Here is a 56730-nt window from a genome sequence, read left to right as displayed (position 1 = left end):
TATAAGGCATGGACAATCCCATCTGTGAAATGATCGCTTCTTGTCCCTGTTCGCTCGTGACCATCCACTCGATAAACGCTTTTGCCGCTTCCTGCTGCTCCGGCGTCGATCCCGAGTTATCGATGGCAAACAATTTCGGTTCGCTATAAGCGATTTGGCTGTTTCCGTAGTCGTCTGGATTATTGCTGATCGGAACCGGAATGACACCAAATTCCTGATCGCGCCCTTCAAGCGGCCCGACAACGGCCCACGTCCAATCGCCCATAAAGTAGAAGGCTGCGTCTCCCTTGGCGAAATCGGCGCTGTCTTTGTTGTAGTCCGCAACGAGCGGGTCGCTCTTGCGGGCATTGTATTTTTTCAGCAAGTCGAAAGTATCCATCAGCCCGTTAAATTGGGGATTGTCGATCAGCTTGGCTTCGCCGCTTTCCAGGGATTCCACGAATTTGCGGTTTTCGTCGACGCTGGCCGACTGTAGGGAATAAACCAGCCCCAGATAGTGCGACCCGAGCGACCAATCCGCTCCATGGATCATGACCGGAGCTTTGCCGGCGGCTTCGATTTTCTGGAACAATGCTTCCAAATCGTCGCGGGTTTTGATCGAAGCCGGATCAAAGGCGCCTCCGATCGCTTCCTCAACCGCCCGTTTGTTATATAGCAATCCGTAGCCTTGCGCGGTCCAAGGGATGCCGAGGAATTTCCCCTCCAGCAGCGCCCCATCTACTGCGCCTGGTTTGGTGAGCCCTTCATATTTGGCCTTTTCCGATTCCAGGTCCAGGAAGGAATCTTTATACTGCAAAATGGTTCCCGCATCGAGATTGGCAATGGTTGCCGGATTCCCGGAGGCCAATAAAGATTGGAATTTCTCGATTTGCGCACCGCCGATCGGCGTCGGAATCAATTCAACGGTTACGTTGGGGTGAAGCTCATGATACGTTTGGAATAGTTTCTCGAATACTTCGTTAACTTCGGCCGACGTATTAAAGAAGGTTAGCTTGACTTCCTTCTCCGTTTGTTGCGCTGGTTCTCCGCCTTGATTGTTTCCGGCGGCAGGGGCATTGCTGCTTGCGTCGTTTCCTTTCGAACATGCCGCTAACAGAGAAAACAATAACACCAGGCAAATCGTCAATTTGAACCCTTTCATCTTTTTCAAGACTGTTCCCCCTCATCCACATTTTGAATGCGCATTCATGTTTTGCACATCCTTATGATAACCGGTTGACATATGGTATGTCAACCGGTTATCATTTTTGCGGTTCGGATTCAGCCATCCTGGAAGGCGTCAATTCAATTATCCTCACATAAACTTCTATAATTTCGGATTGATCTCCAAACCAAACTGGAATTAAGGTTAAGGTTTACTTCTATGCGTAACCCAATAAACGATGCCAACAATCCCGGCCAGGGCAATCGTGGATAAACAAGCCCACCCGATCGATAGTCCCATTTGATGGAAAGACATATCGCGAAACGAGGAGGCCGAAAATAATAAACAGGCCAGTCCCATAACGATCAGTAGACCGACGATGAGCCAATCCGCCTTTCTCATCTCAGTTTCCCCCTTGGCGCTCGAGCGCAAATCGGATCTCGAATCGGGTTCCTTGGCCCGGCTTGCTGGACACCAAAATTTCTCCTCCCTGCAGCTCCACCAGCTTTTTCGCGATGGCTAACCGAGCCCGGTCCCGCCATGCTCCCGCGACCGGAATTTTTCCACACGGTAGAAGCGATCGAAAATGTACGGAATTTCGTCCTCCGGGATTCCAATGCCGGTATCTTCCGCCGCTAGATAAACGTAAGCCTGATTTTGATCCAGCTCTAGGGTGATGCTGCCCTGTTCCGTGTAACGCACTGCATTTTCCAGCAAATTGAGAAGAACCTGCTCCATCCTCAAGCCATCCCCATTGATTAACGGGACGTCGTGACGGATCGCTGCATGGAGCGTCAAGTTCTTCTTCCCCGCCTTCAGTTTGATTTTATTCGCCGCATTGTCCGCGATCTCCGCCAAGTCGATCCACTCCAGCGACAAGCTGACTTTTCCTTCTTCCATCTTCGCCAATTCGAACAAATCATTCACCAGGTGCTGTAAGCGGATGGCCTCCTCGTGAACGATATCCAAATATTTGTCCTTCTCTTCCTCTGTTTCATATAGATGATTTTTCAGGACCTGCGCATAACCTTCCAAATACGTAATGGGAGTCCTGAGCTCATGCGAGATATTGGCGAAAAACTCCTGCCGCGTATCTCTATACCGTTGCAGCTCGACCGCTAAATGATTGATCGTATCGGCCAATACGCCGATTTCGTCTTCCCGCCTAATCGATAACCGGGTTTCCAGCTCGCCCGCGGCTATTCTTCGGTGGCTGCCTGTATTTGCACTAGCGGTCGGGACAGGAGTCCGGCGAGAATCCAGGTAATTCCCAGAGCCAGAAAAAATGCCGCCGCCCCGAAATTCGCCCCCGCAACCTCCCGTACAGGCCTGGCCGCAACGAAATAACGATCTCCATCGGCCGCCAGATGTTCCAGTTCGACGGCTTTTCCGGCAAAAAGAACCTGCAGGTCCTGCGGCTTGATAAAGGACCGATCCAATAAATCGTAGGGTCCGGAATGGGCCAAAACGTTCCCTTGCTCCCCAACGAATACAATGCTGACGTTGGAGAAATCGGCAAACTGAAGCAAGGTGTCTTCCGATAACGATTCAGGGGATTGGCTCATTGCCGTAAAGTGGGCCGTAAGCTCCTCTACTTCCGTCCTCATTTCCGCGTTGTAAAAGTTGGTGAACATCCGGTCAATCGCCAGTCCCAGGGATAGGATTACGACAACGAAAGCGATGAGGATGACCAGCCCGATCCGAAAGCCGATTTTATTCTTTCTCATGCCCATGACCCGCCCCGTTGAACTTATACCCAACACCCCACACGGTTTGTATCGGATTATAGCCGAGCCCGGCTTTTTGCGCCTTATCCCGGATATTTTTGATATGCGTATCTACGACCCGAACTTCCCCCTCGTATTCGTCTCCCCAGATCAAGTTCACCAGTTCGTCCCTCGTAAATGCCCGTTGACCGCTTTTGGCCAGCGCCAGAAATAAATCGAACTCCTTTTGCGTAAATTCGACGGCTTGGTCAAATAATCTTCCGCCCCGATGCCAAGCCCGTATACTTTATCTTTCGTCTCCGAACGCGCGGTCAACATCAAGATCGCCACTTGATCCCTTTCCCGGATCTTTTTGCATACTTGCCAACCGTCCATATCCGGCAGCATCAGGTCCAGCAAGACCATATCGTAGCGGTGGCCCAGCGCCATTTCCAAGGCCTCCTTGCCATTGGTCGCCTCCTTGACCTCGAATCCTTCCCGGGTTAAATAGATCCGCAACAGATTGCGCATATTCCATTCATCATCCACAACCAGAACCTGCAGCTTTGACACGCTGCCTCCCACCTTTGCCGATTGACTTCCAGAGATCATAAAAATACCCAACGGGTCCATTGTCCCGCAGTCCATACCTGATATTATACTTTAAAACGGCCCCCCTACGGGAAGCTTAATAAGAACGGAACCATACCGTTCCCCTAGTATGGAGTAACACTGATTCCGTTTGGCGTTGTGCCCACTTTAATCGTTGCAATCACTTGATTGTTTTCATTGTCGATCACGGTTAGTGTGTTATCGAACATGTTGGTCACATAAATTTTGCTGTTATTCGGGCTCACTACCACGCCATGCGCCCCTTTCCCCGTCTCTATCGTGGCAATGACCTGGTTTGTGGCCAGCTCAATTTTCGAAATGCTGTTTGATGGATTTTGCTCGGTACCTTGATTCGCAATAATCGCATACTTGTTGTCTGATGAAATATAGACCTGGGCAGGGCCGCTACCGACAGGAACTTTAATCATTTTCCCGGAAGCCAAATCTACGATTGCGGCAGCATTTTCCGCGTTCAGCGGAACGACCAGGGTTTTGCCGTCACTCGTTATGCCGGTAGTTACCGGCGTATTGCCAATCTTGATCTTTTTCTCTTCAGACATCGTCTCCAAGTTCAATACACTAACCGTGTCTTCACTCATATTCGCCACATAAGCAAATTTACTGTCTGCAGATACTCTAAATCCGTGAGGGCCTTTTCCTGTTGGAATCGTTCCCGCCGTTTGAAACGTCTTGGCATCCAGTACCGTTACATTATTTCCTTCATTATTCGTAACCAAAACATATTTCCCATCCATCGTAAAGACAATATGAGCCGGATGGACACCTACTTCTACTTTTTGGGCAAGATCGTCCGAAGCCGTGTCATAGAAATAGACGTATCCGTTCATTTCGTGTTCACCTGCTTCACTATGCCCGCTTTCTTGTTCTTCCTTCGCCATTCCCTCCATATCGGACATGGATGGAACTACAGTAGCCCCTACCGTTTTCCCATCGGGAGAGACCTGGACATTATGAACGGATCCTTCGATTGCAAGGGTCTGCAGGACCTGATTCGTAGCGGCATCGATCTTAGTAATGCTTCCCCCTTCATCGGCAGTGTAATAAACTGCCGGCGAATCATTTTGTGGAATTGGGGCTGCAGATCCGCAGGCAGTAATACTAATGGCTAAAATCGCCACAGTGAGCGTTATCATCCAATGTCTATTCATGTTGTCTTCCTCCAAAATTTATTTATCCTATCATTAGTTAAGCCTAAATTCCCGATGGTTCACCGGGATAGCTTTTGAATTTCATGCATCATTCGCTCATTCTCCGCTCTCAGCTCATTTAGTTGAGTTTGAATCGCCTGTTCATTTGACGAGGGGTTCGAATGGGAACCATGCCCGTGCCCATGCCCTTTCATTCCAAACATCATGAATATCATCATCAGCGGACAAACCAATACCAGCAACCAAGACCAATCCATCTGTTTATCCTCCCTTGTCATTTCGACTGCTTGATAGGTTCATTGTATACAGCGATTGTGTAGAAACCATGTGGAAAGCTTGCGAATTCCGTGGAATTGTTTTTATCCATAAAGAAAAACACGGCTCAAAGGGCCGTGTTTTCTTTTGCCATTTTGAAAACAAATTAGTGGCCTCCGTGCCCGCCTCCGGACCGAGGCGCGATTTCCAGCATCGAGTCGATTTCCCCTTGGGCAGCCTCGCTCATCGTGGATGCCGATCCCGTCAACCAAGCATGGTTGTATGGTCCTTCCGCAGGGGATTTCTCAAACTTCGGCTGTACTGACATGACATAAGTCATCACGGGTTCCGGCATGGAATCCCGCCCGGTCCATAACAGCGGCGCATGTTTCCCTAAATGGGAGAAAGGAGCCGCGGCAATGGCCAGCGCCGGCGATTGACTGCTCACAAACGAAAAGTTATGTCCAGGCGTCGTGATCCCCCAGCCAAAGTCGGTTTTCGGATCTTTATACTCCGCAAATGCGACAGCATTGGCAAACGGATCTTCCCCGGAAATGCGTACGGTATTGCCGAATGGTTTCAATTCCTTCTCTACTTGGGCCGAGATCACGGATTCAGGTCCCAGAATATAAATATTCGCCTTCCCTCCCCGAGTTTGCAAAGCCTCTTTTGTTTCCTGGGGAATCTCGTCCTTCCTCACATACAGCAACGGCTCCGGCATATGAGCAATCCAATTGATGGCGGGCATCGTATACTCTTGGCTTTCCATCGATCCGATGATGACGGAAGACGGATTTTCCCCCGCTACTTTCGCGTAATAGGCATCTATGGCCTTAGCCAATGCGGCAGGATTGTCGGCCGATAGTTTATCCGTTTTGAACCCAAGCTCTTTGGCCTGGTCCTCAACCTTTTGATCGAGATCGCCAACCAGGATTGCTTGAACCCCGTTGTTGCTCTCCACGCCTTTTGGCCGCAATCTTTTCATTTCATTTGCGGTAGCTTCCGGAATGCCGTCCTGATTGACGAACAAAACGGGGCCATTGCTGGGGTGATGGATCAAATCGGCACTAACGACGGCATTTTGCCAGTTATCTGCAGATGTAAGAATAATACTTCCCGGTCGATTATCCTCGCCGGTAGCCATCCAAAGCGTGCGCGAAACCAACACGGCCGCTGCTACGGGATCATCCGTATTCATCCGGGTCGTGTTTTTCGAGGCAATCCAAGGAACCGCGGCATCTCCCTCGGAAACTGTTGCATTACTCGCAGTTTGGGCTGAATTCTCCTCCACTTTGGCAGCATTGTTGTTTCCCGCGTTCGTACAAGCCGATAAAACGATCACCGCCGCAAAAATAACCGCCCCGATTTGCATTGATTTCTTCATAAGCGCCTCCTGTAAATTGTCATTACTTACTAATACGCGTTATCAGGTGATACCTATTTTAAACAAATAGTTTGTGAAAAGTATGTGGTTTTGATGGAGATCCCATTTATTTATTTCCATTTCACTTCCAAAAATCACGCCTAAACAAACCCTGGAACCCTGTGTTAGGATAACGTCAGTTTCGCAAAAAAACATCGGGAGGAAATTCACCATGAGGAAATCTTTGGCGATTCTAATGGTAACCGCTTCTCTGGTAATGAGTCCGTTGGGAGCTCCAACGATTCATGCATCTAGCGATATTCCTGCACAAGCTAAAGCAACAGTAAGCAGTGTGCGGGAGAATGTCATCGCACAAGGGATGAAATATCTTGGGAACGGGAAAATCCTGCAAACTTATTCGAAGGAATCGGGTGGCGTCCGTATCGACAATATTGAGGGTACGCAATGGGAAAAGCGCTTTTTTTTTGGGGGAAGTGTGTTGGAATAGTTTAACTTCTTTCTAAATGATAAAAAGGCTCCCTCTCGGGAGCCTTTGAATTACGGGTATGCAGGGTTTATACGCCCCAGCTTACATCATGCCGCCCATGCCGCCCATGTCAGGCATAGCTGGCTTTTCCGGTTCCGGTTTGTCGGCGATGACCGCTTCGGTCGTCAGGAACAAGCCGGCTACGGATGCTGCATTTTGGAGTGCATAACGGGTGACTTTCGCAGGGTCGACGATACCTGCTTCAATCATGTTCACCCACTCGCCGGTAGCGGCGTTGTAGCCGATGCCGACTTTTTCCTTTTTCAGGCGATCTACGATAACCGATCCTTCTTCACCGGCATTTGCCGCGATCGTACGAACCGGTTCTTCGAGCGAGCGCAGCACGATGTTAACGCCGGTTTTTTCGTCGCCCGTTGCTTCAACGGCTGCTACAGCACTGTAAACGTTCACGAGGGCTACGCCGCCGCCGGATACGATACCTTCTTCAACGGCTGCGCGCGTTGCGTTCAGCGCGTCTTCGATGCGCAGTTTGCGTTCTTTCAGTTCGGTTTCGGTAGCCGCGCCGACTTTGATGACCGCTACGCCGCCGGCCAGTTTAGCCAGGCGTTCTTGCAGTTTTTCTTTGTCGAACTCGGAAGTCGTTTCTTCCAGTTGAGCGCGGATTTGGTTCACGCGAGCGTTGATGTCGGCTTTGTCGCCGCTGCCGTCCACGATCGTCGTGTTTTCTTTCGTTACGATGACTTGACGCGCGTTACCAAGTTGATCCACCGTCGTGCTCTTCAGGTCAAGGCCAAGCTTCTCGGTGATGACTTGACCGCCGGTCAGAGCCGCGATGTCTTGCAGCATCGCTTCGCGACGGTCGCCGAAGCCAGGGGCCTTAACGGCTACCGCGCTGAACGTGCCGCGCAGTTTGTTGACGATCAGCATCGCTTGAGCTTCGCCTTCGATATCTTCGGCGATGATGAGCAGCGGTCTGGATTGTTGCACGATTTTCTCCAGAAGCGGCAGGATTTCTTGCGTGCTGCTGATCTTCTTGTCAGTGATCAGGATATAGGGGTTATCGAGTACGGCTTCCATTTTGTCCGTATCGGTGATCATGTAAGGAGATACATAACCGCGGTCGAATTGCATCCCTTCAACCACTTCCAGCTCGGTGGCAAATCCGCGGGATTCTTCGACGGTGATAACGCCGTCTTTACCCACTTTTTCCATGGCTTCCGCGATCAATTCGCCAACTTCTTCGTCAGCGGCGGAGATGGCGGCAACTTGTGCGATCGACTGTTTGCCTTCGATCGTTTTGGAGATGCTTTTCAGTTCGGCAACTGCGGCGCGAACCGCTTTGTCGATCCCTTTGCGCAGACCGATAGGGCTAGCGCCTGCGGTTACGTTCTTCAAGCCTTCGCGGATCAGCGCTTGCGCGAGAACCGTAGCTGTCGTCGTACCGTCGCCGGCCACGTCGTTCGTTTTCGTCGCTACTTCTTTTACGAGCTGGGCGCCCATGTTTTCAAACGCGTTTTCCAATTCGATTTCCTTCGCGATCGTTACGCCGTCATTGGTGATGAGCGGGCTGCCGAATTTTTTCTCAAGCACGACGTTGCGGCCTTTAGGACCCAGCGTTACTTTTACTGCGTTAGCCAAAGCGTCAACCCCACGAAGCATTGCGTGGCGGGCGTCTTCACTGAATTTAATCTCTTTTGCCATAATTCAATTACCTCCCTAATAATGTTGAGTAGGATATGCTTCGGCCGTAATTAGCCGACGATAGCGTGAATGTCGCTTTCTTTCATAATCAAATATTCTTTGCCTTCGTATTTCACTTCGGTGCCGGCATATTTGGAGAACAACACGCGGTCGCCTTCTTTGACTTCCAGCGGTACGCGGACTCCATCCTTCAAAGTTCCGCTGCCGACGGCGATGACTTTGCCTTCCTGCGGTTTTTCTTTGGCCGTGTCGGGAAGCACGATGCCGAATGACGTAGTTTCCTCTTGTTCGATCGGTTGTACCAGAACGCGTTCACCTAAAGGTTTGATCATGAAAAAACAGCCTCCTTTTAGATATGTTGTGTTATTGGGTATATGTTGTCGTATGTATTAGCACTCGATCTACTCAAGTGCTAACAACCACTTTTATATTACTCAACTTGCGACTAGATTTCAAGTTCCTTTGTACAATTTTTTTTCATTTTCCGCATATGAAACACACGTCCTCCCCATTGTATCCTTACGTCTGGGAAAATATTCCGGGCAGGGCCGGACAAACCAGGGCGTCGGGCGATCCCTTCCCTTTGCATCGCCGGGAAAGGACTAGCGCCCATGCAGCCCCCATTCCGAAATAATAAACGCGCCTTCTTCCGCAAAGGCGCGTTTCCTCATTTGTACTTCTCGGCCCGCTCCGCATCCGCAGCCAGCTGCTTGCTGTATACGCGCTGGGACAAGACCACGCTCAGCTCGTACAATAAGACGAGCGGGATCAGCACCAGGAAGGCGGAGAAGAAATCCGCGGGCGTGATCATCACCGAAATGACCACCAGGGCAAAATAAGCAACCCGGCGCATTTTCCGCAGCCGAATCGGCGTTAATATCCGCAGCTGCGTCAAAAACAAAATGATCAGCGGCAATTCAAACAATAAGGAGATCGGCAGTACGATATTGGTCAAAAACTTGAAATAATCCGCCATCCCGTAGGTTTCGACGAGACCCAGCTCCTTGTTCAGCGTTCCGGTAAACGTCATGGCCAGCGGAAACACCACGTAATAACCGAAAGCCAAACCGACTACGAAGCAGATAAACACGAACGGGATGTATTTCACCGTCGCTTTGCGCTCCTGCGGCTTTAATCCCGGGCTGACAAACGCCCACACCTGGTAAAGCGTGAACGGCAGCGTGATCCCTAAAGCGACCAGCATGGCGATTTTCATATACACGCCGACGCCGTCCCAAAACGAAAAGGCGTTCAATTCGATGGTTACGCCGGAAATGGCATTCACGGTCAAGTAGTGGTAGATCGGATCGACTACAAAAAACGCTCCGACCAGCACGACGACAAACACGATGCAGACCAGCACCAGCCGTCGCCGCAGCTCCGTCAAATGATCTACGATATTTTGCGCCATTGGTTCATTGGCCATAATCCGCCCTCCTTTCCCACCCGGCAATCCGGTCCAGCTCAAACAAAATCCCTCCTCAAGGGAAGGGATCGACGTTTCTCGACTATGTAGATGCTCTTCCACCGCGCCTTATTCGGGCAATCGGCGGTCCTCCGGTTTGGGCCCTTCCGCCCGGGAAGCAACGGGTTCCGTTCTTTTGGCCTCAGGCTGGTCATCCACGATATCCCGGGTCGCCTCTTTGAACTCCCGGAACGTCCGGCCTACCGCCCGCCCGAGCTCGGGTAATTTATTTGGACCAAACAACAGCAACGCCGCGATGACGATCAACAAAAATCCGCCTGCGCCCATGGTTGATTCTCCTTTCGTACCATCAAATAAATAGACAGGGGTATTGAGTCCGTTTCACTTGCTCGCCCACATCATACCATAACGAATGTCACAGTTACAGTCCATTTATTTAACAATTCAACAAAAGATTAGAGAATAAGGCCCGAATTATAAGCGGAACTGACCCGTTACCATCAGTAAGGCTTCCGGCAGCTGATCCATGATGGCCGCCAGGTTCTCATGCACGCCCTTCGGCGTTCCCGGCAAATTCACGATCAGCGTACGCCCGCGAATGCCGACGATGCCGCGAAACAGCATCGCCGCCGGATTTTTCTGCATCTGCGTATACCGCATCGCCTCAGCCATCCCCGGAACCTCGCGTTCGATGACCCGGCGGGTGGCTTCCGGCGTCACGTCGCGGATCGCGAGCTCCGTTCCTCCCGTGGTGAGTACCAAATCCGCGTGGAAGTAATCGGTCATTTCAATCAAAGCGGCGATAATTTCATCCGGTTCATCGGGGACGATGCGGTATTCGACGATTTCACCGCCCAATTCCTCCTCGACCAGTTCGCGGATAACCTGGGCGCTCGTATCTTCGCGTTCACCCCTGGCCCCTTTGTCGCTAGCTGTAAGGATCGCTGTTTTCCATACCATGAAGTCACCCTCCTCATCCATATAGGAACTCCAATTGCAGTCAAACGTTTATGCCGGATCAAGTTGTGTCAGGATTATCAAAAAAAATCGCGGTCTATTCTACTTCTGCTTTTACTTACTATTTCTATACCAAAATATATCATCCTGCCGCAAATGTCACGAACGGACGTAATCCCCGCTTTTTCCGCCCGATTTCGACCGCAGCAGCGTCGGACCGATCACCATGTCCTTTTGCAGCGCTTTGCACATATCGTAGACGGTCAGCGCCGCGGCGGATACCGCGGTGAGCGCCTCCATTTCGACGCCGGTTTTCCCCTCGGTCTTGACCGTCGCTTCGATATAGAGCTCGTCTTGCCCGTTATCGCCGAAAGTGATGTTCACCCCGGTTAACGGCAGCGGATGGCACATCGGAATCCAGTCCGAGGTCCGTTTGGCCCCCTGAATGCCCGCGATCTGGGCCACGGCCAGCACGTCGCCTTTGCCCACGCGCCCTTGCTTGATCGCCTCGAGGGTCGACGGCAGCATCACAACCTTCGTCTCCGCGACGGCGACGCGAACGGTTGCGGACTTCCCGGAAATATCCACCATCCGCGCCCTGCCTTGTTCATTAAAGTGCGTCATCCCTTGATTCGATTCCGAGTTCGGCAAGCTTATCACTACTTTCCTTCATATATATCGTTCCATTTGCCGTAAACAGCAGATCCAGCCTGAAATCATGCGCCTCCAGCGGAATTGCCGCAGGGGCAATCAATTCCTCCAACGCCAAAGCGCCCAGCAATACCCGGCCGGCGCCTCCGCTGCGCCGGGCCAGTTCGCCTATCAGCCGGTCATAATAGCCTGCACCAAAACCGATACGCCCGCCGTTCAGGTCAAAAGCCAGCCCCGGGACAATGATCACGTCGATATCGGGATAAAGCTCCGGCGGCCACACCGGCGTATGCCCGGCCGGCTCGGGAATCCCCCAAGTGCCGGGAACAAGATCCGCTTGGCCGGACAGTTCATGCAATGAAAGACTTCGGTTCGCGCCGACTTTCGGCGCCAGCAAGCGGTCCCCCCGCGCGATGCAGCTTGCCATCAAAGGGCGGGTGTCGGGTTCATCCCGGAACGACGCATAGCAGAACACGTTCAGCTTCCCGCCGCGACGTTCCCGCAAAGGGCCCAGCACGTCGCCCTCCGCATGGAGGCCAGCGGCTGTCGACTGCTCCGTTCGCACTTCCTCGGGAATATGGGCACGGATGTTCAGCATCCGCTGGCGCAGTTCTCTTTTGGCATCCGCAAGCTCCATGGGCCGCCCCTCTTTCCGTCCTGCCAAACCCCGCCTTGTAACGGCGGCCCCGGGAATCCCCGGGCGGTCCGGCTTGTCTCATCCCTAGTGTATCATTGTTATGTGAAAATGAAAACTAAGGCGAACGGTTTGCAAACCGCCGTCTTCCAAGTAATCAGCGGTGCAATTCACGTTCTTTTCATGTAAACTGAATATACAATGCAACAACTTGTTTCTTTTCATCGTACGAATACTGCAAATTATTATTTTGGAGGATCGAATCCGTCATGTTGCTTCAAGCTTCGAACATTACGAAATTATACGGCGTCACCCCCGTGTTGGAGGGAATCAACCTGCAGGTGCTGGAGCGGGATCGCATCGGCCTCGTCGGCGTCAACGGCGCGGGGAAATCGACGTTTCTGCAAATCCTGGCCGGGGAGCTCTCCTATGACGGCGGGCAAATTTTCAAAGCGAAAGAGACGACGATCGGTTATTTGGCGCAAAATAGCGGCCTGCAATCGGAACGCACCATCTGGGAGGAAATGCTGGCCGTCTTCGCCCCGTTAATCGAAACGGAACGCGAATTGCGGCGAATGGAGGAGCAGATTGCCGACCCGGTGCTGGCGCAGGACGAAAAAAACCATCAGGACTTGCTCGACCGTTATGCGCTTAAATCCGACTGGTTCAAAGACCACGGCGGCTACGAAATGGAAACCCGCATCCGCAGCGTGCTGCACGGCATGGGATTCGGCGATTTCCCGCCCGACACGGTCATATCCACCCTGAGCGGCGGGCAAAAAACCCGGCTTGCGTTAGCCCGCATTCTGCTTCAGGCCCCGGACCTGCTGATGCTGGACGAACCGACCAACCATCTCGACATCGAAACGCTCACCTGGCTGGAGGATTATTTGCGCAATTATTCCGGCTCGCTGCTGGTCGTGTCGCACGACCGTTATTTCCTGGACCGGCTCGTGACCGCCATCGTGGAGATCGAACGGCATCAATCGCGCAAATATACGGGCAATTACAGCCGGTTTATCGAGCTCAAGGCGGCGGAATACGAAAGCCAAATGAAGCAATACGAAAAACAGCAGGATGAGATCGCCCGCATGGAAGCCTTCATCCAGAAGAACATCGTTCGCGCATCCACGACGAAACGGGCCCAAAGCCGGCGCAAAGCGCTGGAGAAAATGGATGTGCTGGACCGCCCGTTCGGGGATCCGAAACGGGCCAGCTTCTCCTTCGAAGCCGAGATCATGACCGGCAAAGAGGTGCTGCAAGTCAGCGGCTTGTCCTACGCATTCGAGGAGAAGCAGAAGCCGCTGTTCCACAACGTGACCTTCGATTTGCGCCGGGGCGAAACGGTTGCCTTGATCGGACCCAACGGCATCGGGAAATCGACCCTGCTGAAGATGCTCACCGACGACCTAAGGCCGACATCCGGGACCATCAACTGGGGTGCCAAGGTGAAGATCGGGTACTACGACCAGGAGCAAACCCATCTGAACCCCGCCAATACCGTGCTGGAGGAATTATGGAGCGCTTTTCCCCATATCGAGGAAGCGCGGATCCGCAGCGTGCTGGGCAACTTCCTGTTCAGCGGCGAAGACGTATTGAAGAAGATCGCGGCTTTAAGCGGCGGCGAAAAAGCGCGGGTAGCCCTGGCCAAGCTGATGCTGCAAAAAGCCAACGTCCTGATCCTGGATGAACCGACCAACCATTTGGACCTGTTCAGCAAAGAAGTGCTGGAATCCGCTTTGATCGAATACGACGGAACCTTGCTGTTCATCTCCCATGACCGTTATTTCCTGAACAAGATGGCCGAACGCATCGTTGAGCTTCATCCGCAAGGTGCGGATCATTTCCTGGGTAATTATGACGATTATTTGGCGAAAAAACAGGAGCTTGCCGAGCTGGCGGCCGAAAAGGCCCAAGCGGAGTCCTCCAAACCGGGCACGGCAGCCCGGCAAGCCGACGCGGCGGCGTCCGTTTCCCAAGTTGCCAAATCGGGAGCGGCCTCCTACGAGGCCGACAAACAGGCGAAACGCGAGGAACGGGGTCGGCAGCGCCGGCTGGAGCAGCTCGAAGAGCTGATCTCCGGGCTGGAAGACGACATCGCCCGTTTGGAGAATGAGCTTACGCTTCCCGAGGTATACCAGGATTATGCGGCGATCCAGGAACGGCAAACGGTCATCGACCGCCATAAGGCCCAGTTATCCGAAGCCTATGAGGAATGGGAGTCGCTGGCCGAAGCGTAACTTTGGCCATGTCCTTCGCGCCTGTTCGAATTGTTCACGAAAAATATGTTTTTACATTCCGGAAACAATCCACCCGTTTATGCACAGGCTTATCCACATTATGCAGAATCATTTCCATGAAAAAACGGCCCTCAGGGCCGTTTTTTCATGGGGAAATCGTCGTTTTTTGTCAAAACGCCCCTCTTATCCACCAACTTATGCACACTGTCCACAGTTTTCAGAAAAAACAGCTCGTTTTTTTTGTAAAACGCCCAAAAGGTTGGTACGCGTGCTTTCATGCTTTTTTCATAAAGTTAGCCAACAAGCTGTGGATAACCTTGTCCACAACTTGACAAATCGAGAACTTGCCAAGCCCCCGCCCTCAACCCATTCCCAAGTGATTATTGGCTTCGCAGGAGATGGCCCAGGTCCGAAGCTCATAGTTCTCCGCTCCCGAATGGACGAACGGATCCCGCTCGGCGATGCGACGCGCTTCTTCAAGGCTGTCCGCCTCTACGATAATCATGCCGCCCTTGTAATCGGTGAACGGACCGCACATTACCAGTTGGCCGGCTTGGTCGAGCTCCCGCAAATAACCGACGTGACGGCGGATCAGCGCTTCATCGAGGCTTCTCCCCGGGTTTAAGGATAACAGGATCACAAACTTCGTAAATTTCTCCTTGGTCTTGGATGGACACATCGTAATTCCCCCTCTATTTGGATCATGATTCATTTATCCCATTTTTCTGCTTCGTTGGAAGCATCGCCGCGCTCCCCCGCCGTGAAACCATCCGAAATGCCTATTGCCCTGCCCGATTTAAAATCATTATGATCTCTATAGACTTGCCCCCGAGCAAACATTGTCACCAATCCACCGAAAAGGAGAGAAAGGAATGAAATTTGTCAAAGCTGCTTCGCTCGCCGCACTGGGAGCCGGCCTCGCTTTATTGGGGGGATGCCAAGCGATTGGCGCGACCCAAGACGCTTCATCCACGGCTCCCGCCTTTACGGAATCCAAGCTGCCCGGAGGAGGGCTCGCTTTCCCGCACAACGAACGCATTCATCTGTCCACGGACAAGCAGTGGATCGAAAGCGAAGGGCATCTGTCGGATTTGATCCGGCTGCAGTGGACCGGCGACCGGGCCAAGCCGGCCATTGCCTGGGCCGATGAACAAGGGAAGGACAAGACCGCGATCATCTCCCACGATAAAGCGAACAATCCGGAGCAGCATGATCACAAACATATCTCGATCGAGACGACGATGTCCCCGACCGGGGAATATAAGGACCAGCTGTTTACCCGGCTGGAGATCCCGTACGACGCGGACGTCGCGGAAATCCGCACGCATTCATCGAATTTCAACGTCATGGACGGAATCCTGCGGGTAGCCGGCGAAGGCAACCGCGACGTACAGTTTGCCAAGACCGGCAAAGATAACGCAACCACGCCGCTATGGAGCATCCGCACGAACAATTCGGAGCAACAAGGGGGCAACACGGGAGCGGACTTCGGCCTCATCCGTTATTCCGACGACGGGGAGCCGATCGACAACGCCTTGACGGTCAAAAGAAGCAGCGGCCGCGTCGGCATCGGCACGGAGGATCCGCAAAGCGCGCTGGATGTCAATGGCGACGGCATCCGCATCCGGGAATCCCGAACGCCTGAATCCGCTAACGCTCCCGGCAATCCGGGAGACATTGCCTGGGATGAAAACTATGTTTATGTTTGCGTCGCCAAGGACACCTGGAAGCGGACGGAGCTCTCCACCTGGTAACCGGGAACCGCAAGGGAAGGACGACCAGCGGATTCATCCGCCGGATCCTTCCTGGTTTACCGGCGGCAACCCCCCTTTTCCTATCCCTATCAAAAGTCAGCGAGTCGCTGCCGTAACCCGAATTCGCGATTCGGTTTCGATCGCCGTATTCATTCTGCCCTTCGCGCCATGCCCTACCACTTTGATACGGTAGGTGCCCTGATCCACCTTCAACTCTATCTTGCCTTCGCTATCTCCTTCGGCAAGCGTCGTTACCTCGTTGTCCGGACCGATGGCGACCACCTTGAATTTGCCGCGGTCGACCTCCTGCCGGTGATGGAAGGTGAGCTTTCCCTTAGCCGACGCATGAATGATCCATATCGTTTCCATTCCGTAAAAAGCGGAAAACGACAAGGCGCTCCCTTCATTGCTCATCGTGCCGTTTCGATTGACGTAAGAGTAGGTGTCGCCCCCTTGAATCAGCTCCGCCTCATCGTTGTATAACAGCTTCTGCCGTTCCGATGCCGCGTTGCAGCCGCCAAGAACGGACAACAACAGAATGGCGCAGACGAAACGGAGAACCCACCGTCTCCCCCTCATGATTCCTGGCCCCGAGCCGTCTTCGCATAGAACCCGCCGACCGACGGCAGCAGCGTCAGAATTTGAATCGCCAGCCCCCAAGCCGTATACAGCAGATGCACGACCGACGACCCGTTCAGAATATAGACCTGCACCGAGATCCAGATAACGAGGGCAAACCCGATATACAACGAAAATGCCCAGGACCAATGCATGTTTTTGAATAAGTTCAGCTTGTTGCCCCACGTCCACTCCCGCTTCCGTACAAGCCCGGCCGCAACGACCAGCGGCAGGATGCCGAACATCAGCAGCAAGATGATGCCCGGAATCAAATAATTGGGGAACAGCGGGATTTCCATCATATCGGAAGGCATGCCCACTAACTCCCCTGTCGGATCCAGCATCAGCGCCCCGCCGCCGTATACCGCTCCGATTCCTAACAAGGCCTGCAGGACGATGAGCAGCGTGCCGGCCGCCGGTCTTTTCGTAACTTTCACCAATCAGAACAACCCCTTTTTTACCCTTTGGATAAGTATTGTGATTTATTTCACCATATGTATAAAAAAAAGAAGACGAGTCCCCGTTTCGGCCTAATCTTCGTTGTTATTGATACTTTATCATAGGTTCTGCCGGATGGAAACGGCAATTTGCCGCGGCGTCTTGCTTGAAAGTAGGGTTCGATCCCGGATAGAATAGATTAAAAGTAAGATAAACCAGAAAAAGGGGGACGCTTCATCATGACCCGCAAAGTGGTTCACAGCATTACCGAGCTGATCGGAGATACCCCTGCCGTCAAGCTGAACCGTCTTGTAACCCCGCAAGATGCGGAAGTGTACGTCAAGCTGGAGTATTTCAATCCGAGCGGAAGCGTTAAAGACCGCGCCGCTGCCCATATGATCGCGACCGCAGAGCAGGCCGGCTTATTGCGGCCCCCTGCTACGATCATCGAGCCGACCAGCGGGAATACCGGCATCGGTTTGGCGATGAATGCAGCAGCCAAAGGCTATAAAGTCATTCTGGTCATGCCGGACAATATGACGAAAGAGCGAATTACGCTGTTGCAGGCTTACGGGGCTGAAGTCGTGCTGACGCCGGCGGCGAAGCGGATGCCGGGAGCGATCGAAAAAGCCCGGGAGCTGCTTGCGCAAACCCCGGGCGGCTTTATGCCCCAACAGTTTCAAAATGAAGCCAACCCCGATGTTCACCGGCTCACCACAGGACCGGAGATCGTACGGCAAATGGAAGGAAAGCTGGATCTGTTCGTCGCTACTGCGGGAACGGGCGGCACGATCACGGGCACCGGCGAGTATTTGCGCGCCGCTCTGCCGGACATCCGGATCATTGTCGCCGAACCGCAGGGTTCTCCGGTGCTCTCCGGCGGGCAGCCGGGTCCACATAAGCTGGTCGGAACGAGTCCGGGCTTCATCCCGCCGATTTTGAATACCGAAGTCTATGACGAAATCGTTCAAGTCGGCGACGAAGACGCCCTGGACACGACCCGGCGCTTGGCTGCGCTGGAAGGCATCCTGGTCGGCCCTTCCTCCGGCGCCTCCGTCTGGACGGCGATCCGCTTCGCCAAACGGCTTGGCGCGGGCAAACGCATTTTGTGCATCGCTCCCGATACCGGAGAACGTTACCTCAGCATGGGCGTATTCGGAGAGTCTTAAGCGTGCGGCGAAACACGGCACGCTATCCAGAAAAGAAAAGAGGTAGTTTCCATGCCCCAAATGATCGAAGGCATTTCCCATATCGATACGGATGAACTGCACGCCTTGCTGCAGGATCCCGATAACGAAGCGGTCGTGATCGACGTCCGCGAGCCGTTTGAATACGAAACGGCCCATATCCCCGGCGTCCCGTTGATTCCGATGGGGGATATCCCTTCCCGGGCGGACGAATTCGCCAAGGATAAGGAATACGTATTCGTTTGCCGCAGCGGTTCCCGCAGCTTCGAGGTAGCCCGGTACCTGCAAATGCTTGGTTTCGAACGGGTCCACAACTTCTATGGAGGCATGCTGAGCTGGGACCGCGAGGTCGTCTCGGGTCCTGCCGATTAATCGGGCCCGCGGTGCGGCTTTACGCCCCCGTCCGATATCGTTCCAGCCACTTCACGGCATAATCGACCAATTCCCGCTGGGGCATCAGCATGGCTGCCGCTCCGGCGATTTCCCCCCTCTTCACAAGTCCCGTAAATCCTGCTCGAAATCAGCCCCGGTGCCGTTCAAAGTCGGCGGAATCGTATTCGATCTCCGCGAATTCGACCCATTGTTTCACGCCGTCCATGTTCATTGGAGCTTTGTTGATGATCGTGGCTTTACCGGGATAGGAGGCTCTGTATTCCGCCAAATGAAGCGAGGTATTGTTGCCGTGGCCTACGCCCAGCAGCAGCACGTCTCCGCTCAATTCATATATCCGGGCCAGCGGCGATCCTTCACCCAAGCCGTATTCCAACCGATGCTCGGCGACGATGGCCCCCGCCCGGGCGCCTCGGGCCGCGAACGACACCTGCGGATGTCCGCTGCGCAGCGTACCTTGATATCTTCCATCGCGTTCCCCTTCTTTGCTATCTTTCTTCCCTAAGGTGCCAATCCCAGCGTTACGCCTCCAACGGAGCCGGCAAACCGTCCAAACTGACGGCGTTTTTCTGTTTGCGGTAATCGGCAAGCCCCTGTTCTCCCTTGTTTTGGGCCCATTTGACCAACGTTTCGCGATCTCCCTCGTAGCTGAACAAGGGGACGCCGAAGCCGCAGGACGTTTGTACCGCGTAGACGGAAACCAAAATGATCTGGCGCGCGCCTTCCAGGCGCGGAAAGTCGGACTCCAAACGCTCCCACTCCGGCGAACCCGGCAGCACGACCTTGCCTTTGCCGTACAGGCGCAGAATCAGCGGTTGCCCTTCAAAGGCGGCGAACATCACCGTGATCCGCCCATTCTCCTCCAGATGGGCGGCGGTTTCATTGCCGCTGCCGGTCAAATCCAAATACGCCACTTCGTTAGGCGAGCATATCCGCAGCGAATCATAACCCTTGGGCGATAAATTGACATGCCCTTCCGGGCTTAGCGGCGCCGAACCTACGAAAAAAACACGCTGCCGGCGGATAAACGCTTCGTGCTCCGGCAGGATTGATTCAAACATTCTTCCCATCCTTGTTCCCTCCATGGTTTACAGCTTCGACAGTGCGTTCACCCTTTATTTGCGGCTCGTGCGCATTCCGCTCAATACCTTCACTTTCCCGCCCTCACCGGACGCAAACCGGAGATACGCCGGCGAATCCATGCCGTAAATGGCAATCTTTCCGTTTTCGTCATAATGCACGCCCCAACCGTACTTTTTGGGCAGCGCCGAGGCCCGCAAACAGGGATGCGATTTGCTGAACAACGCCTCCCAAATTTCCTGGCGGCGCTCCTGCACGACATCGTCAGGGATTTGCTTATGGCGCACATGGACTTCAAAGAGCAACTCTTCATGGTCATAGCGATAAGGAGCTTGCGACAGCAGCTCATATTGAATTACATGAACCGGCTTCCCCGGCTTGGCGGACTCGGGTACGATCCCGCGGTCTGCGGGACAATCGGGCGATACCTTGATGAACGTATCTTTGTAGCTCATAGGCGAGACTCCCTTCGTTTCTTTCCATTATACATGAAAATGTAAAATTTTAACGATCAGGGTACGCTTGGGAGACCTTTATCGGCTTAGCTCGCAGGTTTGAGTCGAGGCTTATCGGCAAAAAAAACCGGCGGTTTCGTCGCCGCCGGGAAAGTTCCGTTCTTTATGCCGGTTCGGGTTGGTGCCCGGCTTTGTTTTTGGCCAATTTCAGATACCCTTGCACATTCAGGATCTCGCTGTTCTCTTCGAAGCGCAACCGCATCGAGCCAGCAGCATCGATCAGATACGATTTCAAGGCCGCAGCGCCGCCGCCCAGTACATAAAAGCATTCAATGTCGGGATATTTCTTCCAGCGTTTGCGAATGAGATCAACCAGCTTCTGCGCCGCGCGGTTAAAATACATATCGACGATCGGGCGGATGTCCGCTTGCCCTTCGCCAACCCGCTGAATCACGAATGCGCGGTCGCGAATGCGGCCGATCAGCTTCGTCCGGCTCGGGAACCGGTAGCCGTACTGATCCTCGACGTCGCGAATGATCGAATCGAGGTAGTTCGCCAGACCGAACTGTTCGCCCGTACTGAATTGGTTATCGATATTCATGCGTTTCAAGACAGGAAAATCGGTCGTCAGGGCACCGATTTCGCAAATGCCGATGCAGCCGTTATGTAATTCTTCGTTTCTAACCTGCAGCGTATCGTTGGTGGCCAGGTGGAACAAGGCAGCCGCCCCTTCGACCGAAACGATCGTGCGGCGGATGTTGAGGCGCACCGTGCGCCCGCTCAGCTCCGGCGTGGACAGGAACGTCACTTCATGCTCCCCGGTCAACCGCTCCTCGAACGCTTGGTGGAAAGCCACGTACGTACGGACCGGAAGCCCGGTACCGATGATGTACTCCACTTCTTCGACTCCGGTTCCCGCCGTCGGGTAGGTTTGACCCGAAAGAGCCGCATAGGCAAGTGCAGTCAAAGCCACCACCAAGGACTGATCGCTGGTTGCTTTGTTGTCCGTCTCCTCCAACTCGGAGTTATCCTGATCCTCCATCGCGAGCAATCCAACGAAATACCGTTGATTATTTCTTCTTAATTTAGGACTATAAACCCGGACGTCCAGAGCCTTCAGAGGAGAGTCCTCCTCCTGCAGCACATGTCTATCATATCCGGGAGAAACGATACTCGGAATTATGATGGGTCGTTGTGTACCGTCCAACACGACCTTAACGCTATCGTTACCAACGTCGATTCCGGCAATTCTGATCATAATTACCTCCTTACAAGTAGGAAAGAACACATTCTTCCAATTCTTTCTCATTTCGCTTCCCTTCGACAAATTCCTGCTTTAAGAGTGAAAATATGAACAAATTTTTTTGTTTGAAAAGGGATTTGGAACAATTTGCCGAAATAGTTGTATTGGCAAGCTGCAATCAATGACCTTGGTCCTACTACATTAAATACTCAACTCAAGAAGATCAGGAGGAAGACATGAGGCTCAGATTCAAAAAAAAGGTGAACCGGCGGTATACGCTGCTGATCGTACCGGAAGGCACATCGCCCGTTTTCCGCTTCAAATTCCGTTTTTCCTATTTGCTGACCCTACTGATCACCGCAGCGGTGCTGCTCAGTTCGGTACTGGTCCTATTTGTCGTCAATCGCAACCATTCGACCCGGATCGGCAGCCTCGAAGCGGAGTTGTCCGATTCGTCAAGCCAATTCAGAGACACGGTTGTCAATAAAGAGCAGGAAATCGACCGGCTGCTCAAGGAATTGCTGGAGCTCTCCGAAAAGTCAAAAACGATCGAAAGCAAAATGAGCGAGCTGGAGCAGCTGGAGGCCGAGCTAAAATCGATCACCGGCGGGTCGTCGGCCTCCAAAGACAAAACCGCCTCAGCTTCGATGGATTCGTTGCAGTCCGGTGGCGTCGGCGGAGAGTCGATCCCGTTGTCCGAACAGGACGTCGCCCAGCTTGTGCAGGACACCAAAGAGAGCATCTCCACCTCCTTGGAGGAAATGCCCGATTTGCAGCTAAGGCTGGAGCAAACGAAAACCTCGATCCAGGAATACAAAAAAATGATGTCCATTTTGCCTACGTATTGGCCGACGGATTCGGTGCGAGTCACCTCCGACTACGGCAAACGGGAAGACCCCTTTAACGGCCGATTGACGATGCATGCTGGCATGGATATCGGCGGCAGCATCGGCGATCCGATCTACGCTGCCGCGAGCGGCAAAGTCGTCGATACGGGCTACACGAGCGCACGCGGCAATTACATAACGATCTCCCACCCTTCGGGGTTGAAAACGAACTATATGCATTTGAACAAAATTTTGACCAAAACGGGCACGACCGTGAAACAGGGCGACCTGATCGCCGAACTGGGCTCTACCGGCCGCAGCACCGGACCCCACCTTCACATCGAGGTGGTCAAGAACGGCAGCACGGTCGACCCCGCTGACTATTTAAGAAAACCCGGAGAGGAAGAATAAATCATGAAATTAAGGAATAACGCAAAAACCGTGAAGCTGGATCCGAACACGACCGATACTTTGATCGGGGAAGGCAGCGTTTTCGAAGGCAAAATCCGCTCGGATGCCGGCGTGCGCATCGAAGGGCAAATCACCGGGGATATCGAATGCGAAGGCGATGTCACGGTCGGCGAAAAAGGCGTCGTCCATTCCAACATTCTGGCTCGAAACATCATTATCGCCGGTACGGTAAACGGGAACGTGCAGGCCAAAAGCAAGCTGTCGATTACTTCCAAAGGGAAGCTCTACGGAAATATGGTAGCGACGTCCCTCTCCATTGAGGAAGGCAGCGTCTTCGAAGGAACGAGCAAGATGAGCGGCGGCAACGCGGAAGCGGCCGCGCCGGCAGTCATCATGAAGGAGACGGCAGTCGCCGCGGAAGCGCCGGCCCCGGCCAAAGATAATTCCACTTCCAATGGCGACGCGGTTTATAAGACGTGGTAATCTGCGGATGATGGGCAAGCCCCAACCGGCTGAAGCAGAAGCTCCTCCGTGGAGCGCGAGATGCCGCTGACTTTCAAGGCTTCTCCAAACGCTTGCCGTCTCTGTCTGAACCCCCGCTGGGCGTTGATATCGCCGACGTGCAGAATAGCGTCTCCATCTGCTTCAAGTCCCGGGTATAGCACTCCACGACTTTATCAGAAACAAAAGCAAACAAAAAAAGGCAGCAAGACCTTGGGATCCAAGGTCTTGCTGCCTTTTAGAAGATACAGTTTGTTGTGGTCATGAATGGGTTGTTTATGTATTTTTTCCTGGAGGTAATTCAGTATGTGGGCTGTTACTCTGGTGTTCGGCCGGATCTAGGATGTGCGTTTCATGAGAATATCCTACTTCTTTCCACCTGTCATATTGGATTCCAAGATAATCAAGAATATCTTTCACTTCAATTACGATCTTCCCATCATAACGCATTAACATAACATCCTCTCGACACCGGAATATTTATATATACGTGTAGAAAGGCCGGTTGCACCACTAGCTATTAACGTTCCAAGGTGCCCATATAAGGAACGAAAATAATCGCATCCATTTCTTAACGATCATTATACTGAGTGCAATGAGCAATGTCACACGAAAATTGTAATGAAAGCATGTGAAATTTTGTAGAAACAAATCTTTATTTGTTGGAAATTTCATAATGTTTGAAAACTTTTCATTTATAAGTGCATTGCATTTCTAGGCTTCCTCAACCTGGAGGCTCCTTTTTTTTCTTACGTTTCAAGTAATATTTCCTGTTGTACTCCTTCACCTTATCTTTGTATTTCGCCCTCCATTGCCGGTTATATTCATTTTTTTCCTTGTCGCTGAGAAACGGCGTTTTTTCTCGCTTCGACGCGGGCACGATTTCCAATCCTTCCAAATTTGCGCTTAACTTGACGTACATGTCGTATGCTTTCTTTTTTCCATAAATACTTATATAGTCCTTCCCTTTATAGACAATCGACCATTTCGTATTGTACTTTTTCCGCAAAAATAAACTCATCTCCCAACATAACTTTGTAAAATTTCCTCCCATGAGGTTGCGAATCTGAGAATATCATCTTCCACTAACTCCGTACCCTGCTGTACTTCGATAAACTCCAAATCTTCCAGCGCTCTAATACTGTGCTTCGATCCGACCGGAATGCGCAGCACATCCCCGGTTTTCACGGGAATCATCTTGTCGTTTAGCAGAAAATGCCCCGTTCCGGAAATAATGGTCCACACCTCGCTGCGTTTGAAATGCAATTGGTAGCTTACATTTTTTTCGGCGTGGATGTGGATTCGCTTCGTCAACACCTCACCGCCTTGAGGTAATTTGCCATAGTCCAGCACCTTGTACCAACCCCAGCGACGCTCCTCATACATGGGCCGCTGGTCGTCCATTTGTTTCAAGGCGTCTTTGATGCGTGGACTTGACTCCTTTTGCGAAACCAATATTCCGTCCGGACTTACGGCAACAACGGCGTTAGATACTCCCAAAATGGTTACCGGCAGATCCAACTCGTTGACCAAATGCGTATTGCTGCAATCCATCGTAATGATGCCTTTGCCGATTTGCTGGCTTGCCATCTCCTCCGTCAGCGTGTTCCAGGTGCCAAGATCTTTCCAGTATCCGTCGTAGGACACCGCCGCAATGTGGGAGGCTTTCTCGACTACCGCATAATCGAAGCTGATCTTCGGCAGCCAGTGGTATTGCTTCAGCAATTCTTCATAATGGATCGGCAGTCCCTGGCTGTGCAGATGATCGATGATATACCCGAGCTTAAAAGCAAAAACACCGCAGTTCCAAAGCGCTTGTTGCTCGATGAGCTCCATCGCTTTGTCTTCAGCGGGTTTTTCGGTGAAATGGCCAACGGTTACATAATCCGTGGATGCAAGGCGTGCTTGATCATGTTCCGGAACAATGTAACCGTACTTCTCGGAGGGATAGGTCGGTTTCACCCCCATGAGCGCTACGTCAGCTCCGGATAAACGGACAACGGACTCCAGTCGTTTAATCGTTTCAAAAAAATGATCCTCTACGTAAGGGTCTACGGGGAGGATCGCTACAACCTCATTCAGTTCCACGTCCTTTATCGAATACAGGTACGTTGCTGCGAGTGCAATGGCCGGATACGTATCCCGCCGTTCCGGTTCCACAATAACCGGCACCTCGTAACCGAGTTGGCTCTGCAGCACATCTAACTGGCTCTTCCCTGTCGCAATGTGCGCGAGGTCCTGCAGCCCTGCCGCTTCTAACTGACGCCAAACCCGCTGAACCATCGACTCGGGCTCGTTGTCTGGTGATGTCAACACCTTCAGAAACTGCTTCGAACGCGAATCGTTCGACAGAGGCCACAGTCGTTTGCCGGAACCTCCGGACAATAATACTAGTTTCATTGAACCACTCCTTATATTGATGTTCTATGTTTATTGCGTTGAGTTTTTTTCCGGATCATCAACCTAGATGTTAGGGTTTAATGGATAGTGGTTCATGGATCATCTCCGCGCTGCGAATATCCGTTACGATGATATTATTCGTGATAGGCGAGTGTAGCTTCATGATAGTTGCAGCCGCTTCTTGGCTATCTGTTCCAATGATGATGCGTTCAGGGTTCAACATGTCTTGGACCGCAGAACCTTTCTCTAGAAACTCCGGCATCATTACGACATCGAACGGATTCTCCGTGAGACCGCTTATGATTTGCTTAATCCGTTCGTTGATGCCAACCGAAACCGCGCTTTTGATTACGATGATTTTATAACCGTTCATCGCCAGAGCGATCTCGCGAGCCACTTGCTCGATATATTGAAGCTGCGGTTCTCCGAACGCCTGCGACGTATCGGCCGTTATAACAACAATCTCCGCGTCCTGTACGGGGACGGAGATGTTGGAGGTGAAGGCGAGTCTTCCTTCGGATCTATTTTTGCTTATCAACTCTTCTAAACCCGGTTCATGGATGGGAACTTTGCCGTGAAGCAGCATCTCGATATTGGATTTGTTTTTGTCCACACTATAAACTGAGTTACCTAGGTCTGAGAAACAAACGCCGCTTACTAGACCGGCATAGCCGGTTCCTATGACAGCGAGTATCATATCACTGCACCCCCTTTCCTCCATGGATTGAAATTTTCGATCGTGTCGACCAAACGATGAATGGCATCCTCTTTGTTAGGCCTCGAATCTTTGCCGATTTGGAACGATAAATGATGGAGTACATCATCATCTAAGGATAAATTGCAGATATCCTCCCAAGGCAAAATCATACAGCGATCTTGTTTCTCCAAAAAAGCTAACGTCTGATGATCTTCATTGAGCTGCCTTCGATCTAAGAGAACCATAGGTTTGTCGCTCACCATGGCCTCGCTGATAATTCCCCATCCTGCTTTCGAAATGACGATGTCGGAGGCTGCGATCATATTTTGGGTTTCCGTGTAAGGGTTCGGAATTTGATAGACGTGAGGTCGTGTCACCTGAATATTGCTCGAAACGATAAACGCGCAGTTCTCGTTGCCCCAGAGCTTTAAGGAAGATAAAGCAGCTAAATCCATTTTCATCCCCATGCCAAAATAGACAATTCGCTTGTCACCATCAGGATTAATCCGGCTACGCAACCGCTGCACTTCCAGCTCGTCGGAACGTCTGCAGAAAAAATCATACCTCCCACTGTACGTGCTCCATAAAGGCTCGTTTGCTCCTGCCAACGCTGCAAAGTAATCTATGGCTTGGTAGCATTCGGCCAAGATTCGTAATTTAGATTCGGAGATTAATCCCTGGTATGCCGTGTACCAAGTGAAATTGGAGATCCCTATTGTCGGGATGCCGAGCGATCGCGCGGCTAACAGTGGAATAGGCGGAATGTCGGAAATGACCAAATCCACCTTCTTCTCTTGCAGAAACCGTTGTTCTTCGCGCAATGCCTCAGGGAAGCTGTCTACGAACCGGTCATATTCAAGATTCAGCCCTTCAATGTCAACTTCCACCGATCCTTTCCGCAGCACGTACCCAATATCGTTTTTAACCGTTCGAAATTGAAGTTTCTGATCCGATTCTTTCGCCAGCGATTGCATCATCAGTTGCATGGAAAATGAGGTGCATACGATCACTTCAGATACCCACGTTTTGGTTACCAGTTCACGAATGATAGCGATACTTCTTGTTGCATGCCCATAGCCGTAATCCGAGATATAATAGGCAATGCGCCGGGATTTGAAATATACCCCCACCATTGCAGTCTATATACCTACACCCAGCTTAGTGATTATCTCTTCTTTATAGTACTCGCAATACCAATCCGTGAACTTTTGCAGGCCTTCTTCGATTGAAGTCTTCGGTTTAAACTCAATCACCTTTTCCAATAAGTCCGTGGACGCATAGGTTGCAGGGACGTCTCCCGGCTTCATGGGTTCATAGGATTTTTGGAAAACGACTTCTCTGCCCAATGAATGGCTAAGGCATTTCTCCAAAGTTTGAACAAAGCCCATTAACTTCTCCGGACGGTTATTTCCAATATTAAAGATCTGATGAAGTACATCCTTCCCAGACGCCGGATGGCGAAGAAGACGTTCAATCCCCTCCACAATATCGTCAATATAAGTGAAATCGCGGTACAGGTCGTGATCAAAGTCGCCGTTATTGAAGATCTTGATGGGCTGGCCTGAAAAGTATTGCTCGGTGAATCCGAAATAAGCCATATCCGGACGGCCCAACGGCCCATAGACGGTAAAGAACCGGAGTCCGGTTGCAGGAATCTTATACAGGTGGCTATACGTATGGGCCATTAGTTCATTTGATTTTTTAGTTGCGGCATATAGGGAAACGGGCTGATCCACCGGATCGGTCTCCTCGAAGGGCACTTTTCTATTCGCACCGTAAACCGAACTGGAAGATGCATAAAGGAGATGCTCAACCGGATGATGCCTGCATGCCTCAAGAATGTTATAAAAACCGATGACATTGCTTTTCATATAGGCATCGGGGTTCTCTATGGAATACCTTACCCCGGCTTGAGCCGCTAAATTGACGACAAGATCGGGCTTATATCCTTCAAACACGTTAGATACCGCAGACTTATCCGAAATATCGCCATAGATAAAAGTGAATTTCTTGAATTTTTTTAGTAACTCTAACCGAGTGTATTTCAGGTTAACGTCGTAATAGTTATTTAAATTATCCATGCCTACGACCGAACAACCTTGTTCCAATAACTTCTTGGATAAATAGTATCCAATGAAGCCTGCTGCCCCAGTGATCAAGTACTTTTTACTTCGATCAAGCGTGCTGTAAGGCATCGTTCGTCACCTCCACTCCCCCTTGTCTCCTGGCCGGTCTTCTACCAATGGAGTGATACTCGATTCCCGCCTTTTGCATTTGTTCCACATCATAAATATTTCTTCCATCAAACACTAAAGGAGTCCTCATCAAGCTCTTAAAAGCTTGTGGTGAAATAGCTTTAATCTCTTGCCATTCCGTAAAAATGAAGCAGACATTGGCCCCATCCAAGGCATGCTCAATATGACCGACATACGTCATACTCCCTTTCGGATGTTTACCTTCGGGATAAGATTTAGTAAAGTTCTTTGCTCCTACAGGATCATAAGCATAAATATCCGCACCTTGTTCCAGTAGCAGGGGGATGTTCTCAAGAGAGGCCGCTTCCCGCAAATCATCTGTACCCGGCTTAAAGGTTAATCCCAGGACCGCCACCTTAAGGCCGTTTAAGGTAATCAGCCTGTTGCTGGCTTTTTTGAACAAGATCGTCTTTTGTTCGTTGTTCACCTCAATCGCTGCCTTCACCGTCCGTAGTACATAACCTTGCTGCCTTGCCATATACTCTAGAGCTTTTGTATCCTTGGGAAAGCATGAGCCGCCGTAACCGATACCTGCATTTAGAAACTTGCTTCCAATCCGAGCGTCAAAGCTCATTCCGCTGGCAACATCCTGAATGTCCGCACCCACCAATTCGCACAGATTGGCAATATCATTCATGTACGAAATTTTCAACGCAAGGAAATCGTTAGACGCATACTTAATCATTTCGGCTGACCTTCTATTCACGGAAACAATAGGCAAATAAAAAGGCTGATAGATCTGCTTAAGCAGCTCTTCAGCCCATTGACTTTCAGTACCTATGATGATTCTCTCGGCATGCAGCGTATCGTGTACTGCAGAGCCTTGTGCCAGAAACTCAGGATTGGACGCCACTTCCACTTTCACATCGTTTATTAAGAAATCGTGAATAAATTGTTCAACCTTATCATTGGTGCCAACCGGAACGGTTGATTTCACGACCACCAGACAATCCTGTTCAACGGATTCGGCAATTTGCCTTGCCACGGTTGCAATATACGAAAGATTGGCTGAACCATCGGGCTGCTCTGGCGTTCCCACCCCAATGAAAATGGCATCCGCATCCCGGTATGCCGATTGATAATCGGTCGTATACTGGATCCGCCCGGCTTCAAAATTCTTTTGCATCAATTCTTCTAATCCCGCTTCATAAATTGGCGAAACGCCCGATTTCAACAGCTGAACTTTAGCCTCGTCAATATCTACGCAAGTTACTTGATGTCCTACTTCCGCAAAACATACACCGGCAACTAAGCCAACGTATCCGGTTCCTGCTACGGCGATCTTGAACATAAGCCACCTTCCTTATTCTGTTAGATTTATTACTGCTCTAGACGTTTGATCACTTTTGCAGGATTACCTGCAATCACGCTATTTGGCGGATATTTTCCGCTGACGACGGCTCCGGCTCCCACGACGCACCCCTCTCCAAGCACGGTCCCTTTCAAAATGATGCTATTACAACCAATAAAGCAGTTATTACCTATAACGATCGGCTTGGTTCCGATTCTTTCCTTGAGGTCCGCGTTTCTTGCCTCAATTTCTATGGGATGAAAATCATTGTCCAGGATTTTCGCATTCCCGCCAATGTGGGTATTATCGCCAATGGTGATTGATTTCCTGGCGTATAGGGTCGCTCCGGAAATGCCAACGTTATTCCCTATAATGATGGAAGCTTCTTTCGTTCTTGTAACGATGATCGTTCTCGAATACAGTCCGACTAAGTTTGATAAAAAGGAGGATTTGACCACGACATCATTTCCTAGCCTCATAGTTGCTCCAGAGTGGTTGTAGATGACCGGAATTCCCTTTAGCAATAACCCAGTACCATATTTAATGTTTAACAACCTTAGAACGATTTTAAAAAAATTGCTATTCAAATCAATCATCCCCATTTGTGAAATCGATCTCTTTCAACCTTTTCGGGTTATTCATTCGAAACCTTCACCTTCGTTTTGAATCTTTGCTTGATCGAAAAAATACGAATAACGCGTAAAAACAATTCGTTTCTCGTTTTCACAAAATAAAGGATGCAAATGGACATGTAAATGGATGCCCCGATGAAAATTTCACACAAAAGCATGAAAATCGATGGCTGGGCGTAGGAGGAGATCACGGTTACTACGCTAAACATGACAAGTCCACTGAAAAGGTAAATGACTCCCTGCCTCAAAAATTTATAAAGGTGAAGCTTCTTTCGAACGCAATAGGTTTGATAAATGGATACAAAAAGCTCTGCGGAAATGGTTCCGATCGCAGCTCCTATGGCTCCCAGCTTAGGAATCGTGATGAGGTTGATTGCAAAATTCAATACAGCACCTAGACATACCGCTTTCACAAAGACGTGTTCCATTTTATTGGGGATAAGATATTGCATTCGAATCACATTGGCCCAAGAGATAAACAACACCGTGATCGTAAGCATCTTCGTAATCACGATACTATCCTCAAAGCCTTTACCATAAAAAATAGGAATAAAATCATTGGATATGGAGGCTAATCCAAACGCTATGGCGCATCCCATAAACATCGCTACTTGCATGGACTTCTCTAAGTATTTTTCGAGCTCTTCGTTTTTGTTGTTTGCAACTAAGTTGGACATCTTTGGCAACATGACAGTGCCTAGCGCAACGATCGCAGCCAAACAAATATTAATCAGCTTTTCGGAATACTCATAATATCCGACTTCAGCCATTGTGCTGAAGTTCCCGATCATGATCTTACTCATGATTCGATAAATGCTTGTTGCTATTAACGGTACAAATAACAGCAAGTTGGGTTTGAAATGTTTAAATACGGTACGATAATCGATTTTAACAAATGAAACAAACTTCCTGACAAACATCCATAAGTAAATCTGTCCCACAAAGTAGCTCAACGTCATAATCAGGGTATATTTCCATAAATCATCCGCTGATTTGACAAAAATAAAAACACAGGCAACCGTCATTAATTTGATAAAGATCTTTCTTGTGACCGTTTTTTTGAATTCCTCTAATCCAAAAAAGAACCAATTGATGTCCAAAAGGGCCGAAGCTACAAAGATCAATTGGAAAGCAGCAATCAAGAAGTTCTCCTTAACCCCTAAGCACAAGTAAAAGACGTATGCGGTGATGGATAGTGCTGAAGTCATGACCTGAAAAACAAAAATGCTTGAAAAGGTTTTATTGAGCTCATCTTGGCCTTTATCCCGAACTGCCGAGATCGATCGATTCCCGTAATTATTTACGCCGAGCATCGCGAAATACAAAAAGTATTGGGCGATTGAGAAAGTATAAGAATAAATCCCCGCCCCCTCCGCTCCAATCACACGTGCCAAATACGGAGCTGTAGCTAACGGCAAGATCATGATGAGTCCCTGATAAATCATGCTATATAAAAAATTGATGGTGGAGGATGATTTTTTCATTTGGAATAAGCTTTCTCATATTTATTACTGGATTCCATTCTTGCGGTCTGTATGGCACTTTTCATGACTTCAATATTCATTTTCGCCGTCCTCCGAATGGAATCATCAATGGTAATGGGTTTATCATGGTACGTTTCGATCATCTGTTCGACGATTTCCGGATTCACTTCCGAAAACAACTTACACCGTCCCTCTTCTCCGATTTGCCGATAATATCTAAGCGTTTTTTGTTTGTGTACCGGGAAAGATACGACGGATTTGCCTAATGAAGAACTAATAATCCCTACGTGTAGTTTAGGGGTAATGACAAAATCCACTTTATTTAGCAGTGCAGTTAATTGCCATGCACCTGAATATTTATAGAAATACTTTTTTTCACATTGTAGTGATTTAATGGACTTAAATTGATTAATATCAAAATTTGACTTTCCATCGTTCCCAAAAATAACGCCGTATTCGGGGTGCTTCCTCAAAAAGCGATTTAAGCCCTCGACGATATTTTGGAATTTCACATCATCCTTTGGCGTAATCCCGACATGTAGAAAAATTAATTTTTGATCCGCAAACAGTTGATTAATCGTTTCCTCTTCTTTAAGGTCAATATGTTCAACCATGGTCTGGTCGATCACTTGCGCCGTATCGCAGGTGACCTGGATATGGTTTTTCACTCCTTTATTTAGAAAATACTCTTGGGTCTCATGATCTCGAACCGTTATGTACATCGCCCTATTCATAATAAAATTAATGACCTTCAGCAGCATTCGGTTTGAAATAGGCCCGCCGCCTACCCCACAGATAACAACCTTCTTCTTCCTAAGCAAATAAAACAAGCCAATCCAAAAATAGCGAAAAAAGCGTTTAAGATGATCTTTGAAATGCGGAGTAGTTTCTCCAAAATATCCCCCTGACATATAAACCAGCAAATCCGCTTGAAAAAAATCCTTTAAAGTCATTCTGTTCGTATATTTCAGCTCATCGCGATAAAACTGGCCGATCCCATAGTGCGGCATTTCCATAAATAGAACATCCTTGGATGGTAAAGCTTCGCACGCCCCCCTATAAAACAAGTCTGCGAATAAAACATCTCCATAATTAGAACCATTGGTTGCTCCGTGTATAATTACTTTCATATGAACACCTCTTTAGATTTTCATTTCACGATAGTTGGGCCGGCAGCGTGCGTTTGCTTTTCGTAATTCGTCTCCTTTTCGCGGTCATTACTTCAACCGTGATCTGGAGAAGCACTGCAAAAATAACAATGACAAAGTTAAACGCTAAGACATTACGTGACCAAAGCATAAATAACGAACCGAGTTGGAAGAAAAACAACAGTCTTCTGCTATTACTGCAAACCGATTCTATATAACTGCTCAGTTTTCCGAGTAGGAAAAAAGCAATCACAATCCCGAGGACTCCAAAATTAATATAGATCTCGGCAATATAAGAGAATCCTCTGCCATAATGTCCTAGATAGTTCAAGACATTACTTGGATTGTAGAAGGTTGTTTTGTACAGGTCGGATTCAACTATGAAGTTCAAAGTTGAAATGGATAAAGACGGTACAATCATCGTCATGCCATATTGGAAAGAGTAAATCCCCGTATCAATGGCTGATAAAATGATCGAAAAAGGATTAAGTTGCTGCCCCATTTCCAACAACGTATCTCTTAGTCCAAACGATCCCGATAACAACGTTTCAAATCCATCTTTCCTTGTATTTGAAACCATCGGGTTGATCACCAGAACAAGAATCAAGGTGCCGATGATCAAGGATTTAGGTACGCCCTTACCCGAAAATACTTTCATGCGCCATACATACACACCTATTGCAATCGCTAAAGGATAAAGAATTTCATTTCTGTTCCCGGTAAACATCAGGATGATGAACATCACGCTTACCGGAATCAAAAACCGGGGAAGATCCTTCTTTTCCGCGAAGAACAAATAAGTGGGCATCGCTACCCAGGTCGCCCTCAAGATATACATCAATGCCGACTGTTGCCGAAAGAAGTCCTTCACTTCCAAATAGTTGGTTAACGGCAACCGACCGGTAACTACCTCGAACACGAGCCATAAAATGTAGAAGTAAATAATGCCTAATGAAAGATTCATGAATAATTTTCTTTCCGCTGGAGAAAAAGTCGAAAACCGGAGCGTCTTTTTCTCTGGGGTTATATTTGCCTTTCTCTTCGACATCATGATGCTAAACACAAATGAAAAAACACCTACATGGTAGTAGGCGTTTGCTAAATTAAAATAATCCATGTACGAGTGCCTTAGAGAGGCTATTGTTTCATACTCCGAGGGATTCAACATGACCAAAATGTCATAACCGAAACAGGATATAATGGTGTAGAGCAATATAATGTACGTAGGCCCAAAAACAACGATTTTCTTGGTTGTCGATATTTTGACAATAAATAGTACGGCAGCAAGGCCGTACACTTGCATAGCCGTTTTGGGATCTACAACATGATCATTCACGATAATCGCAATACTAAAAAACAGAGAAGCAACTAGTAGTGTATTTAATCCCCATGCTCCAAACCTTAACTTTTTCTTCATAATCATCCTTTTCCCTTTACAGTATAATGGTTACACTGTAGCTTCTATAAACTGGAGCCATCTACTAGCAATGATTTCAGATGATAACTTTTCTCGAATTTCAACTCCCTTCTTGCTGAACTGCCTTCGCAATTCATCATCACTCATTAACCGGTCTAACGCGGATTGCAGATGATCGACATCTCCAACCGGAACCAAAAAACCATTCACGCTGTCCTGGATCATATCTTTTGGGCCCCCTATTCGACAGTTCGTCGATATGGATGGAATCCCCAAAGCCAATGCTTCGGCTAATGAATTCGGAAATCCCTCGTTATTTGAAGAAAGCACAAAAATAGCGTCTTTCCGTATAATGTCTAAAATATTGGGTACGGCCTCATAAATGGTAATGCGATCTTCAAGATGTTTTTGTGTAATCAAGTTCTCTAATCGCTGCTTGTTAGGTCCGTCCCCATAAATGGCAACCGTAAATTCAGGGTGTTTTTTACACACTCTCGAAAATGCTTCAATAATGATTTCTTGATTCTTTGCATTCACTAAACGGGCTGTGTTAACAATTCTTGGATTTCTTGTTTCATCATGAACCTGAGGAAGATGGGTGATGTCTAATGGATTGGGTATGACGACTTTTTTTAGCCGAGGAAGGAAATCAAAGTGCTTTTCCGCTTCACTCGTCTGAAATACGGCTCCGGTTGCATAGCGATAGGCAACGTACCGGAGCATTTTAAACCTGGCCGGGTAAACGGCAGGGTCGTTCCTTTCGCAAACAAAAACAGGAACTCTCGTAAATGGTGCACACAATGAACATAGGATGGATGGAATGACGGCGAAACCGATAATCGCATCGTAATTTCCCGTTCTTATTTTTCTGAAGATTACCGAGAATTTTCTGATGTTTTTATTTCTGTATTTATCACATTCAGCGTAGTTAATATCAATTTGGGAGTTAAAGGTAAAGTGTTTTTCTTCTTTTTTATTCAACACCAGGATGTCGATGTCATGCCCTTGTTTTATAAATGCATCTGTTAAAATACTAGCTGCCTTTTGCTCGCCGCCGATGCCTAACGAAGAAATCACAAACAACATTCTCATCGTTATTCTCCTTAATTCGGTATTGCCAATGAGTTCGATTCGCCATGAATCATTTGCTTATACCTTAGTAAGAGGTCGTTAATTTTCAACTTTTCTTGTGTGTAGTTTTCCAATTGATTCAACATCACATCGTATTCTCCCTGACTCATTGCGGCAAAGCTCTCTAGTTGATCGATCATTTGTTCAATGTTATGGAGTTCAAACACATAGCCGCCGTTCCCATGCAGATCATCCCAAGGTGTCGTTTCTTTGCTTATCATTGGAATGCAATTCGCAATCATTGCTTCTACGATGACATGACCATAATTCTCCGATAAGGTAGGGAATAAGAAGCCATGGTAGTTATAGTAGATCTTTCTTGCATCCATCATGTTTAAGAGTCCACAGTAACGAACTTGAATATGCTCCCCAGCTTGTTTGATGATTTCTTGACATTGATTCCAATAAGCTTCGTCTTCTACAGGGCCATAGATATCAAATACAACCCTAGCGTTTAATTTGACTACCGCTTTTAAGGCATCCAGCAAATTCTTTTTAGGATGAATCCGAGAAATAAACAAGAGCTTCAACTCATTTACCTCTTTGGCTAATGGTGATACACTGTATTTTTTTCCATGCAAATTAGGTAACATGATGATTTCCTCATTAGGTATGGATAGGTATTTTTGGAGTTGCACATATTCTTCATCACTTGTAATTTGAAACTTCAATCCATTAAAATACCTCAACGTTTTCATGATCTTTAAATAAGTAACCTTCTTCAATTTCTTCATGGCAAGAATATTAATGCAAATTTCCCCTCTTGTTGCCACTACTACGGGGATGTTAAGTTTCCTTGCTGAATCAATCGCCGGTTTATTCAAACGGATACTGAATACGCCGGTTAGATAGACCATCGAAACGTCATACTCCTTCAAAAGGGAGTAGAAATTTTTCCTTGTGTACTCTCTTTCATCAAGATACAATACGGACGCTTTGCCAACTCGATTCCATCCCTCGCTTATATTCGCATAGACTTCTCGTTTTCCATGATCATGATTGCTGGTAACGATGCGGATATCGTATTCGTCACCAAAATATTCCACGAAGTTAGAGATGCTGCTAACGGGTCCTCCATATCCTGTACCGGGTATATATCCATATATGAATACAAATATCGTTTTCATCGAGCCCTCCCAGGGACGAAGACGTACTCATGGTCACTATCTAAGATTTCATAAATAAACTTCTTGATCGAAACCTCTTTCGTCAGATGACGGACTAAATAGTCCCTTCCGCGCCAACTCATTTCAGCAAGCATCGGGGTTTCCTTCTCACGGAGAAATCGTTCCAGGATCGCTTCGACTTCGTCGTAATTCCCCGGTTCCGTCACATAGCCGGACTTGGTTTCCTCAATGATCAGTCTTGCTTCCGAACCCTCCTCAAGTACGCCAAGAAGCGGTTTTCCTGCAGCAAGAATGCCGTAGAGTTTACTTGGGACAGACACGCCTTTGATTCCTTTCGCATTAATGCACCAGTGGACATCGCCGGCATTGAGGCTGTAAATCAGCTCCGATTTATCTTGATACGGGATAAAAGTTACGTTTCGGAGATGAAACTTGTCTTTATAAAGGACCAGTTTATCCCGAATGGTTCCTTCTCCCACAAATACGAAGGCTACATCCTCTCTATCCTTGAACTTCTGAATCACATGCATCAAATTTTCAAGATCATAATAAAGTCCCAGGTTGCCTGAATACATAATGATGAATTTATTTTCCAATCCGTATTTCTCTTTGAAAGCCATGACTTTAGGATGATCCGACGGCAAAGGATAGATTTCCTTCTCATTGATCCAGTTGTTAATGAACGCATGATTCGGTACGTTTGTTCCCTCAAATCTGTCCTTTAAGGTTTCAATGAGATCGCGACCAACCAGAATCACCTTGTCTGCACGTTTGCAGCTAAACTTGTCTATCCACATCATGATACTTAGGATGAGCTTATTGCTGCTGTAGCCAACAGCCATGGTCTGCTCGGGGTTGAAGTCATGGACATTATAGATGAATTTGGCTCGCTTCAACCATTTCCCCCAAACACCGGTCAGTCCCCCTAAGATAGGCGGTTGAGAAATGGAATACACATAATCCATCTTCCCAACCTTTAGGGTAGCCATCATGGCACCCAAGAAATAACTGAGTATATTTCTTATCCTGCTCACTTTGTTGCTCTTGGTGAATTCCGGAACACGAATTCGGATCACCTTTACACCGTTGATTTCTTCCTTGTAGTATTTCTTCTTCTTATACTCGTCAGCTATTTTTCCAGTATAAGAAGGAACCACGCAAATGACGGTGATATCAAATGCGTGAAGCATGCCTTCAGCCAATTCTCTTAAAATCTGACCTGTGGACGCGACATCTGGAACATAATAATGGGCATAAATTAATAGCTTCTTCTTTTCCATACCCTCTAATTAACCAAGGAGAGCTTTTGAATCGAATTTTTGATCAAATCGCTGTCCACCATCATTTTTATCAAATCTTCGAAGCTGACTTCCAATTCCCACCCCAGCTTCTCCTTCGCTTTAGAACAATCACCTAGCAATAAATCCACCTCAGCCGGGCGGAAATACTTAGGATCGATGACCACATAGTCTCTATAGTTTAAGCCGACGTAGGAGAAGGCCACCTGCAGCAACTCACGAACGGTATGCGTTTCTCCCGTGGAGATCACATAATCGTCTGGTTGATCCTGCTGCAGTATTAACCACATGGCCTTCACATAATCTCCTGCAAAGCCCCAATCCCTTTTGGCATCAAGGTTGCCCATGCGGAGCTCGCTCTGCAGCCCAAGCTTAATCCGGGCGACGGCGTTGGTCACCTTGCGTGTAACGAACTCCATGCCGCGGCGCGGGGATTCGTGGTTAAACAAGATTCCGGAACATGCGAACATGTCAAAGCTCTCGCGATAGTTCACCGTAATCCAATGCCCGTAAACTTTAGCTACTCCATATGGACTGCGAGGATAAAAGGGCGTCGTTTCCTTTTGCGGGGTCTCCACCACTTTTCCGAACATCTCGCTGCTGGATGCTTGATAGAATTTGGCATCCGACTTGGCAATACGCACCGCTTCAAGCATATTCGTTACGCCCATCCCCGTGGTCATTCCCGTAAATATGGGCTGCGGCCAGGACGTTTCAACGAATGACTGGGCAGCAAGGTTATAGACTTCGTCCGGGTCAGACTTCCTGACGGCTTCGATCAGCGAAGAAAGATCGGACAGATCACCCGAGAGCCATTCAATTTCATCCTTGATATGCTCAACGTTCTCATAGTTAGGCGTGCTGGTTCTACGCCGAACGCCATATACCTTATAGCCTTTCTTCAGGAGAAGCTCCGCCAGGTACGAACCATCCTGACCTGTAACGCCTGTAATTAATGCCTTCTTCATTCCGAATCTCCTCCTAGATCGCTACAACTTTGCGTAGTTGATGTTCGTTATTTACAAACCATTGATAGGTTGCTGCTAGGCCATCTTCCAACGGAATGGATGCTTTCCAGCCCCATTGGTTCAGCCTGGTTACATCCACGAGCTTGCGTGGAGTCCCGTCCGGCTTGCTCGTATCAAATACGATCCGTCCGCTATAGCCGACGACTTCTTTGATTTTCTCCGCAAGCTCCCGAATGGAGATGTCCTCCCCAACTCCAATATTGATGATTTCATCCTCTTCATATTGATTCATGAGATAGACGCAAGCGTCCGCCAAATCATCAACATGAAGAAACTCGCGTCTTGGATTGCCTGTTCCCCAAATTTCCACAAATTCGGCACCGCTGTGCTTCGCTTCATGAAACTTTCGGATGAGCGCCGGCAACACATGCGAACTGTGAAGATCATAATTATCGTTTGGACCGTACAAATTCGTCGGCATGACGGAAATAAATTTCGTCCCGTATTGGCGATTGTAGGCTTGGCACATCTTGATGCCGGCGATCTTCGCGATTGCATACGGTTCGTTGGTAGACTCCAGCTTGCCGGATAGTAAGTACTCCTCTTTCATGGGTTGCGGGGCAAATTTCGGATAAATGCAGGTACTCCCCAAGAAAAGTAGCTTCTCGACGCCGGCCCGGTAAGCCGAATCGATAACACTGTTTGCGATCAGCAGGTTATCGCGAATAAAATTCGCCGGGTACTCGTTATTGGCGACGATCCCCCCTACTTTAGCCGCAGCAAGAAACACGTACTCAAACCGTTCCTCCTGGAAGAAGGACAACACTTGATTGGAGTCCCGCAAATCCAGTTCAGCCGAGGCTCGAACAACGATATTTTCATAACCCTCAGACTGTAGTCGGCGCAAAATAGCCGATCCGGCAAGGCCGCGATGGCCTGCTACAAAGATTTTCGATGTTTTTTCCACAATATACCTCCGCTTAGAAAGCGTCATTAGGGCGAATCAAAATGATAAACGTCTTATAAATCAGCTTTACGTCATAAAAAAAACTGCGTTCCGAGATATACTTCAAATCCAGATCAACCATTTCCTCAAATCCGACACTGTTCCGGCCGCTCACTTGCCACAATCCCGTGCACCCCGGGGTTACCTCAAGCCTCTTCATGTGGTACGCATTATACTCTTTCACTTCTCTAGGCAGCGGCGGCCTCGGGCCAACCAGGCTCATATCGCCTTTCAACACATTCACCAGTTGCGGCAATTCATCCAAGCTCGTTTTTCGGATCAGCTTGCCTATTTTCGTGACTCGCGGATCCTCTTTGATCTTGAACATATGGCCGCTAACTTCATTTTGATTCAGCAGCTGTTCCAGCAACTCTTCCGCATTCGAAACCATCGAGCGGAACTTATACATGTTGAATGGCCTTCCGTTCTTGCCTACCCGTTGCTGCTTAAATAGGATGGGCCCTTTCGGATCCTCTAACTTGATAAGTAATGCAATCAGAGTCAGCACAGGGAGTAAAAGGAGAATGCCGAATAATGCTCCGAGGAAATCCATCGTTCGCTTAGCAGCTAAATATACGCTCCGAGTTTTAGAGGGAACTGAGACATAGGACCCTGTTTCAATAACTTGTGCTTCATTCGTTGCATTTTGCATCCAAGTAACACTCCTTATCCGATTTCTCTATGGACAAGATCTTTATAAATGAGACTTTCCATAGCTTTTAATAAATCGCCGCGGAGCTCATTATCTCTTAATGCAAAGTCTAAAGTAGTCAGGATAAATCCCAGCTTCTCTCCGACATCGTATCGGGTTCCATCGAAGTGATAGGCGTTGACGCCCTGAGTTGCATTCAATTTCTGAATCGCGTCCGTTAGCTGAATTTCTCCCCCTGAACCTTTCTCTTGCGTCGATAGGAGGTCAAAGATCTCCGGAGCCAACACATACCGTCCCATAATCGCTAAATTGGACGGAGCGGTTCCAAACGGCGGTTTCTCTACGAAATTGCCGACTTTATATAACCGCCCGTTTTTGCCTAAAGGATCGATAATCCCGTACCGGGTTGTTTCCTGATCCGGAACCGGCTGAACTCCAATGACGGACGTACCGGTTTTTTCATACTGATTGATCAGCTGCTTTAAGCAAGGGATTTCGCTATGTACGATATCGTCTCCCAATAACACAGCGAATGGCTCATTGTCGATAAAGCGTCTTGCGCACCACACAGCGTGCCCCAATCCCTTGGGTTCCTTCTGTCGAATAAAGTGAATGTCTACGCTAGAGGAACGAAGCACTTCCTCAAGCAGCTTCATTTTCCCTTTCTCCACCAGGTTGGTTTCAAGTTCGTAGGCATGATCGAAATGATCCTCGATCGCACGTTTTCCTTTGCCTGTAACAATGATGATGTCTTCGATGCCCGAATCGATCGCTTCCTCCACAATGTACTGGATGGTCGGTTTGTTAATGATCGGGAGCATCTCTTTCGGCATCGCCTTTGTCGCCGGAAGAAATCTGGTACCGAGCCCCGCTGCTGGAATGATCGCTTTACGTACCCTCTTCATGTTCGCTCCTCCAATCAAGTCTCCATTGAATTTTTCAATGACTGATAAAAAACAAAGATTTGCCTATTTCCCATGAAGGAACTCGGCAAATCTTGGCTTTTCATTTTACGATATCGTTTTTTTCAGCCAGGCTAGGGCCTATATCCTTGTCTAACCTTACGTGGAATTATTCTAGAGATTCGTCTTAACACCCTGAAGATAGGACAAATGACAAAGTAAAGGAAATACAGAGCTTTGGGCAGGCGCAGCAGGTCTATATCCTCTTTTCGCGGTGATAATAACTGGATCAGCAGATCTATTTTATGCCTGACTTTTTTACGTGAAAAATGATATCGTGTACGCCCATGACCGCTGATCAAATTAGCTGCAAGTGCAGCAAAGCGAATCGCCCTTCGATCAGGAACAAATTTGATCGAAAAGGACTCCAAAGGGGTTTGAAAAAGTTCTCTCAATAATAAAAGGGTTTGCGAAAACTCCAATCGAAACTTATAGGTGTCCAGCATCGCCTCTACTGCACGCCAATCGATGGGTTTCTGAACAAGGAAATGGATGTCCAATAGCCAACGCAGGCGAAACCAACCATGTCGAAACCCGTGCGATACTAAACTAAAAAACAAGTCCTCTCTTCCCAAATAATCAACTGAAAAATTGGAAAATGAGCAAGTGCCCTTCCGGGACCACAATTCATCGAAGGAGGGTTCCCTCCCTCTTTCCGGCTCTAGTCTCCAATGAATTTCGACTTCCAGCTTTTTCTCCGGATGATAGTAGGACGTGTGATGCCTCTTCTTCAAATCGACGGCGCCCTCATTGACGTACCCCAGTGTCCGTAACACTTCATCTGTATTCTTTAAGTCCTCTAGCGGCACAAGAATATCCAAATCCTTTGATGTTCTTAAAGAGATATCGCCATAGAGCTCTTTTCCAAGGACCGGGCCTTTCAGAATCAATGATCGGATGTTGTTGTCATTTAATAACCTTGTTACAAGTTCCAGCTCTTGGGTTAGGCAAAGCATCTTAATCACATTGCGATTTGATTCTTGTTTTAATGACATGACGACTTTCTCGGGAACAATAGTAAGCTCATAAGTCCTAATATTTCGATAGACTAGAGGATATACGCGGTGATGCATGCATAATTCTAGAAAGTAATCCCATTCCATGTCGGGGTAATCTCTGGATAGGCGTGTCGGAAGCTCCGAATCCGTATCCATTCCTATTAAAGAGAGAAGTAGTTTCAACTCTTTTGGATACGTCTTAAAAATTTCGCCAACTTCCAAATTAAATGATCCTCCCTCAAGCAAACTAAAAAATAAAAAACGAATGGAATAGCTGGGCATCAAACCCGTCCTCACTCCACACCATCGACGATCAACGTCTAAGGTTCCTAGAACCCACAGCATGGCCGAGTGCCTACATTTGATAAAGGTGTAGTAGACATTACCTATAACTACCTCATATTAAATAGGTATAACCTATATATTGGGTGTGGCTAATCCATGATCGGGTTTCAAACTCTCCCGCTCCGCTATTAATAATAGGCTTGCTCTCGTTTATTTTTTCGGTGGCGTTTTACATTGTTAAGAACTACGCCTAGTAGTCTTGCTTTGACGTATTCTAATTGTTCTTTCACCTTGATCACGGAATCGCGCTTGGCTTTACCTGAGTTCACAACGAGAATCACGCCATCGCATTGGGCCGCGACAACCTGTGCATCTGTAACCGTTAGGGCAGGTGTAGAATCGACAATAATAACGGAATAATTCATCTTGAGCTCATTGAGCATCTCCGAAAAAGCATCAGAGGAAAGCATTTCCGAAGGGTTAGCCGGCAGCGGTCCCGACGGGATGATCGATAAATGCTCAATGTGCGTTTCCTGAATCATTTCATGAATCAGATGTTTTTTTGCAATGATATTGGAAAGACCGCCTTTATTATGTTTGTTGAAAATGTGATGAATGGATGGTTTGCGCAGATCCGCGTCAATCAGCACCACACTTTTTCCAGCTTGGGCGAAAGCAAGCGCCATGTTGACCGCTGTTGTCGTTTTTCCTTCTCCGGGTTTTGCTGAAGTCACGACGATCGTCTTCAGTTCATCATCGAACGAAGAAAACTCGATATTCGTCCGGAGCGAACGATACGATTCCGCGATGAAGGATCTCGGATTCATATCCATGATCAACGGGTATTTATGAATTGACTGTCGCATAAGGAGCTCCCTCCACTTCAGGTTTGCTTTGTTTTTCTTGCCGTGAGACCAAATCCTTTCTTGTAATCACAGCCACAGCGGCAAACGTAGGTACTCCAAGTAGCCCTGTAATATCGGCTTCGCTTCTCACGGTATCATCGAGGTATTCAAGAAGGAATGAGACTCCGATGGAAAATAGGAGCGCTACGATAAATCCAACCATAATCAACTTAATCGGGTTTGGAGAAACGTCATACGCAATTTTCGATTCACTAAGAATCTCCACATTGTCAACGCTCATAATGGTTGGTATCGTTTCTTTAAATACGGCGGCCACGGCGTTAACCGTATTAATGGCATTATCATAGGAATGATCTTGAACCGATAAAGTCATCACTTGCGAATCATTGACCGTTCCGACTTGAATTCTTCCAATTAATTGTTCCGCCGTGAGTCCTAACTCAGGGTGCTGTTGTGCAACCCGGTCCATGACTGCATTTGTTTTTATGATCTCCTTGTATGTATTCACCAGCTGTATATTTAAGTTGACCTCATTAATGCTAAGCTGCCCGGCTAAGTCCTTGCTTTCCTTCGATTGATTCACGATGATCTTCGAGTTGGCTAAATAATTGGGACTCGTAAAAAAGTAATTATATAAACCCGTTGCCAAACATCCGACGATCACGCAAGCCGCGATAAGCCACTTTCTTTTCCACAAAACTGCGGCGTAATCCTTAAGGTCCAAATCCAATGACGAATCCCTCATGATCTTAATCTTCCTCCCGCATGGTTTTAATTTCCATCCATTCATTTAATGAAAGAAAAAGAATTTCTTTTTGGGTTTTTCAAGCATTAACATTTCGATGGGAAGGTCAGCCACCAGTTTTTCCGAGTTCTCCATGTAATAATTTCGAAATTCCTTTCCCAGTGTTCGATTCACCGTCTCATATGCTTCACGGAGTAAGAATCCACGGTTGGATACGTTATGCGCATCGGAGGCAATGAAATGAATCAAATGCTGCTTGCACAAATCCAAACAAAATTCTTGAAGCTTCTTTCCCCTTTTGCCCGCAATCGAGTGTGCCGTTAATTGGCTTAATGCCCCCCGCTCGACTAGTTCGGATAACCGCTTCGGATTTTGGAAAATGGCAAAGTTCCGTTCTGGATGAGCGATAATCGGAATCAACCCCAGCATTCGAAGTTGATCGATTAAGTTTAATACTTGAACCGGAATTTGCATCGTAGGCAGCTCAAGCAGCAAATATCTACTCCCCGCTAAAGTAAGCAATCTCCCTTCCCGGTAATCATTTAGTATTTCGCCATAGACGCGAATTTCTTGACCAGGGAGGATACGCAGAGAGAGGTTACGCTGAACCAGTGCCTCATTCAGACGCTTGATCGCATGAAGAACTTGATCTGACTCATTCCAATAAAACTCATTCGCGTGATGGGGAGTGGCTATGATCCTCCGTACTTTTTGTGCTTCTGCTTGCATGGCCATTTCGATCGATTGGTCTATATCCTTAGATCCGTCATCCAAACCAGGTAAAATGTGACAGTGAATATCGATCATTTCACGCTTTCCTTCCAGTTTAGTTGCACTTGATCATGCCAGCTTTACGATACTGTTTGTATCATTTTTGATTTATAATTCGACTTTACGATACACTTTGTATCATGTCAAGCAAATTTTTTTGACTTTTGTCACATTTCATCGAAAGCGCATACATTCGGTTTCTTTGATTAAACCTTCATCTCCGTTTGATATTTTAATAACCTGCCAAATACGCCACTAGCTTCTTGTGAAAGCTGCTGGTACCCTCCCTCCTGTATGACTTTGCCATTTTCCAAGACAATCACTTGATTCGCATTTCGAATCGTCGATAACCGATGTGCAATGACAATGATGGTCATCTCACCTTTAAGTCGGTTAAGAACGTCTTGGATTCTTTGTTCGTTTTCAACGTCTAAGGCGCTTGTCGGTTCATCAAGTACAAGAATGGAAGGCTTTCGTAAGATGGTCCTTGCTAATACCAATCGTTGCCTTTCGCCTCCGGATAATCTGACGCCACGGTCACCAACTTCGGTATCCAAACCGAGCGGTAGCAGCCGAATAAATTCATCCGCAGCGGATAACCTCAATGCTTCCCATATATCGTCTTCGCTCGCATCCGGATTCATAATCAGGAGGTTCTCCCTAATGGTTGTATGGAACAGGAACGGGTCCTGCGAAACATAACCAATCGATTTTCTTAGAGAAAGCACCCTTTCATCCGTAAGCGGGGTTCCGTCAACGAGTACTTGCCCGCTTTCAGGCCATATCAGTCCCATCAATGTATCGATTAAGGTGCTTTTGCCAGCTCCGGATTTACCGACGATCGCGGTCATTTGATTGGCAGGAACAAACAAGCTCACATTATTCAGAGCATACATTTGACCATTTTGATCATATCTGAAAAATAGGTTGCGACACTCGATGCCTTCCGTAATCCGCAACGGACTCTGGTTGCGGGAGTGTTCCAAAGCGATCGTTTCAACAGCCCTTTCACATTCCTGCTGCAAATCAACCAAGTTTTTAAAAGCAGGAATCACCGATGCCATTTGCTCCAAATTGGACTGAATGCCCGTAAATTTGGGCCATAGCCGCGAAAAAAGAATGATGATGATCATCAGCTGGCCGGTCTGCGCTTGGAAACCTTTCAAGGATATATAAATGAAAACGCCGATTAGAATCGCCGAAGAAACTTTATATAATAACTGGGAATTCGATTGCATTCTCATTTGCTTAATGACATTGGATTCGATGTCACGATTCAATTTATGAAACCAGGAAATTTGCGACCGTTCAAGCATATTGCTCTTTATATCTTTAATTCCGTTAAACTGATCATTGATACCGGCGTAATAACGTTTTGCCAGCTCGGTGGTTCGGTTTCCGTATTCTCGAGAATATTGAATAAACGTTCGCGATATCAACGCCAGCAAGATCCCGCACAGAATAACCAACAGGGTAATCTTGGCGGATAACCAGAGCGCGATGCCGATCTGAATCACCATGAAAGTCATGGATGTGAGCAGCCGTAAAAAAAGAGTCGTCCCCTGATTAACTCTACCTAGTTCAGAGGTTAGGATATGCTGAAAATCAGACTTCCTTCGTTTTAGGTGGAAAACCCAGTTCGCCTTTAGCAGAGCTTGATAAATATCTAATCTGATGCTTCGCATAAAGCCCTGTTGAATCTTGGCATCCAATACGGACTGATATTTCTGAAACAAGGCCTGCGCCGCAATGATAACGCTAAAGCTCCCTAAAATAACGATAAGTTGATACGTCTCTGGGATCTCCTTCAGTACGGTATCGAAAATGACGAAAAACGAATATTCTTCCGTAGACAGTTGAAAGATCCCGATTAAACCGAGCATGGGTACAAGCAGGAAGATACCGATCCCGTCAAGCAGGCTGATCATGATCATGCTGAGTAAATTGATGATCAATTTCATTCCTGCAAAATCATACATTTTTCGTACGAATAGTAGTATATTTTTCATTGATTCTCCTCTTATACGAGACTAACCCACAATTTCCTGATTCTTTACGGTTTCTCTACTCTGATTGGATTTCAATTGCTTTCCGAATTTTGCAACAACCGTGAACTTCTTCATTTCCTCGAATCCTGTGAGATAAATAGGGCCGCTGCGCAACCAGGCGTGGGCAACCATTTTGCCCGAATGGTCCTTAGCCGTTCCTAAGTATAGCGTTGATTCTATACCTCGCCGTTCCAGCATTTTCATTGCGGCCACCGCTTTGACCATACACGCGCTTTCCCAGATCGTATGACGGCTCATCTTGCAAACGGCAGAGGAGATTTCTCTTAAGATCGGCGCATTCCTTGGATCATTAGCTAGAGGCGTTTCCACCATTGGGGTGCCTAAGGTCGGAGCTACTCTGGAGAAGGGTAAACTCTTCAAGATACGCGCCCATGCTAAGAAAAAGAAGGCCTCTAAAAAGAGCTTCCGCTTAACCTGGGGGGAACAAATCCATTTCCATACCTGCTTCCACATCGATTTATACTCTTGCTTCTTCAATGTGAATTAGATTTTCTTGAGATAATCGCGTCAGGAAAGAGATAACCTGCTCCTCGCAAAGTTCCCGATCAATGTCATACTCGGAGGCAAGGGCATCCACAAGCTGAGTAACCGTCACCGGCGTAGACACCAGTTCCCAGATTCTCCCGCCTACTTTACCGAGGTTATAATACTTCCCCGTATTGATGCCCATCATGACTTTGTCCCCATCCATGTCGCTGACCAGGTAACCGCTTCGTTGAAAAATCGTATTACCTTTTGCCATCAGATCATTCATTATTTATGGATTCACTCCTTCACTCTGATACATTTTGTATCACCGCTAATTGATATTAATTTATGATACTATTTGTATGGATTTCGGAAATGATGGAATCCGCCAACTCATGTGCCGTAAAGCCGGTAATCGGTCTGATCATCCGGAAAAGATCAATCCGATTGGTTAGATGGACGGATGTCCTAAAATGCCACTCCTTTAACCCTAAAGGAGCGATAGCCGTCTTTCGGTAGGTATGGCGATACAAGACCGATAGTCGCTCAATGCCTTGGATCCGCCCCAAACCAAGCTGATCCTCCTGGTTCTTGACGAGTTCAAAAATACCGGCAAGCGGTAACGGATCGGGATGAAAACGCGAAGCAACCGGTATAGAAAACTTCGTCTCTCTCTCGAACAAAGGCTGATAATCTCCGCTAGTCATTCCTAACTGACTGATGCTTTCCTGCCAGAGCTTTTGCCGAGGGTAGGATGGCATTGCCAGAGGCATCTCTTCCTCCGTAAACATAACCGGAATAACATCATCACTCAAAAGCTGATAACCCCGATTCAACAGAACGGTAGCAAGCGTAGATTTGCCGGCTCCGGATTCTCCGACTACAGCATATGCCTTTCCGTTAATGGCAATTGCGCTCCCGTGAAGCGGGAGGATTCTTCTCTGCAGCAAGATAACTCCGATACATGTACCAAGCAGATATAAGCGCACTTGATTCGGATCCGATCCGTGAACAGGGGTAAACTGGATCATGTCACCCTCTTGAATACAAAAGATACCTATATCGGGCAGTTTGAACATAACGATACTGTCCCTTACGACAAGTGTCTTCTCCTCTCCCTCGATCTTGGTCCATAACCCAGACAAATCAGCGATTTGGATCGAAATATCGGCTTGATCGACATCTTGGCATTGCTGCCCTTGCAATTCAGGAAACAAAACATCGCTAGATATGGTTAATCCGAAAGCTTTATAAACGGCCATTTGTTCCGTCAGGATCATTCGCTTCACTCCAACTCAGCAATAAAATGCCCTTATACACCATCAAAATGTATAAGGGCTATTGTGCCTTGATGATAATAAAAATTGCAGAAATTAGCTGTAATTGACCACATCATCTTCATCTGGCTGCACCGCGTCAGGGATCGCTCTCCCTGGACCAGCCAAAGTCATTTTCACATCGAGCACTTCCAATTCTGGCGTTTCCCATACTTGTTTCATGTTCTCACCCCCTCTCCAGAGTTATAAGTTGGTTACGTAAACTTCTTCATAAATCTGTGAAAAATCAAGCTTCGCATGGCGATTTTAAAATCGTCGTCGAAGATATGACTGGATTCGGGGCCTGACTGAAACTTGGTCACCGCTTCCTTAACCAACTTGATGTTGATGAAAGGAGCTATTTCCTCATCCGTGCTAACCCGCCGAAGTTCCTCCATGAATAGGTCCCAGCTCGGTTTCATCCGGTGGATTCCGTCAGCTCCCTGAACGCCGCGAGTCTTCACGTTCATCCTCACCTCGTCGGGTAGATGATTCTTCATGGATCTCCTTATCAGTGACCTGCCTACGCCGTTCTGAACGAATTGATCTTCCGGGACGGATAAACAAAACTTGATGACCCGTAAATCATTGGTGGGATCTCGTTCCCACAAGGAGTAGCGCAGAGACATTTTCGTTCCGAATGTTCCGTTAATGTTCCAGAAATACAACTTCTCGAACTGTCTCTTTCGGATCTCATAGGCATTAGATCGATAAGTCCCCGAGGCATCGATGTTGTGCTGCTGCAATTTTTCAAACACGTTCATTTTTCTAGCAAACTCCGGATTGATCAACTGCGGGAACGGATCTTCATGATTCACGGATAGATGTTGAACGAAGGGGAAGGCTTTCCGTGCGATAACCGGGAGAAGCTTTGATCGTCTTACGCCTACGACACTGCTATGAAGCTTCAGTTCGTGATAAAATCGGAGCCAACTCATTTTTTTCAGCAAAACGGCCATATAATCCAGACACGGCCCCCACGATATCGTCCAGTTGCCTCTCTGTCCATTTAACAGCATGCCTACTCCGTGCTGCCGGGCGGACTCATAAATCCCCTTGATCCAATAGGCGTTTTCAAAAAATTTAAAAGGCATCTCGTATGTATCAAGCCAATCATCCACCTCAGACAGTGGGCTTTTCCCCTGAAGATCCAAATAATGATCGGCAATGTTTCCAACGTATTGCACGGTGGAACGGATATAAGGTCTTTCATTGGCAACTCGGCTTTTCGGTGTCCAATCATCGAAATCTTCGACGGGCACATAACTGAAGGTATGAAGCTGCTTATTCTGGGCCTGCAGCGCCTTGGCGGCAAAACTGACGACCGAGCCGGAATCTAGTCCTCCGCTTAATTGGGCACCAACCGCACGATCAGTCCGGATTCGAGAATGGATGGCATCTTGAAATACTTCGCGAAATGCTTCTTCATACTCCCCGTCCGACGATAACCGTAACTTCTCCCCCGTCTCAATGGTGCAGTACCTTCTGAATGCTACCTTCCCGTTCATTACCGTTATGGTATGGGAGGGAGGAACCTGTTCGATCCGCTTATAAACCGTAGATGTTGTATCCACCGCATCGGTGGTAATCGGAATAGCCAGAAATTCGGCGATCCACTGCTCGTTCAGCCCCTTGTCTATGTAGGGAAGTGTAAGTAGAGGCTTTATTACGGTACAGAAGGCGAATCGATAAGGGTCTCTGTAAAAGTAGAGCGTTCGGGTTCCGGAAAAATCTCTCGCACCAAAAAGCTTCTCATGCCTTTGGTCCCCTATCATAAAGGCAAAATCTCCGACCAGATACTTTGGCGTCTCCTCTCCCCACTTATGGTAAGCGAGTAGAATCAGTTCGCTGTCAGTCATGCTTTTTCGCCGCTCATGCTCAACCTGCAGCAAGTTAAATAACTCGATGCGGTTGTCAATGATGGCATCTGCCGTGATCGAAAGCTTTCGTTCGGAGTCGTAATAAGGCAATATTTCATGCGTGGATTCAGGAGTAACCCATTGGGCAAGACAACCGAAAAAGAGATTCTCATCAAACCAAGTTCGCACCTGATCGGTAGGGTATTTCTGCAAGGCCTGCATCAGTGCTTCAGCATCACTTCGATGAGTATGGGATGTATCATAATTAAGAATTCCGGTAATTGCGCTCACATTTTCACCCAGCCTCGATTAGATAATTTTCGAGATTTTTTTTAGAAATTATTGGATATATCCATTGGCTTTCCTGTGTGATTTGATATAGAATAGATTATTATAAATGTGCATTTACATTAGGGGTAATATTGCCCAACAAGCTCACGATGATTGTTGTTCTATTAGCTTCATCAAACCTCATTTCTAAGTCCCAAAAAGCAACACCCGATACGATTAGTAGCTTTTTTCTATGTAAATTAAATTTATGATACGAATTGTATCATGTCAAGCATGTTTTTTTGTATTTGTCTGGTTTTTAGAAAATCTGTATCGGGTAAGAATATTTTAACAACAAAGATTTGAGGGAATATTTATGAACAATTACGGTGAACGAATCTCAGCTTTGAGAGAACAGAGAAAGCTAACGCAAGAAGAATTGGCCCTTCAACTGCAGATCTCCCGTGCCGTCTTGTCGCATTACGAGAAGAACAGAAGAAAACCTAATTACACCACGCTTCGTAAAATCGCCGATTTCTTTCAGGTATCAGTCGATTATTTGCTTGGACGTGACGAGGATATCCCACATGAATCCCAGGGTGAACTCCAGGAATTCGCGGATAGCCTGGAGCTTTCGGACGATCATATTTTGGAGAAATTTACCCTTACCATTGATGGCAAAGAATTAACGCCTGAAGAAGCAAAGCGATTTATCGCCTTCATTCGGGCCGAAAGATCCATGAATTGAATTACCGCGACAAGCTTGGTTTTACATCTTCATAGATGTAATGCTGAGCTTGTTCTTTTATTTCCTCCAAATCAACCTCCATAATCCAGGCGCCAGAGGTTCTCCCCGCTTTCCAAGATCCGTCGATCGGGAAGCGCTCCTCTTCGGTTGTCATAGGTCCATCCTGAAAATATTGATAACCGAGCGTTAAAAGCTCGGATCGACTCAGACTTGTCTCGACATCCGGCATAATTTGCATAAGAAGCGAGGGAATCTTAGCGACACCCATGGAATTCATCTTCTCTTCAATCGCCTTCAGTACCCGGCGTTGACGTTCCGTCCGCTCAAAATCGCCATTTCCGACATATCGTACCCGTGAATAGGCGACTGCCTGAATTCCGTTTAAGGTTTGGGTTCCACCGTTCGTTAAATGATCTGGCTCCTTCTTTTGAAGGGACGAGATTTCGCTAATATATTGATTCATTACGATTACTTCCTCCGGCTTTATGTCGATCTGAATTCCACCGATCGAATTAATCACTTTTTCCATCACAAAGAAATCCACGGAAATATAATCTCGAATATCAGTGCCAAAAACTTGATTGATCGTCTTGATGGCCAGTTTGGGACCGCCATATGCATATGCGGCATTCAGTTTGGCAAAGCCGTGAGAATCAATGGGAACCCAAAGATCCCTCATTAACGAAATTATCTTTACTTTCTGTAGTTGAAAGTCAAGAGTAAGAATAATCATGGTGTCCGAGCGCCCCCTCTCATTCTCGTCACGGTTGTCTGTGCCGAATAGCGCAATGTTCATTATTTTTCCTTCGTTAGGGATGGTAGAAGGAGAAGGAGATGACTTTGTATCTGTTGTTCCCTTTGGAGGTGAAAACGAATGAATCCCTAATTCTTCATCTGTAGCATCAAGCGGGACATGCTTATAAGACATCATTTTAGACCCGATGTAGATTCCACTGCCAAGCAAGACAAGCAATATCACAATCGGAATCCAAAACCACCTTCTTCTCCGCTTCTTCTTATTATGCAGCTCAATAGAAGCTAAGTCCTTATTCATGTTCACCCTCCATTCAACGGATTATGATGATTCTTATCGGTTAAGATTAATCAAAAAAAAGTATTTTTTTGTATTCATTTCCTTCAAACCCAAGGATATTTCCAACGAATTTGCTGTATTCGTTAATAACAATCCTTCTACTACTGTTGTCTAGCCACCATTGATGAGGATGAAAGGTTGGAGTTTCTACGGAAGTGTACGTAAACGTAATCCCTGTCCCTTTGTACACCTTGTCAAAATGATATTTGACTCTACGCATATGGTATTCAGGGGTTACAATGATTGCGGAGTTTAACCGATGCTTGATCATTAAATCTTTGGTATATATGGCATTCGTATAAGTGCTGTCTGCCTTTGTTTCGAAAATAACGGACGTGGACGGTATTTTTCTTTTTTTCATTGTGCCGATCGTATCATAATCAAGGGCGTTGGATACCATGATTTGGGGAGCATACTTCTGTTCATATAATTCAATCCCGATGTTTAAGTTATTACTCCCACCGCTGAGAACGATGATTACATCTGATTTTTGAGGATTATCATGAATGACGAGAAAATTTCCGGCAAAGGGACTAAGAACAACAATAGATAATAAGATAGGGATCACAAGCCATTTCGTTACTCTAAAAAACTTTTTAAAAGGGGTCATCTAGTACCTCCGGCCGGTAATTAAACACAATAGGAACTGTTTCGGAAAACTACCTATAAAACAACAAAGATTCCTTTTTCTAATCATACCAAAAACAGGGAATAAGTCGAGTTAAAGATACATGGCGTCTGTACCACGGGGAGAGGGTTACCATTACATGTAAAACCTTCGGATGCCATCTCGTAATGGACACCCTTGCCCTTGGCTAACGGTAGGCGCTCGCCAGCCCCCTTTCGGGACTTTCACCCTAGAGATGACGCCTATGCTGGGCGTACCGCGAAAAAAGGGCCTTCCCGCCGATACGTTGCGGAAGGCCCTTGCCTTGCTGCTCGTGTTGAAGAGTAATTTTTCATGACCGATCGGCAAACCAAGCTTCACGCGTCAATTCGAACTCATAGCCGGTGAAAACGATCGGCTTCCCCTCCGCATCATTGTCGGCCAAGGATGGTCGTACTTCCCGTACGGCGACGACATATATTGAACAATCATCTCCCGCAGCAACGAAAACTTATGATTTCGTTAACAAAAATGATAATAAGCACTGTGTTAAGCGTTAAAATCGCAAAGCGATGAATTTAGGCTTACTTAAGCTCTGTGGCAAGCGTAAAATTATGAGCCCCGCCCAGGGTCGTGCTTATCAAGAAGGACCTCATCTTCCACTTTGTTGAGGAATTTGAGGTCCTTCGTGTGTAAATCGGGGCGTTCCCATTATGCCGAACCCTTTTGGGAAGCCTCTTTTATATTTTCGTAAGCTCAGGCATCAAGATATAAGCGACCGGTTTTAAACGATCGGATCAACCCTCACGGACCAGTCCTCCAGCGACAACGAAGGCTCCGCTTTCAGCTCCAGATTGGAGAATTCCCCGCGTGTCCACTTGAGATAAGCGGCGGCCCCGATCATGGCCGCGTTATCGGTGCAATAAGCCAGCGGCGGGATCAGCAGTTCGATCCCTTCGCGTGCGCAGCGTTCCGTTAAGGCCGCGCGCAGGCCGCGGTTTGCGGCAACGCCGCCGCAAAGCAGCAACTGGCGCGAGTCGGTGGCGCGAACGGCGCGCACCGCTTTTTCGACCAACACTTCGATCACCGATTCCTGAAACCCGCGTGCGATCGCCGGTTGATAGCCGTCCTCACCACGCATCTTATGCTGATTTACCGCGTTCAGCACCGCAGATTTCAAACCGCTCAGGCTGAAATCGTAAGAATCCGGCTCCAGCCAGGCCCGCGGCAACTCCTCCGCTTCCTCCGCCTCCCCGGCCAGCTTGTCCACGAACGGTCCGCCCGGATAAGGGAAACCCAGCGCCCGGGCGACTTTATCGTAAGCTTCGCCAACGGCATCGTCGCGCGTTCGGCCCAATAACCGAAAGCTGCCTTCCCGTTCCATCAGCACCAGCTCGGTATGCCCGCCCGAAACGACCAGCGCCATAGAGGGATAGCGGATGTCCTGAACCAAACGGTTGGCATAAATATGGCCGGCGATATGGTGAACGCCGATCAGCGGTTTGTCGAGGGCAAAAGCGAGGCTTTTGGCGGCCATGATCCCGACGAGCAGCGCGCCTACCAGGCCGGGCCCCTCCGTCACGGCGACCGCCGACAGCGATTCCGGCGGAATGCCGGCCTGGCGCACCGCTTCCTCCAGCATGAGCGTAATACTCTCGACGTGCTTGCGGGAGGCTACCTCGGGCACGACGCCGCCGAAAGCGCGGTGCGTTTCGATTTGACTGGCAATCAGATTGGAGAGTACCTCGGTCCCGTTCTTAATGACGGCGGCGGAGGTTTCGTCGCAGCTCGTCTCCACCGCCAAAATATAGCAATCCTGTTCCAGCTTCACCACTGACTTTCGCTTCCTTCCTCTGATGCCGTCTGCTATACAGGCAGCTCGCACCACATGATTAATGCATCTTCATGATTATCGGAATAATAGCCTTTTCGTACGCCGGCCGGCGTAAAACCCATTTTGCCGTAAAGCGAGCGGGCAACCGTATTCGAGACGCGAACCTCCAACGTCATCCGGATCATGCCGAGCTCGACCGCCCAATCCATCATTCGGCGCAGCAGCCGCTCGCCTAAATGGTGCCCGCGGTATGCGGTGCGGACGGCGATGTTCGTCACGTGGGCTTCATCGAGTATCGTCCACATGCCGGCATAACCGATCGGCTCGCCGCGCTGCTCCATAACGAGGTACCGGGCGAAATGGTTATGGGTCAACTCGTTGCGGAACGCTTCCTCGCTCCATGGCAACGTAAACGACTCGTGTTCGATCACCATGATATCCGGGATGTCTCCCAACTTCATGTTGCGGAAAGTAATATTGTCCGGTTCCAGCTGTGCCGCCTCCCTCTCCCTACGCATTCCGGAGCCGTTTGGCTTCGGCTTCGGCCAGTTGCGTATAATTCGGCTCGAGCGCGTGGACGTCGTCCTCCGGCAGCTTGGACCGTTCGGTGCCCGCAAGGCCCATCCATACGCCTTCCAGCTCATAAGGGACCATCTGCATCCGCTCGCCGAACGTGGAGGCCAGGCTCCCCAGCGCAGCTTCGTGCTTCGCGGTATCGCCCACGAACCAGACGCGGGCCGGCCGTTCGTGCGGCTGCAGCTGCTCGAGCTGCAGCGCGAGCTCGCCGGCCCAATCGTCCATCAGCCGGATCGCGTCGGGGACGAGACGCTCCGGCAGCCCGCCCGGCGCCGGCACGCCGAACAGCGCCGTATAGGCTTGGCCGCGCCGCGCGTCCACCAGCGGCACGATCCAGTGGCCGCCGGCATAGCGGCGGCCCTCCGCGGCTGCGCCGGGGGCGTAGCCGGCGGCATGGCCGGCGTTAACGGGTAGGGCTTCGCCCGCCCCGTTAGCCGCGCCGCCGTTCGATCAGAACGTCCACCACTTGGCCGATGTGCCTGCCGCT

60 protein-coding genes and 1 pseudogene (1 of these 61 only partly in view) are annotated in these 56730 nt (G+C 48.4%); 8 read left to right on the top strand and 53 right to left on the bottom strand.

The window, feature by feature from the left end:
* The 8 genes and pseudogenes from ACQ4N8_RS07430 to ACQ4N8_RS07395 form a co-directional block, all read right to left on the bottom strand.
* On the bottom strand, nt 1-1141 hold the 5' portion of the coding sequence (locus ACQ4N8_RS07430) for an ABC transporter substrate-binding protein (RefSeq protein WP_430703774.1). Its footprint begins 218 nt before the window's first position; only the first 1141 of its 1359 coding nucleotides appear in the window; it begins with the start codon at nt 1139-1141; its stop codon lies beyond the left edge, outside the window.
* A gap of 207 nt (nt 1142-1348) precedes the next feature.
* Nucleotides 1349-1546 carry a hypothetical protein gene (locus tag ACQ4N8_RS07425; RefSeq protein ID WP_430703703.1) on the bottom strand — a complete coding sequence of 66 codons (198 nt, stop codon included), beginning with the start codon at nt 1544-1546 and terminating at the stop codon, nt 1349-1351.
* Nucleotides 1547-1663: 117 nt separating this feature from the next.
* Nucleotides 1664-2287 carry a sensor histidine kinase gene (locus ACQ4N8_RS07420; protein ID WP_430703702.1) on the bottom strand — a complete coding sequence of 208 codons (624 nt, stop codon included), beginning with the start codon at nt 2285-2287 and terminating at the stop codon, nt 1664-1666.
* 56 nt (nt 2288-2343) lie between these two features.
* Nucleotides 2344-2871 (bottom strand): hypothetical protein, encoded by a 528-nt coding sequence (locus tag ACQ4N8_RS07415; RefSeq protein ID WP_430703701.1) that lies wholly within the window; start codon nt 2869-2871, stop codon nt 2344-2346.
* A pseudogene (locus ACQ4N8_RS07410) lies at nt 2858-3462 on the bottom strand (response regulator transcription factor). Before ACQ4N8_RS07410 ends, ACQ4N8_RS07415 begins: the two are co-directional and overlap by 14 nt.
* Before the next feature lie 104 nt (nt 3463-3566).
* Nucleotides 3567-4631, bottom strand: coding sequence for a YncE family protein (locus ACQ4N8_RS07405; protein WP_430703700.1), 1065 nt, complete (start codon nt 4629-4631; stop codon nt 3567-3569).
* 59 nt (nt 4632-4690) lie between these two features.
* A complete protein-coding gene (locus tag ACQ4N8_RS07400) occupies nt 4691-4888 on the bottom strand; it encodes a DUF2933 domain-containing protein (RefSeq protein WP_430703699.1) in 198 nt (65 codons plus the stop codon).
* Nucleotides 4889-5052: 164 nt separating this feature from the next.
* Nucleotides 5053-6270, bottom strand: coding sequence for a cell wall-binding repeat-containing protein (locus tag ACQ4N8_RS07395; protein ID WP_430703698.1), 1218 nt, complete (start codon nt 6268-6270; stop codon nt 5053-5055).
* 211 nt (nt 6271-6481) lie between these two features.
* On the opposite strand from ACQ4N8_RS07395, the gene ACQ4N8_RS07390 reads away from it, so the two are divergent.
* A complete protein-coding gene (locus ACQ4N8_RS07390; RefSeq protein WP_430703779.1) occupies nt 6482-6757 on the top strand; it encodes a hypothetical protein in 276 nt (91 codons plus the stop codon).
* An 81-nt stretch (nt 6758-6838) separates the two neighbouring features.
* Here the strand turns inward: ACQ4N8_RS07390 and groL are convergent, their stop codons facing one another.
* From groL to ACQ4N8_RS07355, 7 genes are all read right to left on the bottom strand, one after another.
* Complete coding sequence (gene groL / locus ACQ4N8_RS07385) at nt 6839-8458, bottom strand: chaperonin GroEL (RefSeq protein ID WP_430703697.1); 1620 nt, start codon at nt 8456-8458, stop codon at nt 6839-6841.
* A gap of 50 nt (nt 8459-8508) precedes the next feature.
* The gene (gene groES / locus ACQ4N8_RS07380) at nt 8509-8790 is read right to left on the bottom strand and encodes a co-chaperone GroES (RefSeq protein WP_430703696.1); all 282 of its coding nucleotides are present in this window, start codon (nt 8788-8790) and stop codon (nt 8509-8511) included.
* Between the two features lie 335 nt (nt 8791-9125).
* Nucleotides 9126-9884 carry a twin-arginine translocase subunit TatC gene (gene tatC / locus ACQ4N8_RS07375; RefSeq protein ID WP_430703695.1) on the bottom strand — a complete coding sequence of 253 codons (759 nt, stop codon included), beginning with the start codon at nt 9882-9884 and terminating at the stop codon, nt 9126-9128.
* 108 nt (nt 9885-9992) lie between these two features.
* Nucleotides 9993-10211, bottom strand: coding sequence for a twin-arginine translocase TatA/TatE family subunit (gene tatA / locus ACQ4N8_RS07370; protein WP_430703694.1), 219 nt, complete (start codon nt 10209-10211; stop codon nt 9993-9995).
* Nucleotides 10212-10358: 147 nt separating this feature from the next.
* Entirely contained in the window at nt 10359-10844 is a 486-nt protein-coding gene (locus tag ACQ4N8_RS07365; RefSeq protein ID WP_430703693.1) for a MogA/MoaB family molybdenum cofactor biosynthesis protein, read from the bottom strand.
* Between the two features lie 156 nt (nt 10845-11000).
* Nucleotides 11001-11465, bottom strand: coding sequence for a cyclic pyranopterin monophosphate synthase MoaC (gene moaC / locus ACQ4N8_RS07360; protein ID WP_430703692.1), 465 nt, complete (start codon nt 11463-11465; stop codon nt 11001-11003).
* Nucleotides 11452-12129 (bottom strand): 5-formyltetrahydrofolate cyclo-ligase, encoded by a 678-nt coding sequence (locus ACQ4N8_RS07355; protein WP_430703691.1) that lies wholly within the window; start codon nt 12127-12129, stop codon nt 11452-11454. Before ACQ4N8_RS07355 ends, moaC begins: the two co-directional genes overlap by 14 nt.
* A gap of 266 nt (nt 12130-12395) precedes the next feature.
* Here ACQ4N8_RS07355 and ACQ4N8_RS07350 point away from each other — a divergent pair, with 266 nt between their 5' ends.
* Nucleotides 12396-14366: an ABC-F family ATP-binding cassette domain-containing protein gene (locus tag ACQ4N8_RS07350; RefSeq protein WP_430703690.1), complete on the top strand. Its 1971-nt coding sequence runs from the start codon at nt 12396-12398 to the stop codon at nt 14364-14366.
* 361 nt (nt 14367-14727) lie between these two features.
* Here ACQ4N8_RS07350 and ACQ4N8_RS07345 read toward each other — a convergent pair whose 3' ends face one another.
* Nucleotides 14728-15045, bottom strand: coding sequence for a YciI family protein (locus tag ACQ4N8_RS07345; protein WP_430703689.1), 318 nt, complete (start codon nt 15043-15045; stop codon nt 14728-14730).
* 193 nt (nt 15046-15238) lie between these two features.
* On the opposite strand from ACQ4N8_RS07345, the gene ACQ4N8_RS07340 reads away from it, so the two are divergent.
* Nucleotides 15239-16120 (top strand): hypothetical protein, encoded by an 882-nt coding sequence (locus ACQ4N8_RS07340; protein WP_430703688.1) that lies wholly within the window; start codon nt 15239-15241, stop codon nt 16118-16120.
* A 96-nt stretch (nt 16121-16216) separates the two neighbouring features.
* Here the strand turns inward: ACQ4N8_RS07340 and ACQ4N8_RS07335 are convergent, their stop codons facing one another.
* Nucleotides 16217-16699 carry a hypothetical protein gene (locus ACQ4N8_RS07335; protein WP_430703687.1) on the bottom strand — a complete coding sequence of 161 codons (483 nt, stop codon included), beginning with the start codon at nt 16697-16699 and terminating at the stop codon, nt 16217-16219.
* Nucleotides 16696-17175 carry a hypothetical protein gene (locus ACQ4N8_RS07330; protein WP_430703686.1) on the bottom strand — a complete coding sequence of 160 codons (480 nt, stop codon included), beginning with the start codon at nt 17173-17175 and terminating at the stop codon, nt 16696-16698. The genes ACQ4N8_RS07335 and ACQ4N8_RS07330 overlap by 4 nt, the downstream gene beginning before the upstream one ends.
* A gap of 240 nt (nt 17176-17415) precedes the next feature.
* Between ACQ4N8_RS07330 and cysK the strand changes: the two genes are divergently transcribed.
* Both cysK and ACQ4N8_RS07320 read left to right on the top strand, forming a co-directional pair.
* Entirely contained in the window at nt 17416-18345 is a 930-nt protein-coding gene (gene cysK / locus ACQ4N8_RS07325) for a cysteine synthase A (protein ID WP_430703685.1), read from the top strand.
* A gap of 51 nt (nt 18346-18396) precedes the next feature.
* Nucleotides 18397-18735: a rhodanese-like domain-containing protein gene (locus ACQ4N8_RS07320; protein ID WP_430703684.1), complete on the top strand. Its 339-nt coding sequence runs from the start codon at nt 18397-18399 to the stop codon at nt 18733-18735.
* A 148-nt stretch (nt 18736-18883) separates the two neighbouring features.
* Here the strand turns inward: ACQ4N8_RS07320 and ACQ4N8_RS07315 are convergent, their stop codons facing one another.
* From ACQ4N8_RS07315 to ACQ4N8_RS07300, 4 genes are all read right to left on the bottom strand, one after another.
* Nucleotides 18884-19342 (bottom strand): AAC(3) family N-acetyltransferase, encoded by a 459-nt coding sequence (locus ACQ4N8_RS07315; RefSeq protein ID WP_430703683.1) that lies wholly within the window; start codon nt 19340-19342, stop codon nt 18884-18886.
* Nucleotides 19275-19823 carry a pyridoxamine 5'-phosphate oxidase family protein gene (locus tag ACQ4N8_RS07310; protein ID WP_430703682.1) on the bottom strand — a complete coding sequence of 183 codons (549 nt, stop codon included), beginning with the start codon at nt 19821-19823 and terminating at the stop codon, nt 19275-19277. Before ACQ4N8_RS07310 ends, ACQ4N8_RS07315 begins: the two co-directional genes overlap by 68 nt.
* Nucleotides 19824-19868: 45 nt before the next feature.
* Nucleotides 19869-20288: a DUF6157 family protein gene (locus ACQ4N8_RS07305; protein WP_430703681.1), complete on the bottom strand. Its 420-nt coding sequence runs from the start codon at nt 20286-20288 to the stop codon at nt 19869-19871.
* Between the two features lie 163 nt (nt 20289-20451).
* Nucleotides 20452-21546 carry a ParM/StbA family protein gene (locus ACQ4N8_RS07300; RefSeq protein ID WP_430703680.1) on the bottom strand — a complete coding sequence of 365 codons (1095 nt, stop codon included), beginning with the start codon at nt 21544-21546 and terminating at the stop codon, nt 20452-20454.
* A gap of 221 nt (nt 21547-21767) precedes the next feature.
* Between ACQ4N8_RS07300 and ACQ4N8_RS07295 the strand changes: the two genes are divergently transcribed.
* Together ACQ4N8_RS07295 and ACQ4N8_RS07290 are read left to right on the top strand one after the other, a co-directional pair.
* Nucleotides 21768-22769, top strand: coding sequence for a M23 family metallopeptidase (locus ACQ4N8_RS07295; RefSeq protein ID WP_430703679.1), 1002 nt, complete (start codon nt 21768-21770; stop codon nt 22767-22769).
* Between the two features lie 3 nt (nt 22770-22772).
* Nucleotides 22773-23252, top strand: a complete 480-nt coding sequence (locus ACQ4N8_RS07290) for a bactofilin family protein (protein WP_430703678.1) — start codon at nt 22773-22775, stop codon at nt 23250-23252.
* A gap of 1035 nt (nt 23253-24287) precedes the next feature.
* Here ACQ4N8_RS07290 and ACQ4N8_RS07285 read toward each other — a convergent pair.
* The 26 genes from ACQ4N8_RS07285 to ACQ4N8_RS07160 all read right to left on the bottom strand — a co-directional run bounded on the left by ACQ4N8_RS07285 (nt 24288) and on the right by ACQ4N8_RS07160 (nt 51406).
* Nucleotides 24288-25670 (bottom strand): sugar phosphate nucleotidyltransferase, encoded by a 1383-nt coding sequence (locus ACQ4N8_RS07285; RefSeq protein ID WP_430703677.1) that lies wholly within the window; start codon nt 25668-25670, stop codon nt 24288-24290.
* A gap of 70 nt (nt 25671-25740) precedes the next feature.
* The gene (locus ACQ4N8_RS07280; protein WP_430703676.1) at nt 25741-26367 is read right to left on the bottom strand and encodes a hypothetical protein; all 627 of its coding nucleotides are present in this window, start codon (nt 26365-26367) and stop codon (nt 25741-25743) included.
* Complete coding sequence (locus tag ACQ4N8_RS07275) at nt 26364-27500, bottom strand: glycosyltransferase (protein ID WP_430703675.1); 1137 nt, start codon at nt 27498-27500, stop codon at nt 26364-26366. Before ACQ4N8_RS07275 ends, ACQ4N8_RS07280 begins: the two co-directional genes overlap by 4 nt.
* Before the next feature lie 6 nt (nt 27501-27506).
* Nucleotides 27507-28562, bottom strand: a complete 1056-nt coding sequence (locus ACQ4N8_RS07270; RefSeq protein ID WP_430703674.1) for an NAD-dependent epimerase/dehydratase family protein — start codon at nt 28560-28562, stop codon at nt 27507-27509.
* A complete protein-coding gene (locus ACQ4N8_RS07265; RefSeq protein WP_430703673.1) occupies nt 28543-29913 on the bottom strand; it encodes a UDP-glucose dehydrogenase family protein in 1371 nt (456 codons plus the stop codon). Before ACQ4N8_RS07265 ends, ACQ4N8_RS07270 begins: the two co-directional genes overlap by 20 nt.
* Nucleotides 29914-29942: 29 nt before the next feature.
* Nucleotides 29943-30515: an acyltransferase gene (locus ACQ4N8_RS07260; RefSeq protein ID WP_430703672.1), complete on the bottom strand. Its 573-nt coding sequence runs from the start codon at nt 30513-30515 to the stop codon at nt 29943-29945.
* A 32-nt stretch (nt 30516-30547) separates the two neighbouring features.
* Complete coding sequence (locus ACQ4N8_RS07255; protein WP_430703671.1) at nt 30548-32029, bottom strand: flippase; 1482 nt, start codon at nt 32027-32029, stop codon at nt 30548-30550.
* On the bottom strand, nt 32026-33159 hold the full coding sequence (locus ACQ4N8_RS07250) for a polysaccharide pyruvyl transferase family protein (RefSeq protein ID WP_430703670.1): 1134 nt from the start codon (nt 33157-33159) through the stop codon (nt 32026-32028). The genes ACQ4N8_RS07255 and ACQ4N8_RS07250 overlap by 4 nt, the downstream gene beginning before the upstream one ends.
* A gap of 25 nt (nt 33160-33184) precedes the next feature.
* Nucleotides 33185-34594, bottom strand: coding sequence for an O-antigen polysaccharide polymerase Wzy (gene wzy, locus ACQ4N8_RS07245; RefSeq protein ID WP_430703669.1), 1410 nt, complete (start codon nt 34592-34594; stop codon nt 33185-33187).
* A gap of 30 nt (nt 34595-34624) precedes the next feature.
* On the bottom strand, nt 34625-35686 hold the full coding sequence (locus tag ACQ4N8_RS07240; RefSeq protein ID WP_430703668.1) for a glycosyltransferase: 1062 nt from the start codon (nt 35684-35686) through the stop codon (nt 34625-34627).
* Nucleotides 35687-35697: 11 nt separating this feature from the next.
* Nucleotides 35698-36852 carry a glycosyltransferase gene (locus ACQ4N8_RS07235; RefSeq protein WP_430703667.1) on the bottom strand — a complete coding sequence of 385 codons (1155 nt, stop codon included), beginning with the start codon at nt 36850-36852 and terminating at the stop codon, nt 35698-35700.
* A complete protein-coding gene (locus tag ACQ4N8_RS07230) occupies nt 36849-38132 on the bottom strand; it encodes a glycosyltransferase family 4 protein (protein WP_430703666.1) in 1284 nt (427 codons plus the stop codon). Before ACQ4N8_RS07230 ends, ACQ4N8_RS07235 begins: the two co-directional genes overlap by 4 nt.
* Nucleotides 38133-38137: 5 nt before the next feature.
* Nucleotides 38138-39118: a GDP-mannose 4,6-dehydratase gene (gene gmd, locus ACQ4N8_RS07225; protein WP_430703665.1), complete on the bottom strand. Its 981-nt coding sequence runs from the start codon at nt 39116-39118 to the stop codon at nt 38138-38140.
* 13 nt (nt 39119-39131) lie between these two features.
* A complete protein-coding gene (fcl, locus tag ACQ4N8_RS07220; protein WP_430703664.1) occupies nt 39132-40085 on the bottom strand; it encodes a GDP-L-fucose synthase in 954 nt (317 codons plus the stop codon).
* A gap of 13 nt (nt 40086-40098) precedes the next feature.
* Nucleotides 40099-40776, bottom strand: coding sequence for a sugar transferase (locus ACQ4N8_RS07215; protein ID WP_430703663.1), 678 nt, complete (start codon nt 40774-40776; stop codon nt 40099-40101).
* 14 nt (nt 40777-40790) lie between these two features.
* Nucleotides 40791-41681, bottom strand: coding sequence for a UTP--glucose-1-phosphate uridylyltransferase GalU (gene galU, locus ACQ4N8_RS07210; protein ID WP_430703773.1), 891 nt, complete (start codon nt 41679-41681; stop codon nt 40791-40793).
* Nucleotides 41682-41812: 131 nt separating this feature from the next.
* Nucleotides 41813-42958 carry a nucleotidyltransferase domain-containing protein gene (locus tag ACQ4N8_RS07205; protein ID WP_430703662.1) on the bottom strand — a complete coding sequence of 382 codons (1146 nt, stop codon included), beginning with the start codon at nt 42956-42958 and terminating at the stop codon, nt 41813-41815.
* Between the two features lie 251 nt (nt 42959-43209).
* Nucleotides 43210-43887 (bottom strand): CpsD/CapB family tyrosine-protein kinase, encoded by a 678-nt coding sequence (locus ACQ4N8_RS07200; protein WP_430703661.1) that lies wholly within the window; start codon nt 43885-43887, stop codon nt 43210-43212.
* On the bottom strand, nt 43868-44632 hold the full coding sequence (locus ACQ4N8_RS07195) for a YveK family protein (protein ID WP_430703660.1): 765 nt from the start codon (nt 44630-44632) through the stop codon (nt 43868-43870). Before ACQ4N8_RS07195 ends, ACQ4N8_RS07200 begins: the two co-directional genes overlap by 20 nt.
* A 45-nt stretch (nt 44633-44677) precedes the next feature.
* Nucleotides 44678-45439 carry a tyrosine-protein phosphatase gene (locus ACQ4N8_RS07190; protein ID WP_430703659.1) on the bottom strand — a complete coding sequence of 254 codons (762 nt, stop codon included), beginning with the start codon at nt 45437-45439 and terminating at the stop codon, nt 44678-44680.
* 170 nt (nt 45440-45609) lie between these two features.
* A complete protein-coding gene (locus tag ACQ4N8_RS07185) occupies nt 45610-47412 on the bottom strand; it encodes an ABC transporter ATP-binding protein (RefSeq protein WP_430703658.1) in 1803 nt (600 codons plus the stop codon).
* 21 nt (nt 47413-47433) lie between these two features.
* On the bottom strand, nt 47434-47925 hold the full coding sequence (locus ACQ4N8_RS07180) for a lasso peptide biosynthesis B2 protein (RefSeq protein WP_430703657.1): 492 nt from the start codon (nt 47923-47925) through the stop codon (nt 47434-47436).
* A gap of 4 nt (nt 47926-47929) precedes the next feature.
* Complete coding sequence (locus ACQ4N8_RS07175) at nt 47930-48226, bottom strand: lasso peptide biosynthesis PqqD family chaperone (protein WP_430703656.1); 297 nt, start codon at nt 48224-48226, stop codon at nt 47930-47932.
* Between the two features lie 55 nt (nt 48227-48281).
* The gene (locus ACQ4N8_RS07170; RefSeq protein ID WP_430703655.1) at nt 48282-49220 is read right to left on the bottom strand and encodes an aldolase; all 939 of its coding nucleotides are present in this window, start codon (nt 49218-49220) and stop codon (nt 48282-48284) included.
* A gap of 93 nt (nt 49221-49313) precedes the next feature.
* Nucleotides 49314-49439: a paeninodin family lasso peptide gene (locus ACQ4N8_RS07165; RefSeq protein ID WP_430703654.1), complete on the bottom strand. Its 126-nt coding sequence runs from the start codon at nt 49437-49439 to the stop codon at nt 49314-49316.
* Between the two features lie 32 nt (nt 49440-49471).
* A complete protein-coding gene (locus tag ACQ4N8_RS07160) occupies nt 49472-51406 on the bottom strand; it encodes an asparagine synthase-related protein (protein ID WP_430703653.1) in 1935 nt (644 codons plus the stop codon).
* 355 nt (nt 51407-51761) lie between these two features.
* Between ACQ4N8_RS07160 and ACQ4N8_RS07155 the strand changes: the two genes are divergently transcribed.
* On the top strand, nt 51762-52133 hold the full coding sequence (locus tag ACQ4N8_RS07155; RefSeq protein ID WP_430703652.1) for a helix-turn-helix domain-containing protein: 372 nt from the start codon (nt 51762-51764) through the stop codon (nt 52131-52133).
* Between the two features lies 1 nt (nt 52134).
* Here the strand turns inward: ACQ4N8_RS07155 and ACQ4N8_RS07150 are convergent, their stop codons facing one another.
* The 5 genes from ACQ4N8_RS07150 to ACQ4N8_RS07130 all read right to left on the bottom strand — a co-directional run bounded on the left by ACQ4N8_RS07150 (nt 52135) and on the right by ACQ4N8_RS07130 (nt 56468).
* Nucleotides 52135-53187, bottom strand: coding sequence for an LCP family protein (locus ACQ4N8_RS07150; protein ID WP_430703651.1), 1053 nt, complete (start codon nt 53185-53187; stop codon nt 52135-52137).
* Between the two features lie 46 nt (nt 53188-53233).
* Entirely contained in the window at nt 53234-53836 is a 603-nt protein-coding gene (locus ACQ4N8_RS07145) for a YdcF family protein (RefSeq protein ID WP_430703650.1), read from the bottom strand.
* A gap of 781 nt (nt 53837-54617) precedes the next feature.
* Nucleotides 54618-55667, bottom strand: a complete 1050-nt coding sequence (tsaD, locus tag ACQ4N8_RS07140; RefSeq protein WP_430703649.1) for a tRNA (adenosine(37)-N6)-threonylcarbamoyltransferase complex transferase subunit TsaD — start codon at nt 55665-55667, stop codon at nt 54618-54620.
* Between the two features lie 32 nt (nt 55668-55699).
* The gene (gene rimI, locus ACQ4N8_RS07135) at nt 55700-56185 is read right to left on the bottom strand and encodes a ribosomal protein S18-alanine N-acetyltransferase (RefSeq protein WP_430703648.1); all 486 of its coding nucleotides are present in this window, start codon (nt 56183-56185) and stop codon (nt 55700-55702) included.
* Nucleotides 56178-56468, bottom strand: a complete 291-nt coding sequence (locus ACQ4N8_RS07130; RefSeq protein WP_430703647.1) for a hypothetical protein — start codon at nt 56466-56468, stop codon at nt 56178-56180. Before ACQ4N8_RS07130 ends, rimI begins: the two co-directional genes overlap by 8 nt.
* Nucleotides 56469-56730 lie beyond the last annotated feature (262 nt).

This window comes from Paenibacillus macerans (genome assembly GCF_050565405.1).
GTDB classification, from domain to species: domain Bacteria; phylum Bacillota; class Bacilli; order Paenibacillales; family Paenibacillaceae; genus Fontibacillus; species Fontibacillus macerans_B.
This window is presented reverse-complemented; position numbering and strand designations above follow the sequence as displayed.

Excerpts from the sequence above, each read along its gene's own strand:
- ACQ4N8_RS07345 (WP_430703689.1), bottom strand. The coding sequence starts at position 15,045 with ATGTGTCCATCCAAGACCAAGGAGAAATTTACGAAGTTTGTGATCCTG.
- ACQ4N8_RS07365 (WP_430703693.1), bottom strand. The coding sequence starts at position 10,844 with ATGGTATGGAAAACAGCGATCCTTACAGCTAGCGACAAAGGGGCCAGG.
- ACQ4N8_RS07260 (WP_430703672.1), bottom strand. The coding sequence starts at position 30,515 with ATGGGGATGATTGATTTGAATAGCAATTTTTTTAAAATCGTTCTAAGG.
- ACQ4N8_RS07265 (WP_430703673.1), bottom strand. The coding sequence starts at position 29,913 with ATGTTCAAGATCGCCGTAGCAGGAACCGGATACGTTGGCTTAGTTGCC.
- groES (WP_430703696.1), bottom strand. The coding sequence starts at position 8,790 with ATGATCAAACCTTTAGGTGAACGCGTTCTGGTACAACCGATCGAACAA.
- ACQ4N8_RS07155 (WP_430703652.1), top strand. The coding sequence starts at position 51,762 with ATGAACAATTACGGTGAACGAATCTCAGCTTTGAGAGAACAGAGAAAG.
- ACQ4N8_RS07305 (WP_430703681.1), bottom strand. The coding sequence starts at position 20,288 with ATGAGCTACAAAGATACGTTCATCAAGGTATCGCCCGATTGTCCCGCA.
- ACQ4N8_RS07340 (WP_430703688.1), top strand. The coding sequence starts at position 15,239 with ATGAAATTTGTCAAAGCTGCTTCGCTCGCCGCACTGGGAGCCGGCCTC.
- ACQ4N8_RS07295 (WP_430703679.1), top strand. The coding sequence starts at position 21,768 with ATGAGGCTCAGATTCAAAAAAAAGGTGAACCGGCGGTATACGCTGCTG.
- ACQ4N8_RS07215 (WP_430703663.1), bottom strand. The coding sequence starts at position 40,776 with ATGCAAAATGCAACGAATGAAGCACAAGTTATTGAAACAGGGTCCTAT.
- ACQ4N8_RS07145 (WP_430703650.1), bottom strand. The coding sequence starts at position 53,836 with ATGACCCCTTTTAAAAAGTTTTTTAGAGTAACGAAATGGCTTGTGATC.
- ACQ4N8_RS07180 (WP_430703657.1), bottom strand. The coding sequence starts at position 47,925 with ATGTGGAAGCAGGTATGGAAATGGATTTGTTCCCCCCAGGTTAAGCGG.
- ACQ4N8_RS07195 (WP_430703660.1), bottom strand. The coding sequence starts at position 44,632 with ATGAGGGATTCGTCATTGGATTTGGACCTTAAGGATTACGCCGCAGTT.
- ACQ4N8_RS07240 (WP_430703668.1), bottom strand. The coding sequence starts at position 35,686 with ATGAGAATGTTGTTTGTGATTTCTTCGTTAGGCATCGGCGGCGAGCAA.
- tatC (WP_430703695.1), bottom strand. The coding sequence starts at position 9,884 with ATGGCCAATGAACCAATGGCGCAAAATATCGTAGATCATTTGACGGAG.
- ACQ4N8_RS07250 (WP_430703670.1), bottom strand. The coding sequence starts at position 33,159 with ATGAAAGTAATTATACACGGAGCAACCAATGGTTCTAATTATGGAGAT.
- ACQ4N8_RS07285 (WP_430703677.1), bottom strand. The coding sequence starts at position 25,670 with ATGAAACTAGTATTATTGTCCGGAGGTTCCGGCAAACGACTGTGGCCT.
- ACQ4N8_RS07355 (WP_430703691.1), bottom strand. The coding sequence starts at position 12,129 with ATGGAGCTTGCGGATGCCAAAAGAGAACTGCGCCAGCGGATGCTGAAC.
- ACQ4N8_RS07320 (WP_430703684.1), top strand. The coding sequence starts at position 18,397 with ATGCCCCAAATGATCGAAGGCATTTCCCATATCGATACGGATGAACTG.
- groL (WP_430703697.1), bottom strand. The coding sequence starts at position 8,458 with ATGGCAAAAGAGATTAAATTCAGTGAAGACGCCCGCCACGCAATGCTT.
- ACQ4N8_RS07230 (WP_430703666.1), bottom strand. The coding sequence starts at position 38,132 with ATGGAAAAGAAGAAGCTATTAATTTATGCCCATTATTATGTTCCAGAT.
- ACQ4N8_RS07395 (WP_430703698.1), bottom strand. The coding sequence starts at position 6,270 with ATGAAGAAATCAATGCAAATCGGGGCGGTTATTTTTGCGGCGGTGATC.
- ACQ4N8_RS07415 (WP_430703701.1), bottom strand. The coding sequence starts at position 2,871 with ATGAGAAAGAATAAAATCGGCTTTCGGATCGGGCTGGTCATCCTCATC.
- tatA (WP_430703694.1), bottom strand. The coding sequence starts at position 10,211 with ATGGGCGCAGGCGGATTTTTGTTGATCGTCATCGCGGCGTTGCTGTTG.
- ACQ4N8_RS07190 (WP_430703659.1), bottom strand. The coding sequence starts at position 45,439 with ATGATCGATATTCACTGTCACATTTTACCTGGTTTGGATGACGGATCT.
- ACQ4N8_RS07405 (WP_430703700.1), bottom strand. The coding sequence starts at position 4,631 with ATGAATAGACATTGGATGATAACGCTCACTGTGGCGATTTTAGCCATT.
- ACQ4N8_RS07200 (WP_430703661.1), bottom strand. The coding sequence starts at position 43,887 with ATGCGACAGTCAATTCATAAATACCCGTTGATCATGGATATGAATCCG.
- ACQ4N8_RS07270 (WP_430703674.1), bottom strand. The coding sequence starts at position 28,562 with ATGCCTTACAGCACGCTTGATCGAAGTAAAAAGTACTTGATCACTGGG.
- cysK (WP_430703685.1), top strand. The coding sequence starts at position 17,416 with ATGACCCGCAAAGTGGTTCACAGCATTACCGAGCTGATCGGAGATACC.
- ACQ4N8_RS07400 (WP_430703699.1), bottom strand. The coding sequence starts at position 4,888 with ATGGATTGGTCTTGGTTGCTGGTATTGGTTTGTCCGCTGATGATGATA.
- ACQ4N8_RS07335 (WP_430703687.1), bottom strand. The coding sequence starts at position 16,699 with ATGAGGGGGAGACGGTGGGTTCTCCGTTTCGTCTGCGCCATTCTGTTG.
- ACQ4N8_RS07150 (WP_430703651.1), bottom strand. The coding sequence starts at position 53,187 with ATGAATAAGGACTTAGCTTCTATTGAGCTGCATAATAAGAAGAAGCGG.
- ACQ4N8_RS07280 (WP_430703676.1), bottom strand. The coding sequence starts at position 26,367 with ATGATACTCGCTGTCATAGGAACCGGCTATGCCGGTCTAGTAAGCGGC.
- ACQ4N8_RS07290 (WP_430703678.1), top strand. The coding sequence starts at position 22,773 with ATGAAATTAAGGAATAACGCAAAAACCGTGAAGCTGGATCCGAACACG.
- rimI (WP_430703648.1), bottom strand. The coding sequence starts at position 56,185 with ATGCGTAGGGAGAGGGAGGCGGCACAGCTGGAACCGGACAATATTACT.
- ACQ4N8_RS07390 (WP_430703779.1), top strand. The coding sequence starts at position 6,482 with ATGAGGAAATCTTTGGCGATTCTAATGGTAACCGCTTCTCTGGTAATG.
- ACQ4N8_RS07185 (WP_430703658.1), bottom strand. The coding sequence starts at position 47,412 with ATGAAAAATATACTACTATTCGTACGAAAAATGTATGATTTTGCAGGA.
- wzy (WP_430703669.1), bottom strand. The coding sequence starts at position 34,594 with ATGAAGAAAAAGTTAAGGTTTGGAGCATGGGGATTAAATACACTACTA.
- ACQ4N8_RS07275 (WP_430703675.1), bottom strand. The coding sequence starts at position 27,500 with ATGGTGGGGGTATATTTCAAATCCCGGCGCATTGCCTATTATATCTCG.
- ACQ4N8_RS07165 (WP_430703654.1), bottom strand. The coding sequence starts at position 49,439 with ATGAAACAAGTATGGGAAACGCCAGAATTGGAAGTGCTCGATGTGAAA.
- ACQ4N8_RS07425 (WP_430703703.1), bottom strand. The coding sequence starts at position 1,546 with ATGAGAAAGGCGGATTGGCTCATCGTCGGTCTACTGATCGTTATGGGA.
- ACQ4N8_RS07235 (WP_430703667.1), bottom strand. The coding sequence starts at position 36,852 with ATGAAAACGATATTTGTATTCATATATGGATATATACCCGGTACAGGA.
- moaC (WP_430703692.1), bottom strand. The coding sequence starts at position 11,465 with ATGACGCACTTTAATGAACAAGGCAGGGCGCGGATGGTGGATATTTCC.
- ACQ4N8_RS07170 (WP_430703655.1), bottom strand. The coding sequence starts at position 49,220 with ATGATCCTGACGGAACAAATGGCCGTTTATAAAGCTTTCGGATTAACC.
- ACQ4N8_RS07350 (WP_430703690.1), top strand. The coding sequence starts at position 12,396 with ATGTTGCTTCAAGCTTCGAACATTACGAAATTATACGGCGTCACCCCC.
- ACQ4N8_RS07255 (WP_430703671.1), bottom strand. The coding sequence starts at position 32,029 with ATGAAAAAATCATCCTCCACCATCAATTTTTTATATAGCATGATTTAT.
- gmd (WP_430703665.1), bottom strand. The coding sequence starts at position 39,118 with ATGAAGAAGGCATTAATTACAGGCGTTACAGGTCAGGATGGTTCGTAC.
- ACQ4N8_RS07175 (WP_430703656.1), bottom strand. The coding sequence starts at position 48,226 with ATGAATGATCTGATGGCAAAAGGTAATACGATTTTTCAACGAAGCGGT.
- galU (WP_430703773.1), bottom strand. The coding sequence starts at position 41,681 with ATGAAGAGGGTACGTAAAGCGATCATTCCAGCAGCGGGGCTCGGTACC.
- ACQ4N8_RS07310 (WP_430703682.1), bottom strand. The coding sequence starts at position 19,823 with ATGGGAAGAATGTTTGAATCAATCCTGCCGGAGCACGAAGCGTTTATC.
- ACQ4N8_RS07300 (WP_430703680.1), bottom strand. The coding sequence starts at position 21,546 with ATGATCAGAATTGCCGGAATCGACGTTGGTAACGATAGCGTTAAGGTC.
- ACQ4N8_RS07130 (WP_430703647.1), bottom strand. The coding sequence starts at position 56,468 with ATGGACGATTGGGCCGGCGAGCTCGCGCTGCAGCTCGAGCAGCTGCAG.